This is a genomic window from Leptospira bouyouniensis (genome assembly GCF_004769525.1).
In the GTDB taxonomy this organism is placed as follows: Bacteria; Spirochaetota; Leptospiria; order Leptospirales; family Leptospiraceae; genus Leptospira_A; species Leptospira_A bouyouniensis.
In genome coordinates this window covers 1-57671 of record NZ_RQFT01000002.1, presented here as the reverse complement: position 1 = coordinate 57671, position 57671 = coordinate 1, and the positions used below count along the sequence as shown (strand labels likewise).

Sequence of the window (57671 nt, the reverse complement as noted above, 5' to 3'; positions counted from 1 at the left end):
ATTATTCAAGTTAAAAGCATTAACTTGCTTATAGAGAAATAACTTATCGTTAGGATCTATTACAAACTCTTCCAATTGAAATAAATCACTATTGTCGATCGTTGAGCCAAATGGAGGAAAAAACATTTTCTTATCTGCAGGAATTATAGATGATCCAGCAGAATTACCGGGGCTTGGCCCCGCAGTATCGTAAGGCGTATTGTAAAACATCAGCTCAGCATAGGTAAAGTTTGTTCCAAACTTCGCATTGTATGCTTCTAACTTGGCCTTGGTATCTGCGATACTTTTGAATGTAAATTGTGCATCAATATAAGTTCCACCAGGTCCAATGTTGGGATCCTTCATACTTAGTCCGGGGGAAGCTCCACCACCAGCACCGTCTAAAGGAACACCCCCTCTATCAGTTATGGTTGTTTCGCCATCCACTGGCTGATCTTGATCAGACTCGGTTTCCCCATCTAAAAGCGCATCTTCCTCTTCCTCCCTTCTTCCAATGGTGAAGAGATACGCACCAAGCATACCTGATAAACCTAAGGCTGCAAGGTCAGCTGGATACGAATTCAAGAAATCAACAAATCCATTGACTTCATCAATAGCAAGACCTGCCGTTAAATCAGCAAATGCCTCAGGGCTCACACCAAATGTGAGAGGATTTGTTAAGTCGATGGAATTGATGAGTTCTTCTGGGGTTGAACCATTGATAGTCGTGTTTCCATTCGAATCAACTGAAACCTGTTCACCGTTTATTTCTGTGGAAACACTAACACCGTCGGGGCCAATTTGAACTTCCGATGTTCCATCAGTTGCAACAATCGTTGTTGCTTCACCAGTTCCAAAACTTACTTCATAGGAACCACCTGGGTTTACGGAAGTTACATTTCCTGATATTTCACCATCCCCATTTACATTCACGATAGCCTCAGTAGACCCAGTAGTTGTAGTGACTGTTACTCCATCTGGGCCTATTACAGCATTTGTATTTCCATTCGTTACTGTGACTGTAGTGGCTTGTCCAGTTCCAAAACTTACATCATAAGTTCCACCTGGTCCATTATTGAGATTTATATCTCCTGTGATATTTCCATTGGTATCGACGCCAACATTTGAAGTAACATTGCCAACATTTGTTGAGATTTCAACGCCCCCAGTGCCAATTGATACATTTGTCCCAGTTCCAACGCCTACATTAGTGACAATTCCCACTTCAGTAGCTTGGCCATCTCCAAAACTGACTTCGAAGCCTGTTGCAGGATTAAAAGGAACTGTTACCACTCCTGTAGTATTTCCTCCTGGACCAATATTAACACCCACGGTTGGACCTGCTGGGCTTCCCAATGCTAAACCTATTTGCGCAGAAAGTGAGCCTGTCGGATCTACACTCAAACCAGCTGCAATGCCACCAGCATTTATTCCAATAGCGGCACCAAAATTCCCTTCATTTTCAGAAATATGCAATCCCAGACCACCACCAGTCCCAACCATAGCGACGCCATTCACAAAACCTGCAGCCGCTCCATTATTACCACCGATTTCATATCCAGAAATTGTTTGAACAGTTGTATTTGCTGCTAATACCATCAAGGCTTCAGTCGAGGAAAGCACTGTAGAAATACCTGTAACTACTGCGGAAGAGACACCAGCAACAAAAGTTGGCACAGTGGTAGTAAAAAAAGTAGCAACGGATGATGCAACGCTAACAAAAGCGCTACCAACGGAACTTGCAATTGAACCGACGGCACTTAAAAATCCTCCTCCACTTCCTCCAGCAATCGCAGCTCCTCCACTTCCTCCAGCAATCGCAGCTCCTCCACTTCCTCCAGCAACCGCAGCTCCGCCACTTCCTCCAGCAACGGCAGCTCCGCCACCAGTTCCTCCTGCAGTGCCTACTGAGCCAACTAAACCGAAACCGCCAGTCATTACTCCTACTGCAATTACGGTCGCAATCGCGGCGACAGTCTGAACAACCTGCATTGTCTTTTTTCTTTCTGCTTCTTTTTTTGCTTTGTCGGCTTGTCGTTTATTTAAGAATGCAACGATCAAATCAGCGCTAACGGCACCACCTGTCGCATTTGAAATCGCTTGAGCAACCTGGGATTTGACATATCCTTCTGCTTGGCTTTTTGCCCACGATTGTACAGTGCCACCAGACGCAAGTGTTTCAGCTAGTGACTTCACCATCTGCGCTGTATTAGCTTGAGATATGGCACTTGCTTGAAAGGCCTCGGCACCTCTTTGATTCATTCTTGCAACATCAGTTAAACTTGAATTTAATCTAGCTGCAACTTGATTGAAACTTGAAGAAAATTGATTTGCATTTGATTGGAATTCAGTGAAAATCGTTGAGTTATTCCATGTATCAAATAATCCACCCGTATTCGAAAGTTTAATGCTTTCTGGTGCAACAACTACCGTAGAATAATTTGACATGCCTGCATCGTAACTTGATGCAGATGTAGCATCAGCACCTGCTCGAAGATTTGCTTGCCCATTATAAATAGATTGTGTTACAACAATATTTCCATTTGAATCATAGGATGCGGTTGCGCCAGCTGCAGTCAAAGAATTGTAAATTTGTGACATTCCATTCATTGTTGCATTTTCTGCGATTGTATTCATCGAATTTGCTAGTGCTAAGTTTTGAGCCCCTGTAAATGTTTTATCGAGTGAATTCATAAACTGTTGGATACTACCCAAATCGGTCAGAAATGAATTGTTTGCGGCAGTAAAAAACGAATCCGAAACTTGTGGTGTCTGCAAACCAGCAGTTTGGATCAACTTCGTGTCTAATTCTACAGTTGGTCTTTGTGGCAACACAGATAAAATTTCAGTGAGATCAGATGCTTTAGACGAAATGAAGTCTGAAAGTTCTTTTCCTGTAATACCACTACTTACGGCATTCTGAATTGCAGCAGACTTTTCACTAAGAGACGACTCAACAGTACCCCAAACCACATCACCACTTTGTTGTAGGGCGTTCATTTTGCTCAGCCAATTTGCACGAGCTTCCGAAATTCCACTCACTTCCGCATCGCGTGTTAGAGCGGCTTCTGCAAGGATGGATTCAGATTGCGCTTTCCAGGATGCATACTGACTTGCATACAAACTAACTTGGTTTTCCCAATTGGAAATGGCAGGTATAATGGCAGATTCCCATGTAGAGACCATTCCATCTAAAGAAGTCGAATAACTTCCCCAAGCAGAAGCATTCGAATCTGCATTCGCATCATAAAGAGTGAATTCTAGATTCGTACGAACACTTTCTTCTTGAAAATCTTGTGTTATGCATAGAAAAACTCCCCAATAACCGCAACCTGTCGCCCAATATGTAAAAGCATTATCCCCTACTGAACTATAGTTTTCTCCAGTGCCTCCACTACCTATGGTCACTGGATAGGGATTATAACTACTGCTAGTACCCACCATATCAATCGCAGATATGGATTGAACATATTTAAAATTCGTATTTAAACCTAATCTTTGATTTATAAAAGATTTTAATGCATTAACGTCATACCCATTATCAAAGTATGATTTTATGGCAGCAATCACAGGATCACTTAAAAAATTATTCCCTACATTCGCTGCAGATATGATATTATTTAAATCAGAAACACCGTATACCTTGCCTTGCCAGTAGGATTTGTTTGAAGCAGCTACAGACTCTTGAGCTGCCAAGTAATCCTTCAACATACCAGAGATTGTTGTTAAAGAACTTTTATTTGCAATTGCATCTTGCATTTGTGTCATTAACGATTTCAGATTTTGTCCGTCAGACGTTAGATGATTAATATCAATTATCGGTGTGCCGTTTGCATCTGTTTCGTAAAACACAGAATTTGATTGTAAGTAAGTTTGCAATTGATTCACTTTCGTACTAATTTGTGTTCTTACCGTATTCTCGTACGTTCTTAAGTTCTCCAATTGTGTTAAAAATTGAGATTCTGTCGTAGCAATTTGCGAGACTAAATTTTCATACGTTCTATCTGCACTTCCGATGGCTAGTTCATATTGGAAAAGACCATTTGCAATAGCATTCGCGTGTTCTCTTTCCCATTGTTCACGTGCAATACGTACGGCTTCTTGGGCTTGTTCAATCGCATTCTGATTTGGATTGGTTCCTAGATTTGTTTGTGTTTGAGTGGAATTTACTTCAACGGAATTATATGTCGAAAGTGTATTTGAAAGTAAAAAACTCTCTCGACGCAATTGGATAGCAGTTTCTGCCTCTTCCATCCAATTTTGTTCTAAAATTGCCTTTTGACCTTGGAGACCATTATATACATACTCTCTATATGCTTCTACAGAATTATATGCATCCGAAGTGTTTACTGCCGCGACAAATTCTGAAATTTTTGCCTCTGCAGTCTCTTGCCAATTTGTGTATAAATTATAAAGGTAAGTATTAACTAAAGTATCCCAATGTTCTACGGAGGTAGCCTGTCTATCAGCAATCGCATAGGCTTCCATCAAATCTTGGTTTTGGAATTGTTGGTTATTTAAAACTGGAACAGTTACTTGAGCAGAAAGTGAAACGAGCGGCGAGAAAAATGTTAATAAATAGGCAAAAATTAGAATGGCACTTGTATACCGCTGGTTTGACTTTTTCCAAAATAGAGAAATCCAAGTAAAATGGTTACCTTTTGCATTCAATTTTTTCATATAGTCTACCCTGCCGATTCGTCTTAATTCCAACAATTATGCCTAGCATCAGCTAACACAAAAATTTATGAAACTATAATTTTCTAATTTAGCCTGATTTTCTGTTGGATTCAAATGGTAGTTACAGTTTGCAACATTTGTTTAGATCAGGGCATAACAAGAGTATACGAATAAATTTAGTCTCGATTCCAGTCCAGCTAACTGACTTTATGACAAAATCAACTACATCCAACACTATCCAAGTCAATACCCTGCGGACCATATGGGACATAATTTGATCAATATATGCTACAATATCCCGGGTGATGAAATCTTCGGAATTAAGGAAGGTTCAATTTGGTTTTATTTCCGACAAATGCCGGTTAATTTCCTTACTCAAGACTGGGTCGTCTTCGGAAATTTTCTTCGCTTTTCTTAAATTTTCTTCAAATTTTTCTTTTAAATCAGCTTTTTTAAAAATTAAACCTAATTGTAGGTAAGATAGAGCAACAAAATTGACATTTTGAGTTGCCTTTGTATAACTCAAAATAGCTTCATCGATTTTGCCTATATTCTCTAATAATTTTCCTCGGATGTACAATATTTCTGGATTAGCGCTATCCATCGAAAGATACAACTTTGTCATCTCCAATACTTCTTCCGCTTTTTTACCACTCACAAAATTGGATTTGATAACCCACATTAATGCATTCAGATTCGAATTTTCTTTTTCATAAGCCTCCTGAAAGTAAAAGTTAGCTTTTTCAAATTCCAAATCAAAATAATGCAGTTTTCCCAACATGATTCTAGTATCTAAATAATCAGGATCGATTGAATATAATTCCTGGAATTTTTTCTTTGAAAGTTCACGTTTATTAAGCTGGAAAAATTGCATCCCTTCCACATGTAACCTAGATATTTTATCAGTATCTTTACAAGAACTGATTAAAAACAAAAAAATCAAAAAAATTAATTTTAAATCATTCATAATTGACTAAGACTAACAAGAATTAAAATACGGATTTTTTCAATGCAAATTTAACTCAATAGAATAAATATTGAACATTTTAATTCATTAAAATGGAGATGCTACCTTTTTACAAAAATACGAATTCTTGAGACAAATTGATATAAATTCATTCGCAAAAAATCCAATAATGGGATTTCATATTTTTCGCTCCATTTAATTTCCAGTTGATGACCAAAAAACACCACAAATAAATAAATCATAACCCCGATAAAAATATAAAAAAAACTGATTAGAGTATTATCAATAAATACCAACACACATAAATTCATAATAGCCAAATAAATCCAAATAGATTTTGTTAGGTGATATTTTGAGGAAATAAAAAAATATGCAAGAGGCCCCATTAATAATAATGAAATCTGGAACGGCAAATAAAGGTCTCCAGGGTAAAAAAATATAATCAAAAAAACAGAAAAAAGATATGGTATATAAAATTTATGTAGAAATGAAAAAATTTTTTCCTTCTTCCTTAAAGATAGAAATGAAGCGCCGAAAGTTGCGAATGGAAGAAAAAGAGTCATAAATTTAGATAAACCGCTTTTCGAATTAAAATCCTCCAAATAATCACTATCCTCTTCTAACCTATACCCTGTTGGTAAGCTATAGGAAGTGACAAATTTTTTTATCTTGTTTTTAAGATTAGAAGAATTTCCTTCCAATTTTACCGAAAAACTCAAAGTTCTCATTCTATTTTTATGATAAATTTTGACTGGAATCTTTTTCTCATCAATACTAACTATCGTGGATATTGGTATAAATTTATCCTTCAAATTTTTAATTCGAATTTCACTAAAATCTAATTTGGATTTTCTAAATTCCTCCGCATAACGAACTCTAACATCTATTTCCTTTTCTCCATCTATGAATTTTGTTGCTACTCCACCCTGCAATGCCAAATTTAACTCATTCCCAAAATGAGGGAGGGATACCTCCGAAACTTGAAAAAGTGATGGATCAGGCAATAGTCTTAACTCATCCCGGGAAGATTTGTAACGTAACACTAATTCAGCAACTCCATCTAGAGATCTTACTTTCTCTGCAATTTCACTCACAAGAATTTCCAATAATTCTTGATCATTACCTATTAAATCAAATGAGATCTCCTGGAAAAATGAAGAATTTTGATCAGCCGCAAAAAACAAAAATGCATCTTCCGTTGATCCTACGCCGGTTTTTATCGTTTTTATAAATTCTGCATCAGGCAAGTATCCTCTATCAAGTTCTATTAGCAATAATGTATGGGCTGGATCAATTTTACTCACAATTTGCTTTACGCCTGGAATCTTTAAAATAGATTTTTCAACTTTCAATGAAACTTCATCAGTATGAGGAAATGATGTACCTGATGGAAATTCTAAAAATGCAACTGTATCACTTTTATCAGATTCAATAGAATCGCTTAACTGAACTTTATAAAATGTATATACCCCCAAAAATATAAAAAAAATCAACGCAAGTGGTAGAATTTGTTTTTCACTTAAAATAGATTCTTCAGTTTTTGCAATAGTTTTGAACAATTTATCACTTATAAACTCAAAGCTCCTTTTATAGTATTGCATCCATCGTTGATCACTAAACTTAATCAATTTTTGAAGATTTTGCACCTTCACATTGTAAATGAAAATAACGAAATAGAAATCTAGTAAAATACATACAACTATTGACGAAAATAGGAGTATTGTAAAAAATTTTGAGACTTCATTTGAAAGAAATTTGGAAAGTATTACCGAACATAACAAGTTTAGCATTAACAAATTTAAATGATTATTTTCTTTGACTTTTAAGCGATTTGATTCTGATATAACAAAAGATCTTGCTCTAATTAATATCCAAAATAAATTTCCAAAAATTAAACCGTAACAGGTCGCCAAAGATATACTTCTAAAAAAGAATCCATACAAAAGCAAAAATCCAAAGAACACAGGTATTAAAGAAATCACATAAATTACAAAATATAAATTATACTTCTTTATCGATATAAAATACATGCTCAATGAAATTAAGATTAAAAGTTCAAGATATAGTAAATATTTTATCGTTTCAGTTAAAATTTTGGATTCATCTTGATTAAACTCTACTTTTAGATTTGCGATATTCTTTTTTTTTATTAAAGACCTTATTTCCTTAGATACTGCAACAATATCGCTAGATTCGTTTTTATAAATAAATGCGGTAACTTTTTCTTCTGCATTTAATCTTGCGCCTATATTTTCTTCACGCGGAGAAAAACTGATTTTTGCTACATCTTTCAGAAAAATAATTCGACCATCGGGAGTCACTTTTAGAGGAAGATCTCTTATTTCTAATAGATTGTTAAACCTTTCTTTTAGTTGGATGCTTAGCGATTCTTTTACGATTGACAATTTCCCCAAAGCATCATTCTGATTCTTGTCTTGTATTACTGAAACAATATCTTTAAGGCTCAGCCCATATCCTTCTAATTGTTTTGGATCACAAGCAACTTGAATTTCTCTAATTTTCCCACCTCCAATTATGACTTGACTAACCCCTTCAATTGCTTCTAAAGACCTTTTAAATGACTTTTCAACTAATTCTCTCAATTCATCTTGAGAAATTTGATTGTTTGAAAATGAAATAACCATTAAAGGTGAATTAGTTGGATCATAACGAAAGACTTGTGGTTTGTGCACTTCTCTTGGAAATTTAGAAGACACTAAATCAATTTTCTCTCTAAATTCCAATGACTTCTCTTTCAAATTAAAAGAGTTATTCATTTTGATTTGTATAAAAGCGGATCCATCTTCTGATATAGAACGCACGCTTTTTACACCACCAACGGTGGCAATCGTGCGTTCGATTGGAAACACAATCTCGTTTTCGATCTTATTTACATCGTAACCTTTTGCATCGATTCGAATTCCAAGCCCAGGATAAACTTGCTGATCAAGACGCACTAAGGAAATTTTTGAGTTGAATATAAAACCAAATAATGACATCCCCAAGGCTATCATAAAGAATAAGATAGGCCTTTTGCTCACAGAATTTGCAAAATATTTATGCAAAGGATTAATTTACCTAACTTTTTGATTCTGAAAATACACTACGGTAGGAATTACAAAAAGAGACAATATAACAGATGTCAGTAATCCACTAATTACCACGACACCTAATGGCGCTTGAAATTCAGAGCCTTTACTCAAAGTAAACACAATTGGCAACATACCAAGAATAGTCGTGGTATTGTTCATAATTATTGGACGAATCACAACTTGTGTTGCATTAAAAAGCGCAGCTTTTGGATCATTTAACTGATTCAAAAATAAATGAAAGTATTCGTAAAACAACGAAGCATTATCCACTACAACTCCCATTAAAAGAATAAATCCCATGAATGAACTTATATTTAAAGATTTCGATGTAAGGAATAATGCGGGAAAAGTACCGATGAAGATTAATGGAATAGCAATCAGCATTATTAAAGATGATCGGTAGGATTCAAATTGTCCGGCAAGTAACATGAATATAAGCAATAAAGCCAGAAGGAATGATAAAACTACGTCTTTCAATGATTCATCCAACTTTGCTTTTTCTCCTGTAGCTTCAATTTTTACCTCATCTGTTCTCGGATATGCATCAATAGTAGATTGAATTTCTCTTTTAAGATTTTTGAACATTGGATTTATACCAATTGTTAATGCATTTACTCTTAAATTTCCATTGCGATGAATTGATGTCAGATTTTCACTCTTTGAAAAAGATAAAAACTGATTTAAACTAATATTATCTCCGAATGGAGTTTGAATTCTTAGGTTACCTAACTTTTCTTCACTATTCACATTCGCTTTTGGCATTCCAATCCGCAATGGGATAGCAAGATCTTTATTATCCATTTTAGACACTGTGATTCCCTCTAATGCAATCTTAACAAAAGTACTTACATTTGTGTTTGTAAGTCCGTATTTTGCCATTTTTAACTGGTCGAAGTCCAGGTTAAATTCTATACTTTTTTCATCTAAATCTGATCGAACCCATTCTATTCCTGGTAATTTCAAAATTTTCTTTTTTAGCGCTTGTGCACTAGAATGCATTAGCTCAATGTCATCGCCTAATATTTGATATTCAATTACTTCTTTTTTTTCAGCAAGAATGTCACCAAGTATATTTTCTTTAGTCTTGAAATCGATTTGAATCTCTTTTGAACCAGAGATTTTAGATTTCAAATCATTTACAATTTCCATAGTTGACTGATTTCTTTCGTCAATAAGTAAAACTCGTAAATCTGCTTCGTTTGAATTTATAATTGCACTTGGGTTAGACCTCAAATTCTCTTCATCTCCACCTATATTTGATAAACAAGATTTCACTATTGGTTCTGCTTGAATTATTGATTCTACATATTTGACATAATCATTGAGCGCTTCAAGTTCTGTTCCCTGCGGCATTTTTATATGTATGCTTATTTCTCCTGTATCTATTCTAGGTATAAATTCCTTTTCGATGTATGGTAATAAAGATAAACTAAACGCGAACAAACTAACAAGAAGTAATAGATAATATTTTGGAGATTCTAGAACCTTTCTTAATGATTTATGGTAAATTTTTATAATCTTATCTTCATTATAAAAAGAAAATTTAGACACGATGTTTGAAGCAAATTTTCGATTGCGATAAAGTAGCCCGGCCAACAAAGGAATAAACGTTACAGCAATAAACAAACTAAAACTTAATGTTATAACAATTGCCAATGCCATTTCTCTAAAGATTATGCCAAGCGTACTCTTAATAAAAGCAATCGGAAGAAATACAATTATAGTAGTAGACGTTGCGGATACCACTGAACCTAATACCTCTTCGGTACCTTCAAGTATAGAATCCTCCAATTTCTTTCCAAGTGATAGATTTCTCTCGATAGCTGAAATCACTACGTTACTTGAATCAAATAGCATTCCAACACCTAGCGCTAATCCTCCGAGACTCATCATATTGAATCCGATCCCCAATTGGTTGAAGACTAAAAAGCTTGGCAAAAGAGTAACAGGAATTGCTAAAAGCAAAAGAGTGGGGCTTTGGAAATTTTTGAGAATTAACAAAAGAGAAACGTAAGCAAGAATGGCGCCGATGATTAAATTTATGTATAATCCATCAATTGATTCGATGATAAATATAGACTCGTCAAAGCTGATATTACCATTGACTTCATTTTTGAAAAGATCGTTAACATTGTATGTGACTTTTTTGACTTCATCTGCAAGCGCGACTGTGTTCTTTCCTGGTTCCTTATAAAGATATAAAATTACTGATTCATTCCCATTATATCGTGCTATTCCAGTTCTATCTTTATAACGTTCATAAATACTTGAAAAATCAGAAAGTCGTGTACCTCTCCCGGTATCAGATCCTCTTACCACCAAATTTCCTAAATCTAAACTTGTTTTAAATTCGCCTATTGCTCTTACTGGAAGATCTTTTTTCCCAAATGGCAATTGTCCTGCAGGATAATTTTTATTATTTGAAGAAATTAGTTGGCTCAATTCGATTGGTTGAACTTGATAAGAATTCAATCGAATTGGATCAATTTCTATGAAAACTTCCTTTTCATATCCACCGACAACTTGCACCAAAGCGATTCCATCGATTCTTTCATAATAAAGTTTAATCTTATCTTCAATCCATTGTCTCAATTTTTTTGGATCACCCAATGCTTTAGAAGCGAAAACTATCTCCATAAATGCAGAACTACTTGGATCAAATTTTGTTATCAAAGATTTGCTTGAATCATAAGGTAATTGATCTCGAATTAAGTCTAATTTTTCACGTGCCTCGAGTAATGCAAAATTCATATCTGTACCATTTTTAAAACTTAAATGTACAAAACTATATCCTTCTTTCGAAATTGATTCTACCTTTTCCACTCCTTGAATAGTTCCAACAATTTGAGAAATAGGTTTCGAGATTAGATTTTCAATTTCACCAGGAGATGAATTTAAATATGAAGTTATAATGGTTAGTTTTGGAAATTCAATATTTGGAAGCAGACTTAATGGTATATCTCTAAGTGAAATTAAACCGAATAAACATAGTCCACTAAAAAACATCAAGCTCGCAACTTGACGACGCAGTAGGACTGAAAGCACATATCTAAACATCAAATACTAGGTTTTACGCTTACACCTTCAAAAAGTCGATTTATCGGGCTAGTTATAATAACATCACCTGATTCGAGACCTTTTGAAACTATCACTCTCTCGTCTCGTTTTTCACCTATCACAACATTCTTTTTAAAAGCTCTTTTATTCTTCATGATAAATACACTTCCGTCTGAGCCATCAGTTGAAACTAGTGTTGATATAGGTATTAAAATCGCTTTTGAATCACTCCCAACAATAACTTCAGATCTAACAAAAATACCTGGCCTTAAATCTGTAATATTGCCTGCAACTTCTACTTTCACATCTGCTGTGTGAGTTTTTTGATCAACTAATGGGCTAATTTTTTTTACAATACCTTTGAATTTTAAATCTGGAAAAGAATCTGCCTTTATATTTGCTCTAAATCCAACTTTAATTTTCCCCAAGTCACCTTCATTCACAGAAAAAGCAACATATACTCCGTCATTTGATATAACGGTCATAATTGGTGCCCCTCCTCCACTTCCAGCATTTACGAGTTCCCCTTTATTTCTGCTTATCTTCGCAATAATCCCATCGATAGGAGATATTAATTGTGTTTCTTTGAGTAACATTTGAGTGGAAGAAAGGTTTACCTCATTTGACTTCATGTTTTTCGCTGCGACTTCCATTTCTGATTTCTCAATCTTCGTATTAATGTTTTTAATAAGTTCTATCTTTGATTTTTTATCTTCTGGAACTTTAAATCCAGCTGCTATTATATCTTCATCTCTAATTCCCACAAGAGACATTTCTAATTCACGACGTGCATTATTTAGGTTTACTTCTCGTGAGCTAAGTTCTAATTTTATATTTTCCAATTCCTCGTTACTGATAACTTTTTCTTCAAATAAAATTTCCTTTTTACGTGCTATCTCTTGAAACCTTTCGAATTCAGATAGTGCTTTATAATAGAGCCCCAATTTCTTATCTGCTTCCCCTAGCTTAATTTCAACATTACGCCTCGCATTTTCATATTTATCCTTTGAAAGTTGATATAACGCTTTTGATGAATCCAAAGCCGCTTGTTGTTTTGCTATATCTAACTCAAAGGATAAACTTTCTATCCTTGCTATTTTTTGTCCCTTTTTAACTTTATCCCCTTCCTTTACATTGAATTCTTCTATTCTCCCACTGACTTTTGAAAATATATCTACCTTTTCAATTGGCTCCACAATAGCTGCATAAGTCAATATAGGAGTTATAATTTCTTCCTCAATCGCAATAGTCTTTACAGGAACTACATTCCCTTCTTCTCTTAAAGATTCTTCTTTATTTTGGTTTTTATAATTTGCAAACAACTCATTTGCCGATAAATACTTTGAGTAAAAAATTCGATTAAAAAATGGAAGTTTTGTTCGCAGCTCAGCCCATGTCATATTTGAATAGGCAATGGAAATACCAAGGTATACTAAGGAGCTTATGACTATTTTAGAGAAAAAGGGAATCTTTGAGAGCGTAGCGAGTTTTTCTTTTAGCATTTGATATTCAATATAAGAAGTTTCAATTTCATTTTAAATTACTATTTTCTATTTCCTATTAGAGGTAATTTTTTGAAATTCATCAGCCATTCTAGAAACTACTTCCCGCATTTGCTCAGATTCATATAACATTTTGTTATCGAACGTTGATCTTATCATTCCTATTAAATTTCCATCCGGACTATACAAATGTAGGAATATATAATTATACTCTTTTCTTTCCAAAGTGATATCATTATTCTGAATCGAAATTGTACCTTGCAAAAACAAATCAAAGGTTTCTTTTTCCGATACTTCTTTAATTTCTTGTCTAATTAATTGTTTTTCAACAATCGGATTGTGATTCCAAAATTCTCCGGCTGCTGACCTCAGATTCAAAGGTAATTTACTATCTTCTTTTTTAGATTCCTTGAATGATTCTTGAAAGTTATAAAAATTCACTGTAAAACCTTTATGTATTAATTCAAATACTAACAATTCTTGAAAATCTTTCCCAATTGATTTAGGAATTCTAACATCCCTAGTTGTCATTGTTCCAAACAGTAATTTTTGATTTGGAGAACTGGAAACCAAAGCTGATTTAACTTGATAATTATCAAATTTACAGTTTAATATTATAACTAAATTTGAAATGATAATAACGATTAATTTAAGATTAATTTTAAAATCCTTCATTTTGCCTCCATGCTAAAATTAAAAGTTGATCTCAATGGTATGCTGTTTACATCTTTCGCAGATGTATCAACAGTTAACATATAAAATGGAAATCCAGCAGGAGTGGTATTTGATTGAAGCAAATTGAAATCCCCAGAAGTAGATGCATTCCCAAATGAACTTGATCCATTACATGATGATTCAAGTTCCGAAAAGACAAGCGTGAGAACTCGGCATCCGAAAGGAAATACTGCCTGACAATCCGACCAAGACCATGTAGACAATTGAATGACAGTACTAGGAGGAGATTGCCTTCTTAATCTAACTGCATTTATAGTAGCATTTAGATCCATATAATTTGAGAAAATTAGTCTAAAATTATCTGTATTTACATCGATGCAGGAAGCAGAATTATTTAGATTTGGTCCAGTACCGGTTCCACTATCTCCTCCTCTAAATCTATAAGAAGTAGGAGAAAGCACCGGTAAACTACTATCCCAATAACAGGATCCAATCAACCAATCGCCACCCAATGGATTGCCAACTCCAGGATAAGATGCTGGACATGTTTGTGATTCAACTCCAACTGCCTGTACAAAAGGAGCATCAGTCAGTGCACCTCCTGCCACAAAACTATATACCAATGAACCTGCTACAAATATACCGTCTTGAGTTTTCGCCCCACTACCAATTGTTATCGTATACCTTGTCCCAAAATTGAACTTTGCATCTGGAGTAAACGTAAGAGTCAGACTATCAGCAGACCATGAAAAATTTCCAGTAAAAGATGGAGAAAAACTGACATTTGATTGGGTTTGAATTTGGTCCATTGGTCTTGAAAAAGTAAAAACAATTGGAGTCACAGTTGGGTTTCCCAAGCACGCGTTAGTTACACTCGTAACAAGCAAATCAACGACTGCACCTGTTCCGGCGAGACAACTGGACAAAGTATCTGCATTTAATGAAAGATTTGTGATGGTAGGCAATAAATTTGAAGTACCAACGAAAAAACTTCCAGATACTGGTACCTGCATTCGAATTCCCTGGGAGTCTTGAGCTGTTGTTGATATTGCAATATTGATTCTTGCTTGGGAAGCAAATGGACGGTCAGGTATGATAGTCAATGTCGTATCAGACTGCCATACAAAACTTGCGGATATTGAAGGGGAAAATGAAATTGCACCCGTAGTAGTTGCTCTGTCCATCGGTCTTGTAAAATTTAAAGTTAATGAATTAGAATTTGGCGAACCCATACAAGCAGTCGTAATTGTATTCGAAAGTATATTAAGACGTGGAGCTATCCCTGCATCGCATTCTGCAATAGTGCCTGCGGATATTTGAATATTTGCAACTTCAGGAAAACTCCCAGCAGTCGTGGCTTCTCCTACTGTGAAACTTGCAGAAAATAATTCCTTTAAATCGTTCCCTTCCTTCGATTCACAATTTTTTGATAATGTATATGTATACGTTCCATAATTCCATTGTGAGCTAGGAATGAAAGTTAAGGCAAAATCACTTAGCTCATAAAATCCTTGCGTTGGCGGCGAAATTGAAAAACTTTGCACACAACTATTAATATTCATTGGTTTATTAAATAAAACTGCTATCTTTTGAGTTCTTGGTAGCCCCCTATCACCCATTCCTGGAACTGCCGAAATAATTTTTGGGGAATTATCATCTCCCAAAAATGTGAACAAACTTGCGGAACCAGGTTTACCATTTTTGCATTGATTTATAACAAGAAATAAAGTTAAGACAAGGATTTTACATATTGTTTTCATAAATTAATCTTCAAGAAAAAATTGATATTCTTTCCCTTTTTTCCCTTTATTTAGTTTTCTATTGTTTTTACTTTCTTCAGATTCCGTCTTTTTCTCACTGGAATCTATATCCAAATTTCCATCTAGCAATCTAAGTATTGAATTTCCACAATTTCGTTTTACTTCAAAGAATCGAATTTCTTGCATTGGTTTACCAATTGAAAAACTATATTCAGCTCCGGACTCTAAATAATTTGCCAGTGCATTGGTTATCTCTTCTACTGCTTTTATCATTTCAAATTCAGCTGAAACTAATTCTGTTTCTTTTGCAAAACCTTGAGAATAATTGTTTTGGACATTTTTCCACAATTCATAAAATAAATAGAATTTTGAGTTCGAAACTGAAAGAGCTAGCCAGCTTTCTTTAAACTTTTCTTTAGATTTAAAAGCTTCCGCTTGAATATTTATTTTAATTAATTTGTTGGTCCTTATCGCATCAGAAAGACCAATTTTACCTTCATATATTTTCCTTGTATATGACAGATCATCAAAAAGATTAAACGTACTGCTATTATATGCATTTTCTCCCCTTCCAACAAATTGTGGTCCAAAGCCAGGGATTCTTTGAATACCCGTACCGTCTGTCTGAACACCATAATTTGCAGATGATTGATTTGTTGTGCTACCTAATTGAGTTTGAACGGAAAAATTAAATCCATACACTTCATTCTTAACAGGTAAAACACCATTTACGTTTTCGCCATAATATCCTCCGACAGAGAATTTTGGCTTCCATCCATTTTCAGCAATTTCTTTCCTGGTCTTCAAATTTTCTATCGTTAACTTTGACTTCTTGATCTCTGGTTTATTCTCTAGAGCGAATGATTCTTCGTCTAATTCGAATTCAGGTGAATAGAAAACGTAGTCCTTGAGAAGAGAATCTTTTAAAGTAATTGGAACTTCTATTGGCAAATTGATCTGCTTTTTTAATTCAATTTCGTTTTGGGTACGTTGAGATTTTGATTTCAAAATCCCAAGCTCAAGCTCTTTTATTTTCGCATTCATTTCAACTTCTTGAATATTAGTAATAAAACCTTGCTTCTTTTCCTTCGTTATGTCTAGCCATTGTCTTTGAGCTCTTTCGTATGCTTTCTCTGCAACATACCATTTTATATCACTCGCTAACAATTTAATATATGCTTTTCTAATGTCGAAGACGATCTTTTCGCGTGCTATCTTCCAATCTTCCTGATTTAATAATTCTTGTAGTTTTGCGGATTCTATTTCCAGAGCATTTTCGCCACCATCATAAATTAATTGATTTAATTGTAAGCGAATATCATTATATTGACTATCTGGCTGATTGACGTTAGTATTTCTAAGGCCAAAATAACTTATCCCTAACCGAGGAAGATAATTTCGCCATTTTTCTGTAGCAACCATCTTAAATACTTGTCTTCTGTCCTTTAAACTAGCAAGAATCACACTGTTAGAAATTCCTATGATTTCCGCCTCTTCCATATTGATCAAAAGAGGTTCTTGGTCAAAATTCTGTTGTGCATTCAATATAAATGTAGCAAATATGAAAAAAGCGAGAATCGTGATTTTTATCGTTCTAATTGATTCGCGAAGAGTGGGCAATAAAATGTTAAACATTCCGTTTTTAGTTGTTATACTATATATCGACATTTTGAACATTTTAAGCTATTTTTTTTAATCTTTTAGGAGTTATCGGCTGCAAAACGCAAGTATTCAAATTTGACTCAAATTCATTTTCCTAATATTGCATATTTTAATTAACAAAGGATTTTTAAGATTATGCTGAATTTTCCCATAAAAATTTTGCATTATTGTCGTATAACATGAAATTTTATTTAGTTTTGATTGGGGTATTTTGAGTTTTAAAATCACCCCCTCACTCCCCTCTTCGCTTCCTTCTTCAAATACTCCACCGCTTCCATGGCAAGATATCCCGCTTTAATGATCGCACGTGGATTTTCCAAAATCCTTAACCAAGACCCAATATACTCTCGATGTTGCAACTCCCCACTAAATCCAAATTCACCGGCAAAGATAGCTGAGGATAATTCAGCGACCAATTCTTCAAAGGCATAAGAACCCATGCCTTTCGAAAAATCTCTCCGCAACCGATGTCTAGCACCCGTCCAATGACCTAACTCATGTAAGTAAGTAGACCAATAGTCAGTTTCACTTCGGAAATACTCTTTTTTAGGCATACGAATCGTATCCAAAGGGATCATGTAAGATGCTTGGTCCACCCCGAACTCTTCCCTATTGTGTTCGATCGATTGCACAAACTGATCGATTCCCGCAGCACCATCTAGAGTCGTCTTTGTTACAAACAGATCATACTCATCTTCGGGAATATTGATTTGTGCAATGTTAAAGACCGGAAACGACTTGTGAACCAGACACGATTTGTAATAGAGAGGCGCCTCCTCTCGTTCCTCTTCGCTTCCAACCACGGATTGTTTCTTTTGGGAATATACAGGAAACTTTACATGACAAGGATACAAAACTACCGTCTTTGCAACCTCGCCTGGTTTCAATGAATACCCAAGGCAATTCCATTGTTTCTCCGTGGCTCAAGCTGGATAAGTATACCCATACCGCATCAAACTGTCTGTTAGCCAGAAGGTATTGAGGAGGCCATATTGTTGCTTTGTCTTCACGTTCGTCGGAAATCCGAAACTTTGCCATGGTTTGACCCACTGTCCAAGACTACCGGACTTTAAGGCCTCCATCACATCGTATGTAATCTTCTTTAGGATCGTTTTTGCATCGTTCTCTTTCATAACAATGGATGTAATCCAGACTCCAAGAGTGTCACAATTCTCTACGAAAAATTGCCAAATCGAGTCGTTTCCTGAGAGGTAAACCATATTTGCTACCTAGGACAAATTGGAACTACGAATGTAACAAATTATTGCAAGGGATTCGGAAGAATCTTTTCTGAATGGAGGAACGTTTAGTCCTGTGAAATTAGTAAATTGATGCAAGATTGTGAGAAATAGAGAATTTGGGATGGAATGTTAATTTTTTGTTAAATTAATATTTAAACATCTTAGGCGTAAGACTTTCTCGAGCATGGCCGTAAGTCCCTAGTATACTCAGTGGATCATTAATTCCAAATCGTTTTTAATCCAGAAATTTTGTAATGTATCATTTCAGAATCTTTTGAAATCAAAGTCAGTTTATTTGAAATGCATTGCCAAATGAGCATTCGATCAAAAGGATCCTTATGAAATTCTTCCTTTAAATTATGATAAGAGGAATCATCCATTTGATTTAATTCAATTACGCTGATGTTTAATTTCTCAAGAAAATTTGGAATTTCCTAAGGTTTAAAGCCTGATAATTTTAGTTTTCCAAGTTTATATTTCAATGAAATTTCCCACAAAGAAATTGAACTTACTAAAATTTGATTATTTTGGTCTTGAATAATGCCCGAACCATTTTTGCTTTATTGCTTTGAGTCTCCAATGGTCCAAAGTAGAACATGAGTATCTAATAGAAATGATATTTATTTACTTAAAAATATATCTTCAGTGATGGAAAAATTATGATCGAATTTAATTTTGACTTTCCCATCAAGCATTCCGATTTTTCTTTTTTGATTCAGAGGAACAATCATAGCGATGGGCTTTTTGTTTTTCCCAAAAAGAATCCTTACTTTTTCTCCGTTTTTAACGTATTCAAGGACTTCGGAGAATTTTGTTTTTAATTCACCAACGGGAAAGGACTTCATACTATCTAAAAAATCACAATGTTGTCAAGTTGTCCAGTTAATTCCCTGCCCCTACTCTACCCTTCCATCAGGCCAAAACAATTTCACAGGTTTACCCGTTTTTCTGGCAAAACGAATGGTCGCCCAGGTCCCAGAGCGTTGTTTTTCAGGTCCACTCGGGAATGCCCAAAGTTCATTCGTCGCCATAACGATTGCTTGGTTTCGCTTCAGATACTCTTCCTTGGCATAACTGTGGACTAACACATCTTTTGTTTCGTATTTCTTTTGGCAAAATGCCCGTTGTTTGAGATCGGTAGGAGGATGAATGTGAATGCGGATGATCTTTGGAGTTTCTTTTTTCCCATCTAAAAGAGTTTGGTGGATTCCTTCATCCACACCAACACAATCTCCATGATGGACTTCTACCACTTCATATTGGGAAAGAAGCGAGAGAAAAGCTTCTTTTTGTTTTTCCGTAAATCCATCTCGCGAACTAGTAATTCCAATGATTAATTCTTTCATGATCTTAGATTACTATACGTATGTGACAAAGGGTGGAAAAACTTTTTCCGAAATGGATTTGGATTGGACAAAAGAACAGGAAACGAGATTGACAAATCGTATACTTGCAGGTATACTTGCCAGTAGAATTGCGGAGGATACAAAGCATGCCACAGTTGTCATTATATTTGGATCAAGATACACTCAAAAAAATTGAATTAGCTGCCAAAAAAGAAAAAGTTTCGATATCACAGTGGGTAAAAGGGAAATTGCAAAATTCCTTCGAAAAAAAATGGCCTGATCATTTTTTTCAATTATATGGTTCCATAGAGGATGATTCTTTTCAAAAGCCTGGTCCTTTACATTTTAAAAATGATAGCCCAAGAGATGCCTTTTGAATTACTTTTTAGATACAAATATTTGCATTTATTTCCTAAAAGGAAAAAATCAAAATATTGAAAATAACATAAGAAAACTGAACCCGAACAGAATTAAAATTCCATCTATCGTTAAAGCAGAACTTCTTCTAGGTGCATTAAAAAGCAAAAATCCAAAGAACAATAGAAATATAGTCTTAGATTTCTTAGATCCTTTTGAGATCATCGGGTTTAATGATATAGATTCTGAAATCTATGCTGAAATTCGTTCCAACCTAGAATTGAAAGGAATTCCAATTGGACCAAACGACCTCATTATCGCATCAATTGTTCTAAATCATAATGGTATTCTTGTCACAAATAATGAAAAAGAATTTTCAAGAATCAATTCCCTGAAATTAGAAAATTGGGTTTCATGATACTGGATTACAATTTGAAAGTTCCCATTTGAACTGCTGCGAATCAATCAACATCTCGATATCTATCTACAAAGTTTTCTGCAAATCCAGGATAGTATTTAAATAATTCATATTTTTTTGTATCTGGGTGAAATTCAAAAAGATACCTATTAACAATATCTGTTGGTTCTTTCATGTAATACACTGCAAAAGTGGAACCATGCTCCAACTCATCAAATGATGGAGGAGATTCCCAGGATCCTTTGTTATCTCTTCTGAATTTGTATCGAGGATACAACCAAACGAGAAAGTAATGCCTTCTATCAAAAAAGAATACATCCTTTTCTTTGACATTGAAAAGATAGTATAACCCAAAATAACTTGATATACCACAAGAGTATGTCCGCAATTTTAAATCATTGAATAACAATTTTCTGTATTCAGCCTTACTTGGAAGCATCACTTGATTTTGTTTGCAGTATCTGGAGAAATCTTCGATGGTCGCTTCACCGATATAATTTGATAATTTTTCAATATCTCCTGCAAGATTCGCATTTAAAAAGTCTTTTACAACAGGATGTATTTTCTCTCGCATATATCGTTTTACAGTATATGCTTCATTTTGGTAGGGACTAAGGAATGAATCGTTCTCATTTACGTAATAGAAAAGGCCAGGTTGAAATTCTTGAAATTGTGCCAAAATGACGGGAGCTTTCCCTTCTTTCCAAGAAGTTTGGCATTTCAGCAAAACTAAAACCAACGCAAGGTATTTAGATATTTCAATTTTGTCTCTCATATAAAAAAAACTTCTATTTGAAAAGTAACCACACGCTTTAAAAAGAACTTTCTTGTCTACCAAATCCCCTACCCCACCTAACTCCCAAACATAGGCCGAGGTCTCAATGTAAAATTTTCCCAAAAGATCCGATCTTGTTTTGCCAAACTCTCTGGTCCAGGGGCCGACTGGATCCGAATGCGAGTCGATGGTGCCAATTGGTTTGCCCAATGCAAAAACTCTTTCCAAACATCCAAAGGATTCTTTGTACTTATGTTATGTACTTTTGTTGTACTAAGTACAAAAGGAACTGCTGAAACTTCCGTATCTGCCTTGGATTTTTGTAAGGGAGCACTTGGTTTTGTTTCCACTGCCGGTTCGGATACGATTCCTAAGCAGTATGACAACTCACGTCTCCTTCCATCGAAGGAAAGTTGTGCGATATAGTTTCGTTTTCGAAGTTTAGAAATCATGCGAGAGATGGTATCGGGTTTTTTCCCAAGCAGTTTCGCAAAGTAGGTGTTCGATGCAAAACACCCTTTTGCCAATGTTAACGATCGAATTTCTGAAAGCAGATACTTTTCAGAAACACTCAAATCCACAAGGCATTCAATCTCCCTGGGAATCCAAATTCCTGTTCGGTTGGTTTTCATTTTTAGGTTCCTTCTTCCAAATGAACACTGACTCCGGCTACGAGCATCTGGTCGTTTATATGCCAATGCATTCATCGAACGCATACCTCCCCTACTCTACTTGCCATTGGTTTTTCAAAATGAGACAAACCTTCGGTCCAAGTAAAATCGAGAGATGGGAAAGTTCTTTCGAACGTTCCGTCGGAACTTTTTTTAGGAATTCCGAGTTAAGTCAAAACGGCTATGTGGTAGAGCCGTGTCCGGCAGTGTCCACCGAACGATCCCTAAATGTACCGACGTCGATAAACTGTCAATAAGTAAAAGAGACATAAATCTGGAATTTTCACTGTGACCCAACCGAAAGTTCGGAGGTGGTGGAAATGTGATTTGGTTTAGGAGGAGAAATTTGCCCTGGTTGGCTACCACACCTTCCAGGGCGTTTGACTTAACCCGATTAAGGATTACTTACCAACTACACTAACCGAAGTACCAAAACAGTACAAGCATTTTTTTGTTAAAAACGTCGGTAAGCCTAGTTCGTTTGCGGCCGTTAATTGAGTCACTGAGTAAGATTGGCACCTCACATTAGTTAGTCATACTAGAATGGATTGTCGATGTGACCGCACTATCCGGCACCAATCTTTCCTATCGGGAAGGATTTCAGCTTCTATCGCTTGCGCGGGGTTGTAATAGAATACGACATAGAGAATTGAAAATAATTACAATACAGCTTATTGAATTCAATATGCTGTATAAGAATATAGATAGCATTTTTTTTGAAATCCTTCCGGACAACGAAACCAAATGTCAAGATCCCTTGAATCATTAAACGGTTCTTCTGGATTAGAATATCTTCCTCCAAAAAATGCAATATCGACCTCACCAACTTTTTCCATTGCTATGAATCGAATTTTCTTTGATTTAGTAAGCCACTCTCGAGGTGAAATTAAAGATTTTATAATATTATTGTCAGGCAACAAAAGGCTAACTCTTTTTTGCATTATAGACGAATTGAAAAATAAATCACAAATAGAGAAATTATTTCTATCTTCTAGATATCCATTAGTTCGTTTAAAAATAGAGCTAGTATCACGTATATCGCTTATACCAAAATAAACGATATCATCTAAATTATCTTGAATTGCTTTACAGTCATTATTTTCAATACTCAGAAGAAACTCTTTGTAAGACTTACCATCGCCAAGTTCTTTATCTACATTAACTTGTTGTTTTCCATTTGGTAAGGTAGTATTACTAACTGGTTTCTCATTTTCCGAACAAGAAACTATTGCCAAAAGAATAACTAAGAACTTGCAAAATGTCTTCATTTCTTATCTCCAACCCAAAGGTAGTAAAAATCCTTTCTTTTCATTTGCTTATTTCCATCATTTTTTTCCATCTGCCTCAAAAGAATGTAAATGCAAATATGGTCCTGAAGTATCTCCAATTTTTTTAGGAAGGGCTCCTAAAAATGTTCCAGCTGGAAGTATTTTTTTATTAGGATCGATTACGTGATCTCGCAATGGATTACTTTTTATTCTCTGGCAAACAAACAATCCGATTGCAATCTGCAATACAACCTTGGCGTGCCGACTCCAGAGATTTCCCCCGGTTCGTATACACATACACCGAACTTGTACAATTTGACATACAATCTTGTTTCTCTTTGCATTTCATGTTGCCATTCCCACCGTATGATTCGTAAAACGGATGAACCGGTGCTTCCTTGGAAAAATCAATTGGCCCATTTCCTTTCTGTTTGTCTGAAAATACGGCAAGTGGGAATAGAAAAACGAGTAATGGAAGAAGGATGCATTGTTTCATTAGTTGTTCTCCGGTTTTTTTTCATTTGTTTAAAGTTACGGCTTTCTTTTCTTCTTTCATGGAAATGTTCTTTCGCTGAATCTAGAGAATTGTCATTAGCATTGGTCAATGAACAATTGAGTAAATGTCTATGTTTCCAGATTTTTTATTGCATTGTTCGAGTTTATAAGCATTGTAAAGGCATTCCGTGTAGATTTGGTCTAGGCTACTTCCATCAGGATTTACAATTGGATTCGTAATCAAACCACCAATACAAAAATCTCGGAATCGTGTTTTTGAATCGTCTTTGCATTTTTCTTCGCTATTATTTCTGCAGTTTAACAGAATTGAGATATGGATTGCAAACAGGAAAATCAGCACTCGCAATTTCATGGTTTTGCAAGTTAAACTTGGGTAAAAAATCTTACAATCCCAAAACATAGGTTACTTTGAATAGAAAGATGAATGGCGGCGTTCCTCGTATTCTACCAAGGTATCAACGTGATCCTTTGGTTTTTTGCTCTCCCGAAGAATTAAAATTTGAATTTATTCCGATTTCATTCTAAGTTGGTTCTCAATGAAAATTATCACTTCGGCAAGTTTGAAAGGTGGCGTTTCCAAAAGCACAATTTCTATTTTTTTGGCATTGGCAATCAGCCAATTGAAGAAAAAGGTTTTAGTGATCGACTTGGACCCTCAGTCATATTCCCTTACTGACTTTTTCCTTCGTGATCTTTCCATCGAAGAAATTGATAAAAAAAATGCTTACCAAGCCTTTTCCGATCGTAGACAACTAAAAGAATGTATGTTTCAGTCTCAAGGGATCACGGTGATACCTTGCTCTCCGGATTTACAAGATTTGGGATCCGAAACTCAAAATGATCCGGGTTTACTCCTTCGTTCCAAAAAGGAAATTTCTGCTTTGCCTTTTGACTATGTCATCATCGACACTCCACCATCTCCAGTATATGAATTCAAAATTGGACTCTATGCCGCCGACATTGTTCTCTCTCCACTCACGTATGATCGTTGGAGTTTGTCTGGCCTTCTCAAAGCCAAAAAACAAGTAGAACTCATTGGTCGATCCGGGTTAAAAACTCCGAAACACATTGCCGTTCCTTCCATGGTTTCCGACAAAACTAAAGATGATGTAGTCGACATCCTAAAAGAAGGGAAATTTAAATACACAAAATCGTTTATCACAAGATCGGCCGCTGTGCAGTCATCAATTATGAAAGGCAATCTTCTCAAATCAGGATCCAAATCCGAACAAGAATTTAGTTCCTTAGCAAGTGAGGTGATTTCTTTATGAGTGCAAAAACAAAAAAGTCTGCCATGTTCGAGTCCCTTGGACAAAACATTTTAGTATCCAACAAAGAATCCTTTTCACTCCAAAAGCAAACAAACAAAAACTGGGAACTGAGTCCTGTTCGAAATGCCAATGTTTCGGAACTTCTCGATCATCCCGATAATATCAAGTTTTTTGACTATTGGGATAAATCCAAAAAAGAAGATGAATTGGCTTGGTCACGTTTTGTCGACCGAATCAAAAAAGGGGGAATCCATGATCCTCTCATCGTATTTGGTCCAAGAGCAAACGCCGTTGGATTTTCTTTAAAACCAAACACTCTCATCACAGGCCACCGCCGTAAAAAAGCCCTAAAGGAACTCGGCATCACAGAAGCACCAGTTCGTTATATCGAAGGAAAAATCACACTTCGCGAATTAGAAGTTTTGATGTTGTCCGACAACTTTGACAGACGGCAAATCAAAGACCCGGCCCAAGTCATCTACATCTTAGTGAATCTTTTTCCCGACACATTCCAAAAAGACAATCGTGGCGGAGATTTATCGTCAAAGGACAGCAAAACTCTTGCCGAGATTTCCAAAACACATGGAATCTCTGTTCCTCAACTCAAACGTTACAAGGCCGTTTACAGAGAAGCCTTGCGTCTCGCACAAGGTGCAAAGCAATCGAATCCTGGGCCAACCGAGTTTAAACAAGCTCTAAAAAACTTAGCAAACAAACGAAAGGCCACACCCAAACAAAAACCAAAAGTGGACATCAAATCTCAGTTTGTGAAGAAGTTTCCATTTTTACATTCCAAACTAACGAAAGCTGAACAAACCAAACTATTTCAAGCCATCGAAAAAATGGTCAATGTATAGAGAAGAAAGATTAACAAAATCGAATTTCAAAGTAGTGGTTGTTCTTTCCTGACATGTTGAGGAATTTTAATTAGCTGTAAGTTTCTGATAGCTGATGACCATCCCGAATTATGTCTCTTTCTGTTTGTTCCTCAGTATCTACAAGTCACATAGTTAACACCAAACTACCCACATGGGTGACAATGGATGGAGTAGGGGAGGATTGCCATCTGATTAGGAACAATGAGTTCTTCTTGAAAACAATCAATAAGATACTTTTAACCTACGAATTAGAATCCAAATTCGCAATCTTCCAAAGGATTAAATCTAATAATTTAAAATCGGAATAGGCATTGGTTCTCTCATTGAAAGATTGAGTTTCTTGTTTGAATATTTCTCTTAACAATTGCATCTGGTTTGGGCATTCAAAGATAAACCTTTGATAAAGGGTAGCAATACAGAAGAATGCAAACAGGAAACTTTCTTTTTCAAATCCAAGAAGTATTTTAATTGGATTTTCCAGTGCAGGAAAGGAATCAGGATAGAAAGTATGAACAAACTTTGTAAAAAATGAATTCAGATCTTTTTCTATGTAATCTTCCTTGTGTTTGATTTTTTGTTTCCAAAAATACTTTTGATATTGTGTGATCAAATCCCCAGTTTGTAATAGAGTTAAGATCTCTTCTTTTGAATCTTCTAAAGATTGCAAATGGTACGTATCGAATCCTTGCAGACCGTATTTCGATTTAAATACTGAGAAATAGTTTTTTTGGTTCAGAAACAAGGTTTCGTTCTTAAGAATTTCCATATAATACGTCTGGAAATGATTTGAAAACGTGTTTTCGTGATGGAACTTAGCGGCTTCTTCGATTGCGTTTGGATGAATTCGATTGATTAGAATTTCTAATCCTGATTGTACTCGAAATTTTGTATAATCCTCTAAATTTTTTGTAATGATCGTTTGGCTCATTGGGTTCTCCTTTGGCTACGATTACGTAAGCCTAATTTCATGATCTTTCATTTGTAATTGGGGAATCGATGTCTGAATTTTTGTGCCAATATCCATTTGCACCGGTTCTTTCAAACCTTACATTCTCATCCAATTTCCTTTCGATTTCGGAAAAGTTTATTCCGCGATGAATTGATTTTGTAAGAAGCAGAGATCCCAAGCAGAGTAGGGGGCTTCTTCGGTTACATGTTGGTAGTTTTTCATAATCGATTCGAAGAGTTCTTTACCTGCACCGCGAAATCGCATAATTTCCAAAAAGCTATTGATTTAATAATCTTGACTTTTCGTATAACAATTTATTAGTTTTTGTATTTTAGAGGACTTCGAGCAATGACTAAAACCAAGATTATATTTTTAATTCTTATATGCTTTTTTCTGAATACGAACCCACGGGCGGAAGAAACTTTTCAAGGAGTGGAAAAAAAATCCTTGAAGAAGAAAATCTTTGGGCTGAAGGCACTTTCAAAGAAGATAAGTTAAACGGAAAAGGGAAAAAATATTATTTTGACAACGGTAAACTTGAAGCTGAAGGCATTTTCAAGAATGGAGAGCTTAATGGAAAAGGGAGAAAATATGATTTTAAAAGCAGCAAACTTGAAGCCGAGGGCACATTTGAAGAGGGAGAGTTAACAAATGACAGGTGGAATGGCTACGACGATAAAGGCTATCTAGTATCCCACGGCATCGTTAAGTATGAGCGTGGTATCAGGTTTGAGAGAAATTATTATAAAGGAATACTAAAATCTGAAGGAACTTACGATGGTAAAGTGTTCAAAGGGAAAAAATATTATGACAACGGTAACCTTGAAGTCGAAGGAACTTTAGAAAATGATGTACTAAATGGTAAAGGTAAAGAATATTACTACAATGGAATGCTAAAATCTGAAGGCACTTACGAAAATGGAGAGCTAAATGGAAAGGGGAAAGTTTACCACGAAAACGGTAAATTGAGATCAGAAGGAACTTTCGAGAGGGATGAATTAATAAAAGGAATTATATATACGAATGATGGAAGAAAATCACAGGTTGTCGATGAAAAAGGAAAATTAGATTACTAGTAGATGAATTAGACAATTTATTTACTAAAGTATAGGCTTAGTAAATAAATCGATAGAATGCATAAAAGAAGCAGATTTATGCACTAAATCATTCGACATTTGGGATATGGAATTTTCGATGAAGAACGACAAAAAGTAAAGGAATGTTTTTAGTGTTGAACATATACAAAGGCAATTTATTCCCTTTATTCCTATTATCATTATCCATCCTCCAATGTTCCTCTCCTGCGTATAAAGAGAATGAAGTTGAAGTTTTAAACAGTTCCGACTATGGCTATCTTCGTTTCAATCATAACCTAAATGAGGGCGTCGTTGTGATCGAGACAAAAATTTTCAAAGATCTAACGAAATGCCATGGGGATTACAATTGTTCGGGAGAAGATCATTTCAAGCATTATTCGAACCTTCAACCTACCAATCCTTCCTTTGCGGTCACCTTAATCATTGGTGAGTATTTTGCCATTTCGAAACTTAGATACAGTGAAATGTCATTCTTTAACTGTAGGAAAAGTGAAGTAACAATTTATCACGGCTTTCGATTCAAAGAAGTCTATGATCCAAACCATCCGTCCGATCTATACTCGAAGGATACTTGTGAGTACATTGATCGAAACAAAGTCGTTTGTCCTCCTGTTCAAATTTCCAAAAAAGGAATCCATGAAATAACAATCACAAAAGTAGAAGAGAGAGGGAGGTCGTTATCCATGGTTCATTTGTTAGATGCTAATATTGTATTTTCTACATTCAATTTTTTGTTTTGTGGGCCAGTGTCGAGCGAGATTGATTTTTTGGAGCTGCAGGCTCGAAAAATGGGCCAGAAGGAATTTTAGCAGGTATCGCCAACGGACTGATTGGTGGGATCACCAAATTAGCTGGTCCTTTCCAATCAGGAATGCTCGAAGGCATCACGCCTGGTATAGGTGTCACCTATCACCCGGAAAACGGTTGGGGTGGGTCTATCGGGCTTGGAAATACCACAAGCAATGTCAGTATAGCATTTTCCAAAGAAGGAAATACAACATTACAAGGATCGTATTCAATAGGACATGGAGTCCAATTAGCAGGAGACTATACAACCAATGGAGCAGCCAATATCGGATTTAACTATAACCCAACAGGGGAAGGTCCACGGCGAGATTGGAACTTTTCCTTGATGTATGATATGGCAGGAACGGGTCTGTCAGCAAGTGTGGGTTACACGAATCCAAACTCCACGATAGGGCTAACCTCCACCGTCAATCGGGATGGACTTTCTACCTCAGCAGAGTTAACAGGTGTGAGTATCGCAACGAATGGACCAGATGGATTCCAAATGGACGAAATCAACTTCGCCGAACAAAACATCAATGCGGCTCAGGACCAAACACAAAATGATCAAAATAAGGCAAAGTTACTCGCGAGTGGTGATTTTACACCAGCAGATATCGCGAACATGAGCGATGATGATATCCAGAATGCGTTGGATGGACTACCTCAGGATGAAGGAGTGATCAGTAATCTCTTAAGTGAAATAGGAGATTACATATCACCAAATTTATCAGGAATATTAGCAGTTGGAGGAGGAATCGCAACAGGTATAGGATTATTAACCCAATTTGGAAGCTTAGGTGGAGGGAATCGAATACCTACGAATTTAGGATCGTTAGTAGAGAGTTTAAGAAATTTTCGAAGGCGAGAAGATGAATCGACCTCAACATCCGATGGTGGAAATAGGGTCTCAAAACTGCTCGATGGAGTGAATCTCAATTGGGATCTACCTAATTTAGGACTTAGTCCTGACCTACTGAATGAACTAGGTAAGATATTAAACCAAGAAGGGTATACTTCACCTACAGCACAATCGAATGCCGGGAGTGGGATCGTAAATTTTCTTAAACGGATAATGTTTATACCTGCTGTTGGATATCCTGTTTCTTCTGGAAATACTAAAGATAGAGTAGTTGATACACAGGAAAAACCAAAGCCAGGAGAAAAATTACCTCCACCTAAAGAACCCAAGTCGGAAGATTATCAAGAGATGAAAACAAAAGTATTAGATAGATTTTTTGGTAAGGATGGCAGTACAATACCAGCTAAGGTATATTTAGAAGAACTGTTAAAAGATAGCAATCTTTCTCCTGCTGATAAAAATTATCTTAGAGGTTATACTCAATCGTTATATAAAGATATAAAATCATATGCGACATTGAAAAAAGATTATGAGAATGGAAAAATTCCAGATAATTATAAGCCTAAATCTACTTTTGCACCGTTGGTGCCAAATGTGCAAAACGTTACTATGATAGAAGCAGCGGGAGAAATTCCACCTGGAGGCCGAGATGTAATGATTGGAACTGTGACAGGTTTTAGAGAATATAATATTGATCTGGATCGCAAAGATTTGGAGGATAGAGTGGATTCCATGAACGAACATAATAAACTACATCCAAACTACCATAGTTCAGATATTCAAATTGATAAGGCGAAAGGAGTAGGAGTTGATTCTAACGTACGCTATAATATACTAAAAGAAGGAAAGGACGCAAATGGAAATACTTTATGGACTGTATATTCTTTTCACGATGCAGACAATATACATCAATTTACAAATCGAGAAACTGCTGAGCTCTTTGTTAATAGTGCTTTAAAATGGAGAGAATACCAAATAAAAAATGGTATTCAACCAGTTGTTCCTTTGAGGATTAATGATTTGAGCATGCCAGGAGTGGGTAATTCACCATATGTGAGTCCGCTAGATACCTCACTTGATCCAAAAGGACACCACCATTACGCTTCTGCAATAGATATTGCATTTCCTGGCTCTGACGGTGATCGTGCTATAAATGTAAGCGAATCCTCAAATTACGATAGGGAGAAAGTTAAAGATTTAATCAAAATAATGGCAGAAAGTGTACCTCCTGGATATGAGCTTGTTGTTCATATCGAAGATAAAGCGGTAAAGGAATATTTTTCAGGTACGGAAATATACGTAGATATGGAAAAGCCACACGCTGATCATTTACATTTCCAATTAAGAAAGAAAAATTGAATTTCATGATTAAGTTTCTACTTTTACTTTTTGGATTGTTTTCAATCCATTTGTCTTGCTTAGAAAGAATAGAAAAAACCATTCCGAAAAATTTAGAATATATTGTCGAACGAATACCTAGATATAAGGACTTTGTCATCGATTCTGACAATCAAATCGACTATTTTTTCGAGAGGTTCCATGTAAAAAAAGAAAGTGAAATAATAGAGAAAGATAAAAAGACGGAAATTCGAAAAATAGCAAAAGGAAAGTATAAAAATTTAGATTTCACTGTTAGGTTATATAATTCTGAAGGAAAAATTCGTAGCACTCAGGTAACTTTTTATTTTCCACCTTCCAAAAAAATAAAATCTTTTGAAATCAATCATAAAAATAATTCATATACCGAGTCAAATGATTGTTATGAATTTTCATCTGTATATTCACCAGTGCAAACGAATGTACCTGCAAAATTAGGAAATTTCCAATGCGGTCGAGAGCTTAGTTTCAATGCAGATTTGCAAACTGTAAATGAAGTTTGTTGGGATGTAAAAAACCAATACCAAGTTGATGATTGTAGGGATCGTGCAAGTTTTGATTTTAAAACTCAACAAAAATCATTTCCGAGTGATCGCAATACATGTCCCCGTAAATGTTATGAGTTCATTCCGTATCTAAACTCAGGAATCTATATAGTTAGAAAATCTGAAGTTAATCTTAGAAAAGAACCAAATCGAAATAGTGAATTGATAGGAAAATTGAAATTAGACGAAGAGATTGAAGTGATAGAAAATACGGGTCCGATTGAAGAAATAGATGAAAACATAGCGCCTTGGGTAAAAATTAAAACCAAATCAGGCATTGAAGGATATGTATTTGGAATTTTCCTGAAAAAACCAAAGGAGTTTTGGAATTAAATTATATATTAATCGCGAACTCTGCATTTTTAGATTGCAAGGAAAATTTCCCTGCAGGTTATCATATTGACAATCCATAAAGATTGTCACAACTCATTTGAGTCATTATGGTATTGGAGAAGATAGCCACCATATTCACTTTAGAATAGTTAAAAAATGAAAAAAATCTATTATATATTACTAATTCTTCTAAATTTGCATATTAGTACTGTTTTTGCTAAGGATATGAAATTTCTTAAAAGATTATCACCTCATTACAGTGAATTAACAGATCAAAAAATTAATGTGTCAGAATTGTTTTTCAAGAAAATGAAAATTGATGGAAAACCTGAAGATTATTTCGATAAAGAAATCGAATTTCGCAAATTTAAGGTAACTATTCCTAGAAAAGCCAAAGGAGAAATAATCTCTTTTTCATATAAAAAGAAAATAAAAAAATACAATTCAAATAAATTTGGCTACAACGAAACAAACAACTGCGAAGAAGATGCTATGTTCTATCAAACGGAAAAAATTAAACGGGGATTGTACGATTGCGGCCGTACCTTATCGATAGGAATGTATGATGCAAGTGAAGTCTGTTGGGATTTCAATGTTAAAAAGCAAGTTACAGAAAATTGTCGAGAAAAGACATATGTTTTTCAAGATGGATATTTATTGAAGCCCAAAAATGACGTCTCTGAATGTAGTTATCGTTGCTATGATATGATTCCGTTTCTAGATATTGGTGAATATGAAGTATTTAGAGAAAGAGTCTTTCTCCGAGAGGAACCAAGCACATCATCAAAAATTATTAGTACTCTCAAAAAAGGGCAAGTTCTAAAATTGTTAGAAGACACTGGAATTATAGAAGAAATAGAGGAAAACATAGCACCTTGGGTAAAAGTATCAACCCAATCTGGAATCGAAGGCTATGTATTTGGTGCTCTTATCAAAGTTCCAGGTGAATTAAGATATTAATTTTAGTAGTCAAACTTTTTTCAAATCATTTCTTTTCCTATCAAAGTTCCCCATTTCCTACGGAGGCGAGGCCAAGATTGGTTGGAAGTAAACCATGGTGGAGAGAATAAGTATAAAAAAAATTAATATATAAATTTTATTCACTATGGATGTAAAAGCAAGATGATGAAAACATACAAAAAAATAATATTAGTTCTTTTCGGATTTATTCCGCATTATTTTTCTTATTAGGTTGTCAGAAATATCAATGGTTAACTTTAGAGGTATACCGGCCAACTATTTATGAAGTTGGTCATACCATTGCAGAAGTGGCAAACGTATCCTTTACCGAAGAAGAATTACGGATTGATCCGAAGTATTGTTTAGAAATCGATTTTCTAAATAAAAAGCTTAGAGCAGCATTTTACAATGAACAAAATGTATTGAAAAAACCCATTATCGACATACCGTTACTTGAAGATGATAGATATTTGTATTTGCAGGCCAAGAATGGTGGTAGGATTTTTATCTTCGTAGGAAAGTCCCCAAGAAAAACAGATGAAAAGAAATATATCTACATCTCCTCTAACAGAGAAACCATTGAGGAAAAGGCAACTAATGACGATTACTATGCTTTTGACAGTACGGGGGGGGGGATGATAAATTTTTTAAACGGTGAGCACGTTATTCCGTGCTAATCTTTCCACATGATAATGAGAACAGCAAACGATACAATACTATGGAATACTGCATGAACGAACTTCCTGAACTCTATGATGATTCTATTAAACAATATCAATTACGACTAAAAGAAGAGTCTGAAGCCGGCAAACGGTATATGGAAAAAGAAAACGAAATGTACGAGAGATTAAAGAAAGAGGGTAAAACACTAAGTGACCCGTAATGATTGCTTCAATCAAACGAACATTATAGTAAAGTTTGCCGATAATCACCATAACCATATTGACATTAGGTTACTCGATGAATAAGTATTCAAACATTCTATTTTTTTTCTGTTTCTCTGTATTAACATGCAAAGAATCAATAGATATAAAACGAAATGAGTCAAAATACAAATCAGAATCTGATATTCTCTTACTAAAAAGAATGCCAAGTCTTTACGACTTGTCCTTTATCGAAAGTAAAATTGACCAGCCTTGTTATCATTTTTATCAATATTTTGGATTAATTGGAAAACCCGAAATTACAATCAAGAAAGGCAATGAATATTGCTTTTTTGATTTCAACGGTATGAAAGTGAGTATTGAAACTAAATACAAAGGAACAGATTATTGGTTCATCCAATTAGAATTAAATCACATCAAATCAAAAATTAAAAAATTACTTACGATAGCAATTGATCTTCAGAAAATTCGCTATATAACATCAACAAACCATTGTTATGAATATGGATATTACACAGATAAATATTCAGATAATGCACCTGGATGGCAATATGTACCTTGTGGAGCGTCAAAAAAACTAATATTTAAGGCTGGAATATTAGATAAAGGAGAACTGTATTGTTATCAAAATTACAATGATGGGCTAGAACTCGAAAAACAATATAAAGTGAATGATCTTGTATATGAGTGTGGCAAATTTTTCAGTTTTGAAGGAAACCAAATTATAGAACAAGAAAATCCAAATGTGACAGAAAAAAAATATACTTGTGGGAACGAATGTTTTGATTTTATCCCATATTTAAGGAAGGGAGAGTATCTTATTCGAAAACCCAATACTATCTTGCGGAGCAAGCCAACTCGAAAGAGTGAAATTCTGGCTAAGTATAATACCGATGATACGTTGGAGGTACTCGAAGATGTTGGGAACATTGAAAAGATTTCCTTCCAAGTAGCACCTTGGGTTCGAGTCCGAATGTTTGATGGGAAGGAAGGCTTTATTTATGGTGCACTCTTAAAACAAGAAGGTGAATTTTGGCCGCCGTATTGATCATGACTTATTTTTAAAACTGGAATTACCATGAGCCATTGACACTGAGTTTATCGAAGTGTCGATATTCTCGGAAATCTTTTCTTTAAGAAAGATTGTAAGAAAAGTTTCCCTGCAGGTTATCATATTGACAATCCATAAAGATTGTCACAACTCATTTGAATATACTCGTCTTTAAACCTACAAAATTCCCAAAATGAGCAATTTGTCCCGCATAACTGGAATTGTTTCTGAATATGGGAACTTGGTTGTGGAAAAACTCTTATGAAATGACTATGTGGTTGAAAAAGGTAAAGATGGTCGATATGTTATCAATCCAGAGTATTTTTTGCGAGTTATGGCAGATGAGGCAAACCATGCGAACGTTATTTAAATTTCTTATCTTATCATGTTTAATTCTATCCGTATCGATTTGTAAAAAACTAGAATCTGAGGCATTACCAGTTTCCGAAGAAAAACCTGCTTGGTTATCAGGTCCGCTGGAAGAAGAGCTAGAGCCAGGAGTATTCTATGTTAGAGACGTAGGAGCTGGGGAAGCCCATTTTCAGGAATATAATTTAGACCCGCGTGAAATGGCAATAAAACAAATGTTACCGGTTGCAAAAGAGATCAGGGATAACATTTTAAAAAGAAACTTCCGCGGCCTTGCTGAAAAAACTGACTCAACAATCTTAAACTTAATTGGCCAAGCAAACGGTAACTTGAATCCAAGTCAACATGAAGAGAAAATAGTAAATCTTTGGGTCGATAAGTACAACAAAAACGGTAACAAAGATCCATTCTGCAATTTTGATGTTCTTATGAACGCAGATATTAAAAAAATGGAAATCAAAGCTTATTTGGTTAAGGATCCATATATTGGGAAACATTCTATTCAATACTCAGTAGAATATATTATTAAATTTATAGATGCCATTAATAATGAACTAACACTGCAGGTGTACCTTGATTTTAGCAGCATATATAAAAGGTCAGGTACAGAATTTTATTTGATAAGGAGTTTCTGGGATCATTGCCCTGACCCAAATTTATACAATCTGCCAAAACCAAGGAATGATGATTTTTAGTAACAGGGAAGGCGGAACTTCACTCCAAATGCCATTGATTCAGTTTTAAATATCATAGGAGAATACATCGATACCAATATGAATGCTGGTATCGATTTGGCGGTAAGTTTAGGTATGACAATTGCCAGTGGAGCTGCATTGTTATACGGTAGCGGAGGAACTTCAGGAACACCAACAGCTAATTCTGGTGAGACGGTTGTTATGGAGAGAACCAGGAGGGAAGAGGAAGATGGGGATGATCCAAATCCAGAAGAAGGAAATGATCAACAAAATGAAAGTCTGCCAATGAGCGAGATGACAATGATCGATGGTGGTTCTATCACACTAGATAGGGAACCTGCATATGGTCAGAGTATAGTTCCTGTTACGATTGCGACTGGAACTCACCGTGCAGAAAGAGGTATATTCCCTATCCGACTCGGATAAAAAGGCGATCGCCGAACTTAAAACAAAACTATCCGGAATCAAGGTATCTGACAATGAACCAGAGATGGTAAAAACAAGAGAAGCGATAGCCTATAAAAATAACGATTTTATTGAAAACTTGGGTAAAGTGGGGACAGAAATCCAAGACCTCAAGGAAAAAATTGACAGAACCAAAAAGGAAATAGATGATCTCAAAAAGGGGAATGGACTCTTTACATCGACAGTGGATCCAACTGTTTTACAAATGAATCTAACCTCAGATCTTCAGAAGCTAGAAACGTTGAACAAAGAATACAACTCGATCCAAGGAAAATACCAGGACTACAACACCAAGGACACCAAAAAAGAAATGGATCATGCAAGAGAACTTGCCTTAACGCGATTGCAAGATTCAGTAATCGAGAACCCATTCCGCCAGGAGCTCCGTTTGAATGAATTGGCACTTATGGGTATGGAAAAGGGGACCGAGAAATATAATGATTTAAAAAGTAAAATAAACAGTTTAAAAGAAAAAATTTCTGAGTTTGATAAGGCAAAGAATCAACTTTTAAATGGAACAGGAGAGATGCAGGCACGAGCTGCAGAATTCATTTTAATCTTAAATCCAACTGCAAATGTCCCAAGACCGACCATGACAATAGAGTCGATGACCATTACAAATGCAATTGCACAACAAGGTTATGACCCAACTAACAAACAGCCAGGCATACTTCCCGGAATCAACCTACCTGGGGCAAAAGTAACGGAAACAGAGGATGGACATTCTGCTAGACCAGGCAAAGAAAATTACTTTGCCGCGGATATTGCGGCTCCTTATGGATCTCCGTATAATCCGGTCGCCCCTGGGAAAGCAACGGTTCATGATAGCCGTAGTGGATATGGGAAATATGTGGAGGTAACACACGATTATGGTGTATCTACGATCTATGCCCACAATTCAGAATTTCTCATTCCATCGGGGACATCTGTAGATGTGGATCCAACAACGCCGATTGCTCGAGTTGGAAACACAGGACATACGCATTCAGACACTTATCCAATTGGGACCCCTACTTATGGTGGATCGCATATCCATTATGAAATCCGTATAAATGGAACCAAAGTTCCTATTAACTCCTTTGATTGGGAGAGATATAAAAACGAAGGCCAATCTTACGTAAACGAAGTTTGGGAAAATAGACCAAAATGAACAACATCCGTCTGCTATTTTTAGTTTTGAGTTTTCTCGGGATTTTTTCCTTTGAGAGTTGTATGGATTGGAAGAATAAATATAATTTATTTTTTGATTCAGATTTCTATGGAGAATGGTATGAGGAGATAACTTACAAATCCTTGTTAAGTAATAAGAATAATCTGAACGAAAAATCTTTTGCGTTTTATATGTACCCGCTATCTTTTAAACTCTGGGAAGACGCAAAAGGTAAACATTTCGAATACCATTTTCCTTCTGATGGTCACGAATCAGAACAAAATTTTTACTTCTTCAATATACGAACGGAACGAGTAGGTCGTTACTTCCGCATATTCTCAAAGGCTCTTGATGAACCTGAAAAAGAAATTTTGGTCTTTGAATTAACACTTATGCCAAATGGACAGATTTGTCTTTCTGAAAGTTGGTTAAATATTAACAGGAGGGGTATGGGAACATGCGATATAGTCTTCTACAGAATGGACCCTGAGCCTTTACCTTGGACATGGAACAATGTGTGGCACCCTAAAGATCAATATTCTCCCTTGTATCGCAACAACTGGGACAATCCCAAATGGCTAAGAGACAAACAAGCTCGTTACGAAGAGCTCTTAAAAGTTTGGAATGGTGTGGAGCCTGCCAAATGGAAAGAAAGGTAGTGAACTTGTTTTAAAATCATATATGGAAATCGAGTTATTTAGCCAAACTTCGATCAATAGGTTATCTTTTAAAAACTAGGATATATTTTCCTGTCGACTGGGATAAGTTTGGGATCTCCATCCACAATTTTCTAAATAAATGAAAAACCTTCACCTTCATCAAAATAGTAAAATATCCTGCTAACAAATATAGGTTTTTTGTTTTATCAATCGGTAATGTAAATTCAGCAGGTTTTGACGAATTTCTTCGGATGTTCGAAACCGTAATTTCCACCCAATTCAAAAAGAAATTTTCACTTCCTGATTTCTATATGAAAATTGAATTTGATTTTCTCTGATCCAACAAGTTCTGTCCAATACGATGGCGTGAATATAGCCTCAATGGGTCCTGCTGGCGTTAGCATGCAAGAAGGCTATGCTCAACATAAATGAAGCGCACGATAAACAAAAGTTGAATCAAGATAAAGCTTATATAAAAGCAAAAGGAATTGATTCAAATACAATACCTTATACAGAAATTGGGAATATAGCAGATAATGAGAGACCAAAGGCCTCAATTTATAAAAGATCTTATGGGTGACTATTATGATCTATGTATGGATCCAGATAACTACAGGTCAAATAAAGGTTTAGATTCTAAAACACACCAAACGAGGAAAAGTAATACCCTTATTTACAGTAAACTCTACCAAATGCAATCAGATTTAAAGGATAAGTTAAATTCTGCAAAAACTCTGGATGAAGTAAATCGTGCAATTGATTTGTTTGTTGGCCAATTAAACAAATTACCTTTAAAGGAAAGACTACAGATGATTTCCGCAGTCAATTCTATGAATATGGATTTACCTTTAAAATCATACTATGGAAGTGAAAATGCTAAAGTGATTATTCCTGTATTTGACAAACCAGCCACGTCACAGTTAAATGATAGTTATGCGGCTCAAGTACTACGGGAAAATCTTCCAAACAGACTGAAAGAATCAATTGAACTTGTTCCCAAACCAGATCCACAGAAAATTATAAAACAGCTTCGAGAAGTTGATTCAGCGTATGCAAATGCATATAAAACCCTAGGCGAAAAGCAAGCAGAATTTGACCAATTGAGGATAGAACTTGCAGGTCGAACAAATTCAGATATGACAAAACCCATTTTTGATAGCCAAATATTAGATTCATCTACGAACAAAGATTTACTCAGACTGGCTGGCTTGGAAAAAGAAATGAATCATCTAAAGGAACAAATGACAAGAACGGAAGCGGCGGCTGTCAGAAAATATGAAGAAATCTATCGATCGAAAGAAAGACAAGCTGTGGCCTTAGGAATTGCGAAAGATCCAATGTTAAAATCTATGTTCTCTTCCGATTTGAGAAGCAAGGCTTTGGAATTGGATGCAGTTATCAAAGAACAGCGTGCATTGAAAGAGAAACTTTTACACCAAGATCCTGCACTTGTAAGTCAAGCAGATAAAGATGCACTAGCAAAACTCACAGAAAAAATGCGAATCTTAGAAAAAGCATTTGATGAGAAATATGGTTCCTCACTTGATTCCTTGATAAAGATTCCAGGGAGTGGGGTTGAAGTGGTCACAGATGTCTTTCAAAAAATTTTAGCAGACCCGAAGCAACTCATAGTTACAAGTCCGGCGGTCTACATCAACCGAGAACTACCACTGACAATAAATCCATCCACGGGCCAATTTGTGATTGGAACCCCGCGCGATGCGGAGTATTTTAAAAATATGGCCGGATCGGAAGCGTACCAAAGCAAAGATTCAACAAAAGCTTTTGAGCTTGCATTTGGATTTGTAAATGATACCAATTCACCAAGTGATCCTGGATTTATCAGAGACCGTTGGTGTGTGGCATTCTCTAACTGGTCATTACTGAAAGCAAATCTAGGTGATGCAGTTCCTGATTTTGACCAATTCATAAAAGATTGTGCTAAAAACAATCTTATCAATAAAAGTGATATGACAGTGAATACCGAAGCAGTTGTTAATTATTATTCTCACGGATTGGGTGAATTTAAAAGGACTGAATTGACATTCGCAAATAATGATCAGAATGTAAATATCGAGCGTGAAAGACGGTCCGCGTATCAAGAGTTAGCGAATAGCTTGATTCGAGAAAACCCGACTTCTTTGACATTAAGGGTTAAAGAGGATTTGAACAAAAAAGGTCATACGATTAGTTTAATTAGAAATGCACCAAATTCAAATGGTCAGATTACTTATACGGTTGTAGATTCTGGCAATTCAAAAATGAATGGAACTATATTTGATCCTTCCAATCCATTGGATTCCGTATTGGGAAGTGATGGAATAGACAATGCTTATCGAAGTTATTTGCCGAGACGATATGATTTAATTAAATAATGGGGAAGTCGAAATTGTTACATTACAATTCTATTCTATTTGCAGTGTGGTTTTCGTTTTTTTCAATTTACTGTAGTTCTATTGAAAGAAATGTTGCTCTGACCGAGTTGGATCTTAAGACGAGAAAGATCGAACTAAGAAAATTTAAAAATACTCAAGGATATAGCATCGAAATTTTTTCAGATTCCAATATAACAGGGATTCACCTTTCAGATATATGTTCGAAATTTAAAATAAGTCGAATATATATAACAGGTCATGAAGTGAACGATCTGTTCTTTGAAAATTGGCAGAATTGTGATTTGGAAAGTCTCCAAGAAGTAGCAGTTTCAAAAGGAACGATTAATCAATTTAAGATTTGCAGTTTAATCAAAGAATCTCCAATTCCGAATAAAATTCTTGATCTGACCAGTATTTCGATTAAGGATGATATTAAAAATTGTTTTCCTCCTTTATCAGTTGGAGTGCGAGGTTTCGCTATCGATGACCCTAAAAATTTCACTGGTGAACAGTTCTGTGAATTGACAAGTCACTTGTCTGAAATCACATTTTTTCGAAGTTTTAATACGCCTTTTTCCAGAAAAGATCTTCAATGCATCTTAGCAATGCCAAAATTAGAGCATTTGATGTTGCAAAATTGGAAAGGTGCTCGCACTTCTGATTTTCGAGAACTTGTAAAAAAATACGAGCTCAAATACAAACGAAAATTACAGGCGGACGTAGAAGACCCTACAAGTTACGAAAGATAAGAGTCCAACAGCCTCTATGGAACTCGCAAAAAGATCGCGTCTTTAACTGGTTCCGAGAGTAGTCCTGTTTTTATCAGAGATCGTTGGTGTGTGGCATTTTCTGACTGGACTGTTTTAAATAGTAATTTAGGTGATGCGGTTCCTGATTTCGATAAATTCATAAAGGATTGTGTGGATAACAATTTGATTAATAAAGACAATATGTATGTTGATACGGGCAAAGTATTGAGCTACTATTCACAAGGACTGGGGACTTTTGAAAGGAATAAGTTTTACGAAGGAAAAATTGATAATACTCCTTTCTCTGAAGCAGAGAGAGATAGAAGATATCTGAATCTTGGAGAGGATTTGCTGACAAACAAACCGCAAGCAATTACATTGCGAGTTCATGATGGACACACTATTAGTTTGCATCGGAATCCACCTGATCCTACAGGCAAAATAACCTACACAGTTGTAGATACTGGAAATTCAAAAATGAATGGCACCATATTTGACCCAGAAAATCCATTAGAGTCAAGTATAGGAAAAATTGATAAATCGAATAGTTATAAAGATTATCTCCCTAAACATTATGATATGATTAAGTAGGACAGCTACATATGAAAATGATAATCAATTTTGCCTTACTTCTTATGCTTTTCTGCTGTCGATCAAATAGCGGAATGCCTATCTCAGGAAATGTCTTGGAGGATAGTCTAAAATCTCGAAACATACTATTATTGAAGGGTAGAATTAAAGGGGAGGTAAATCAGGTTAAATTTTACCACACGAGTAACTTAAAAGACTTTTATCTAGAAGACTTATGCCAAGCGTTTATGATTAAATCGATTTTGTTCGCAAGTGAAAATTTGGAGCCAAAATTTTTAGTCAATTCAGAAAATTGTAATTGGTCATCTCTAGAGTCGTTGTATGTTAATAGTAATTCAATTAATGTAAATCAAATATGCTTATTTTTTAAAGATTCTCAGTCGAAAGAGAAATCATTAAACCTAACGAAAGTATCAGTTCAACCCTCCATAAAACAATGTTTTTTATCTGTTCCCAGTATTAACGGGTTTTCAATTGACTATCCTATTGATTTCTCTGGTGAACAATTTTGTGAGCTTGTTCCGTATCTAAAGAATATTACATTCTTCCGAAGTTTTGATACTCCTTTCACAAAGAAACATCTTCAATGCTTATTAGGAATGCCGAATCTTAAGGATCTAATGTTGCAGAGATGGAAAGGAGCGACGACTAAAGATTTTCATGACCTCGTTGATCAATATGAGAAAAAGTACAATCGAAAGTTACAAGCCGACGTGGACGACCCTAGAGGATATGAATTCAATAGCAATAAGCGTTAGGTTTATTGTGAATAAAAAATGAATTTCCCTAGAAAGGAATAACGATGAATCAGTAATCCACTTCCTTATTCTGCAGATTAGTTCCCGCTCTGAAATCAAATTCACCAAGTGATCCTGGATTTATCAGAGATCGTTGGTGTGTAGCATTCTCTAACTGGTCATTATTGAAAGCAAATCTAGGTGATGCGGTTCCTGATTTTGACCAATTCATTAAGGATTGTGTGGATAACAATTTAATCAATATCCTAAAATATTTCTTAACCAAGAAAAAATTCTTGTACTTTTTCACATTCTATTGTTTCCTTGAATTGTCTTAGGTGAAGATCCAAAAAGACGCGATTCCCCCTCGAGTTTGCCCTCCTGGGGGACCTTTCTCCCTCTAGTGAAATCTCACAAATTATGTCTCATTGTAGTTGACAAAATCTGACGTTTGGATTTAGGTTTTACTGTCCGGTAATAGGCATTTGTCGGATGAGGTAGGCAAAGACCTCGGATCACTTCACCTAACTTGATCCCCCGCCACAAAAAGAATGTTAAATGGTTTGGCCGAAGGCGTGTCTAGGCAAACCGAAGGGACAATATGAGACAAGGAATTTGGATCCCTGCTCGGATTGAGAGTAGGAGGGACCTTTCCATTGCTGAGAAGGTAATTCTTTCTGAAATTGAAAGTTTTACTTCGAGTGGAAAGTGTTTTGCATCAAACGAACATTTTGCGAATCTTCTGGGTTTGAAACCAGATACAGTTTCGCGTATGATTTCCAGACTGAAAAAACGCGGTTTTGTAGTTCAAACAGGTTTTGATGGCCGAAGACGCTTCTTATCCTTGGGGTCTGCTTTGGATGAAAGTACGAAGCTAACAGAAGAGACGACTGTCCATTCACAAGCCAGCGTAATGGTTTTTTCCTCTCCAGCCTTGGATGAAACAACATCTCCTCGACAGAAGAATTCAATGATTAGTACAAAAGATCTGTACAATGGTATGTTAAACAAATTTCCAGAAGCTACGAGAAAGGCCGTAGAACGTGTATTATTTGAAGGAGAATCTCCCACTTCGAAGCACTTGGCAAGGATTGTGAATTCGATTACAGCCGTGGTTGTGGGGGATGGGTGAGTGTAGTAATACATTTCCATATAGTTTCAGCTGATAGTTTCTTTGTAGAAATTAAAAAATATGGAATATGTTTCAGATTTGACCAATAAAATGGTCGTAATCATATTTAATGAGTAGTATAATAGTCAATAAATCGGAATTGAATGCATCATGAAGATCACAAGAACCTATTCTCGTTTGGCAAAAGAAGCCGGTGCACTTCTCGGAAAAGAAATCCAGCTGGCCCGGAAAGAAAAGGCCTGGTCGGAACAAACACTTGCCGAACGCATTGGAATCTCTCGGACTACTTTACAAAAAATTGAATCAGGAGATATGACAGTGGCAATTGGATTGGCATTGGAAGCGGCCGTCATCCTTGGAATATCACTCTTTGCCAGTGAGAGTCCTTCCTTATCACAATCCATTCAAACTGCTTCAAACAAATTGACACTAATGCCAAAACGTATTCGAACCAAAACTAAGAAGGTGAAAGATGACTTCTAAAGAGGCTTATGTTTGGATTTGGTTGGATGGGAAAGTGGATCCCATTGTTTGTGGAAGGATCGAAGAAGAAAATGGTTACTACTATTTCAATTATGGTAGAAGTTATTTAGAGAAAGCAAAAGACAATGCGAATCTATATTCAATCTATGAACCAGAATTACCACTCATAGAGGGTAGACTTCCCTTATTAAACAATCTTAAGATGCCAAATGCCATTCGAGATGCATCTCCAGATGCATGGGGAAGGCGAGTGATCCTAAACAAAGTATCTGGTTCAAAAGCAAAAGACACGGGTGATCTAAGTGAATTGTTATATCTTTTAGAATCAGGATCTGATCGCATCGGTGCACTTGACTTTCAAGAATCACCGACACAATACGTGCCAAGAAAACCTACAAATATTTCCTTAGAAGAACTGTTAGCTTCATCAGAAAAGGTAGAAAAAGGAATTCCATTGAATCTGGAATTAGACTTTGCACTCCTCCATGGGACATCCATCGGTGGTGCGAGACCAAAGGCATTAGTAGAAGAGAAGGATACTAAGTATGTGGCTAAGTTTGCCTCGACTGCTGACTATTATCATGTTGTGAAAGCGGAATACATTGCTATGCGCCTGGCTAAGCTAGTTGGAATCGATGTCGCCGATGTCAAACTTACAAAAGCGGCCAAAAAGGATGTTCTTCTCATCAAACGATTTGATCGTATCCGAAAGAAAGATGGATGGACGAGGAAACGAATTGTATCGGCTCTCACGCTTTTTGGACTCGATGAGATGTTAGCGCGTTATGCCAGTTATGAAACACTCTGTGAAATCATCCGGCACCGATTTCTTTCTCCCAAGGAAACATTAGAAGAGCTTTTCAAAAGATTGGTCTTCAATGTTCTTTCAGGGAATACCGATGACCATGCAAGAAACCATGCTGCCTTTTGGAATGGCAATGTACTCAGTTTGACTCCAGCCTACGATATTTGCCCGCAAGCAAGATCGGGTAATGAAGCAACACAGGCCATGCTCATCACTGGAGAAGATAGAAGGAGCCAAATTCAAATATGTTTACAAGCGAGAAATCAGTTCCTTCTTTCGAAACAAAAAGCGACTGAGATTGTAAAACACCAAATTCAAACGATTGAAAAAAAATGGAAAACGGTTTGTGAGGAAGCAGAGCTTAGCCAAGTCGATCAAAACCTACTTTGGAAACGGCAATTTCTAAATCCGTTTTCATTGGAAGGAGTGAAGGGGTAGGGTAGATAAAAATGAGTAGTTTAATATTGACTTTAAAACACTCATGAGTAGTTTAAAGTTAATATGAAAAAACTCAGGTACCTGCACCCCCATTTAGAGGACATATTAAATCGAAAAATGTTGTTTATTGGAGGTCCTAGGCAAGTTGGGAAAACAACGCTTGCGCTACAATTCTTGAAACCACCTTCCATTAAAAATCCTGGTTATTTGAATTGGGATCTAAACAGCGATAAGGTTTTGATTCTGAAAGACCAACTTCCTTTAAGTCAGAGCAAAACGATTGTTTTAGACGAAATCCACAAATATAGCAAATGGCGAAATCTGATAAAAGGCTTATATGATAAGCATTTTGAGGATAATCGATTTATAGTAACAGGCTCAGCAAGACTTGATACATTTCGAAAAGGCGGAGACTCCCTTCACGGAAGATATCGTTATTTTCGATTACATCCATTTTCTGTCACGGAGATGGGTAAAAATCCAAATCAATCCGACTTAGATTTGCTTATGAAGTTTGGAGGATTTCCAGAGCCCTTATTTTTGCAAAATGAAAACGAACATCGGATTTGGCAGAATGACCGTATGGTTAAGGTTGCTTCTGAAGATATTCGAGATTTAGAAAATATAAAAGATATCTCTTCACTTTTGTTACTATCTGAAATTTTGCCAACAAGAGTTGGATCTCCACTTTCCTTGAAAAGCTTAGCGGAGGATTTGTCTGTTTCTCAACCTACGGTAGAAAGATGGGTGGAGGCTCTTTCTTCACTTTATTATTGTTTTACGATAGCTCCCTATGGAACTCCGAAAATTAGGGCAGTAAAGAAGTTGAAAAAATTATATATGTGGGATTGGTCCCAAGTGGAAGAAAACGGGTTTCGCTTTGAAAATCTCGTCGCAAGCCATTTACTCAAGTATTGCCATTTCATTACGGACACTCAAGGCTTCCCTATGGAGGTCAGATATTTACGAGATACAGATGGAAGAGAAATTGACTTTGTCGTTCTAAAAAACAAAGTTCCAATCTTTGCAGTCGAATGCAAAACAGGTGATAAAACTTTAAGTCGGCATATTGAATATTTCAGAGCAAGAACTAAAATTCCAGAGTTTTATCAAGTGCACCTTGGGAAGAATGATTTCGGTTCAAATGCAAGTGGAAGAGTCATTCCCTATATTAAATTTTGTAAGGAACTTGGCTTAGTCTAAATTGGAAGTTTAGAAATATCTTCGTTTTGTATCATCGGAAAAAGAATTTCCGAACAAACCATATTGATCGTGCTAGATTCAACGCTGTTCAAATGTTGGAAATGATTCCAACATGAAAACAAATCTACAAATTTAAAGAGGAATTTGAATGAAAGCATTGAAACTATATGGCGGTATTTTTGGATCCGTCATCATTTTACCAACATCGGCAATTGTCTTATTTGGTTTTGCAATGGGATCTATGTTCAACCAAACAGCAAGTATTAGCACTGGTTAAATACTATCTGCCCTCACTTTACTTGGTGCCTTTGCTGTTCCGCCGTTGACAATTTTGAATGTAATCAATCCTAACAATAGCCAATCCTTATCGGCATCTTTGATCGTACTCGCAGTGGGAGTGATTTCTACCATTTCATTGGTCTATACGATCATTGATTCAGGATTCAATAAAGTTGCCTTGGTGACTTTGGTATCTGCTCTACTCATCTTAGCAAGCGGGTATTTACAAATCACAAGAAAGGAATAAACATACTTCAATCGAATGGAGGCCGAGATGCCTTCATTCGCTTAGATTTTTCCAAGTTCTCTTCTATTTCAAGGATATATGGCCAATTCTGCAAGCATCCCTTACTATAACTAACTTTGTTTTCGTGCTCATAAGTTCTGGTCGGAAATACTTAACAATCAGACTCTCTCCGGCTCTACCTACCTCTTGAGTCTATAAAGTAAGGTAGTTGATGAAACAGGATAATATCTGCATAATTCGTATAATACTTCGATTGTTTCCTCCTCTGACATGCCTGGTTGAATCTGTTTAGAACCATAAACTGGCAAGCTATAAAAAACATTAATCAAAGATCAGTAATGAACATTTCAAAATTAAACTCATGGATTTTATTTATGATAGAATAGTATCTGATTTCTATAGATTAATAACGAGTTAATTTTGAATCCAGCTTTTTCCCCTTCTCGGAAGAACTTATTCCGAATTCGAATTTCAAAACCTGTATCCTTTCCCTATAGAAAGGAGATGGAAAATGCCCAAACGAAAGATAAAAGAATCTCTATTTGATTCTTCAGAAAAAGAACACATCCAATTACTTCATCACTTTATCATAAAAATAATCAGCAATTTTGATTCCTTTGGTAAAAATAGAACGGAACCACTTTTTGACATGTATGACTTACATGCAAAAAAGGCACTTGTTGATACCGTCTTCAAACCAGATGAAAAAAAATTGAGGGCAATGAATAACGAGGATGAAGACCACTATCGACGTCGAAAATCTCGTTATTGGGATGAACCTTATCATTGTCCCAAGGCACAGAATATCTATCCGAAGATTTGGAAAATGATACCAATACTTTTTGTAAGCGATTTCCAAATGGTAGAAAACAGATCTTTCGTTTATTAAAATTAGAAAGCATTCGAATCAAATCGGATTTTTATTTATACGATGCCAAATTGTATCGAAAGATTCAAAATACCTTCCAAATACTAGGTATATCAGAAAATTATATAGAATTCATTTTATTCTTATTCATTCGAATGGAGTTTTCTAGTTTTGATGATTGGATTAGCCGTTCTTTAAATTCCAATATCTTACATTTAATTGCAAAAAGGGTAGCTGGACTTGGTCGCTCTGAATACGTTCAAATGATCCATGCGGAAACAAAATTAATCAAATTTGGAGTTATCTCTCGTTTACATGAAAAAGATGACCCAGTGGAGATTCGGGATTCTTTTTTTAATTTTCTAACAGATGATTCACAAGAAACATACGGATTGAATTATTTGAATCGAATCAATGAAGAAACACATCCAATTTCCTCGTTTATCTTTTCCAAGAAGGATGTGTCTCGTTTGGTATCCTTGTTACAAGATGAAGGGCCTTGTAAGATCTTATTTTATGGTTCCCCCGGCGCCGGAAAAACAGAATTTGCAAAGAGTTTAGTTTCTGAAGTAAAACGAAATCTTTATAAAATCAACAATCACAAAGCAGAGGATATCGAAGAAAAAAGAACTGCACTGATTGTGGGAACCACTCTCTCCAAAGAATCCAAAAGTGTTTTGTTATTTGATGAAGCCGATGACATTCTAAATGAAGGAGGAGGAAGCAACGGATTCCATAACGAAAAGGTACCTGAGAAAAAAATTTGGATGAATGAATTTTTAGACCAAATGAATGGAAAACTCATCATCATCACCAATGAATCTGACACCATCCATGAATCGGTTCTTCGTCGATTTGATTATAGCATCGAATTCTTTCCTGCTGAACCGAAACAACGATTATACTATTGGAATCGAATTTTGGAGATCGAAAAGGTTAAAAACAGGTTGTCTTTAGAACAAATAGAAAGTCTTGCACATACCTATCCTGCGGGAGTAGGAGGGATTTCCACGGTTGTCAAAGCGGCCAAAAAGATTTGCAGTCAGTCATCAGATGATCAGTTCCTTTCTGTGATAAAAGATGTGATGAACAAACACACACATTTAACAAAAGGTAAGATTCAAAAACCACTTTTGTCTTCTACTCCTTATGATCCTACAATCCTACATGTAGATGCGAATCTAATGGATTTAGAGAAGTTAATAGAAGAGTTTCAAAACAAATGGGACGATTCAGAAGAATCAAACTTGGGTTCCTTATGTTTATTGTTTTATGGCAAACCAGGAACTGGATAAACGGAATTTGTTAGGTATTTAGCAAAGAAACATGATCTGGAGTTAATTCAGAAACGTGGATCCGATTTACAAAGTCCTTATATTGGCGTCACAGAGAAACTCATCGCACGTGCGTTCCAACAAGCGGAAATGAAAAAATCTATTTTCTTTTTGGATGAAGCAGATAGTTTTTTTCGAAGTCGAGATCTCGCGAGTCGTTCATGGGAAATTTCACAAACCAATGAGTTTCTTACCTGGATGGAAACCTTCAAAGGAATCTTTATCGCATCAACAAACTTTATGAAAGACTTTGATCCAGCGGCTATGCGAAGGTTTGCATGGAAAGGGGAATTCAAACCATTAAGGAGAGAAGATAAAGTTTTGATTGTAATGAAATACTTCCCACTACTCAAGGAAACTTTTACTTTTATAGAGAAAGAAACGATTAAAGACATACCTGAACTCACTGTGGGGGATATACGCGCCGTCTGGAACCGATTTCGATTTCGAGGACCAAACGAAATTTCAACGGAGGAAGTGATCACATGTCTTCAGTCAGAAGTGTCTTTCAAATCAAACACGAATATAAAGTCGATTGGATTTTAATCACTTCTGATTTAGAATCGTACATCATTTTCAGCACCTAATATCGATTAGAAAGTAAAATCCATCTCTAAAATTCGACAAAACCGACTCGTTTACTGTCGAATTTGTCGAAATTGTCGAATTTTTACACCAAATACAGCAGAGGGATTCAATTCACAGGGATTGAATTTCCGGGGGTGCTGCATTGGTTCCAAATGATTTGATCATGGGAATTCGTGTCTGAAATTGGAATGCTACTGAGAATCGGTTCTTTCGTTTGGTATGGGTTAGAACTTTTCTTTTTTTTCTTTTGTTCCTTAGGGAAACTGAATGTTTCAAAAGGAGGAATGAAAGTTTTTAAATAATAAGGCATAGACTTTCGTTTATGAATCCAGTGTAACATGCAAATGACGCGATGGAATAATTCAGAATTGAGTTCTGTTTCAGGGAATCTGCGATAAATCCTTTTCATGAGGCGTTTGCTCCTTTTGTGGTTTGGTTCTGATACAAATCCAAAGGAAGACAAATCCCAATCAAGTTTATCCATTTCTTGTCCATGTTCAGGTGATTCTTCTCGTCCGCAATATCCAAAGTATGCGATACCATCTCCTTTTATTTTCTGCATCCATAGCTTATTTGGCTTCCTTCTAGGACCATTTAGTTTTGGGAGATTGATCAATGATTTCGCTAGTTCTACTCTTAGTATCCTTTTAAAGTTTCTCACTTCTCCTTTCGGGATTAAAACATAACCATGGAGGTGAGGATTGTATTTACCATCGATTCCATTGCCTTCAAAGGTCATGATAGGTATTTCTAATCCATAAATATTATACCCGTAAACTTCAAAATTTATTTGTTTTAATGCTTTTTGAAGTGCCACTTTCAATTCCTTCATATCCGCTTCTTTATCACCTCTCTTTATTGTGAATGCATATCCCATGTATCCAATCTTGCTATATACCTCATGGTTTTTCTTATTGTACTTCTTAAGAAAATTCCAAGTGATTCTGTTCGTGACTCGTTTAACATGCCTTATGTTCATTGATTCTTTTCCGTACTCTCTTTGCAATTTATCCCATCTTCCTTCGCAGATATTGACTATCCTGTTTCTCTTAAACCTTTCTTCCGCTAATTCCTGTAGACATAGCTCGACCATATACGGCCCTCCCGCTTTTAAAACTTCGAAAGTCCGACAACAGATCACGAAGACTTTGGGTCATCGCACTTTCTGGGGTTTTCAAAAGGAGGGCTTTTAGGTCGCCAAGTGATCGCCTTGACTAAATTCTATAAAAAAATCGAATATCGGAGAACCGATATCGCATATTTTTGGAATTTTTTTCATTTTTGCTGTACGAAAAAAATTTTTAGAATCTCAAATTATTAACTTCATAAAACGGGGTCTTAAAAATTCGGTAATTGATATTATTATAATAAACTTATGCAATTTGATTCCATACTGCTGCATTTGATGCATTTAGTATTGGGATTTGTCAGATGGATTTTTTTATTTCCGGGGTTCTTCCGAGTATATACTCGGAGAAACCCCCACTTACACAAACGCGCATTATGTGCTGCAATTGCTGCAACTACAATAGATCTCCTGAAAAGGAATCAGGGAATCTGAAAAGAGTGAGTCTATTAAATGACTTGGGTCCTCAAATCTTCATTATTTTGTGAAGTGGAGGTTTTCATTTCATTTACTGCCTGACTTAGCATCTCTTTCAGGCGAATGGATTTTTGGATCTCCATTTTAACTTCATCAAGTGCCTTTTTGAATTTTGGATCATTCTTGGCCCATTGGGTAATGATCGTATGATTCCTTTTTATTATCACTGCAGCCTCACGATAGCTTTTCCCTTCACTTATAAAGTGCAGAGCATTCTGTTTTTCGGCTGATAGTTCAGGGAAAAGGATCTGGAAGCTATCTTTTCTTTTATGCAATGCCTGGATAATCATCACAGCATTTTGAATTTGGTCTTGAGTCAGAATACTCTCTTCTTTTGTTTCTAATAGATTTTCCATATCTATTCTCCTAGTACTTATAATTACCTAGATTTTACAAAGTTTTCGGATATCGGAGAACTCCTTTTGCAATTTATCGATATTTATTGAAAAAAATTTGGGAAATGGGGATTTTTTTTAAGTTTTCTTCAAAATTCGTTCTGTTTGGGTGAAAATTGGCAATTTTTCATCAAAAATTGAAGTGGGGAAGGTAGATTTTAATAAAATTTTATCATTTCAGAATGTAAAAAGCTGATTCATCGGATGATCGATATTGGTAGAAATTAATGTAAATATATGATTGATTCCGTCCGTATTCGCAAGGGTAAGGAATGGCTTGGAGTTTCGCATATGCGTTTCCATTCGGGATCATTGGAGATATGGATTTCAATTACAGAGGAATCCATTTAGCTTTTAGCATAAAAAATTTTTTTTTTAGGAAAATAGTACGAAGAAAAAAATTGGGATCGAACTCGATTTTCTTTGAACCAAGAATCGACTGCGACATTCAGGAGTAGTAGGGGGTCATTGCGGTGGGGAAGGGAGTGAAGATTGGAAGTGGAAAAACTATGAGGGTATAGCTCCGCCCCATGAGTTACAGAAGCGGGTTTGGATGTTGGAGAGAGAGGTAAGAAAAGAAAAAATGCTAAACTCGTTTGATCATAGCATAGGCCTATAATGATTTAGAAAATCGTTGTTATGTGCCGTCTGAGAATTATTTTGAGATTCGTAAAAGTTTCTCCATATCATTTTTGTCTTCAAGAATATGCATTTTTCTATGACAGTTTGGACAAAGTGCTACAGTATTTTCAATTGAATCCTCACCATTTCTTGATAACCAGATAATGTGATGTACCTCTAAGAAAGGGATTCCTTTGTTATCTAAGAAGGGTGCATTACAGTTGCAGAGTTCACATTTACCATCAGCCCTTCTTTTAACGTATTCTTTTAGAATCGAATTTCTTTCATAAAAAATGGATGAAATTAGTCTTTTGCTAGGTGGCTTTGGTTTATAATTATCCAGGAGTTGTTTGATTTCTGTTGAACTCTTATTATTAATTTCTGAATCTGATAAATTCTCTTTATGTTTTAAATATTCAAGTTCTACTAGGTAGTTGTGTTCAATTTTTTCTAAAGGAAAGATAATTACTTCTCTATTTTTTCCTTCGATATCTTTCTGCTTTTCTTTTAATAATTCACCAGTAAATCTAACTTTTCCATGGTAGAAATATTTTTTGGGATTAAAAACTTCAAATAAGTGTATTTGCAACCCAGTTCTAATTGAATCAGCTAAATCGGCATTTTGTTTTTCTAATTTTTGATCACCTATTTTACCCGTTCCCGTGTAATATAATACATTTCCATCCCATCGGTCTGTATAAAATCCTTTGTATGGATCCGAGATGAGAACTAAAAGATTATTTTTTAAACTTTTTCTCATTCCTCCCATATTACCGACTTCAAATATCTTCGTTAATTGTTCATTTGAAATCTCTTGTCCTATTTTTAAATCTATCATATTCATTTATTACCAGATGACCGTCCTAGTGAGTAATTCTGTTGAAATGTTTGCCAAAAGTGAGGCCTTAGTACCTAAAACATAATAATTAACATGAGTGCGCTTTTGGCACAAATGGAATCAATTTTAGATTCGCTTTTTATTTTTTAAGAGTACTGAAAAAGAGAATTACTAGTAGAATTGATGCTGGTAGCCACCAAATTCTAAGTAGATGATATTGAAAAAGGAGGCTTTCGTGTATTTCATTTAGAAAAACTTTTTGTTGTTCCGGGTCGTTTGGAATGGAAGCAGGGTCAATGTATGTAGGGAATTGACCTAGTTCTGTTTCATATTTCATGGTTGTACCAACTGCTATTGAGAGAACAAACGAAACGGGAATACTCAAAGTTAGCAAAAGTAAGAGTGTAAGTTTAACGCTTTTGCCTTTCATGTTATCTTTGAAATGAAGTTTCAATCTCTCAAAAATTTTGCAAGTCGAACTAGAATAAATGAGGTTTGCTTCGAACCTACTTCCCTACGGTACAAATTTGATAGATCAGTAGGGGAGTGCTTGGGATAGAATCCTAAAGTCGAAGTTGCTAAGTGTAACGTTTCCGTGCTGTTGGCCACAGTGGTTTAAAATAAAAGAGCAAATGGTTCCTCTTAGATAAAAGGTTATTAATAATTATACATTAGAAGGTTAATTCTGATTTGCTGTACAAATTACTTCTTGGCATTTGCTAGTGCAGTCCCTTATTTTAATTTGGTTAATAGTATTGAACTTATCGAAACTGTGCCCAGGCATTGCAACATAGTTGTTTGCACAATTTTTGAAACATTCTCTTTTCTTGGGACAATCTATGTAATAATTTTCTTTCAATTCATATTGTGTGAAATCAATTGGCTTTTCTTTTTTTTCAGAATGGAGTGTTGTGAATTGTAAGATTAACATAACTAATACAATATTGGAAATATTGATATTTCTGAGCCTTAAGAATGAATGTTTCATAGATTTGATATTTATTTTTAGAAGTTAATTTAGTGAGAATAACTCAGATCCCCCGACTAAGAGTCCCGATGGGACTTAAGGACTAGCGAGGCCTTGTGCCGAAGCGAAGCGGTAAGTCGTAGTTAGCCGACGTAACAAATTATTTTCGTTTTTCATCCATCGTAAAGTCAGGTGGTAATGGCTTGTATTTTGGTTTCTCGTCTCTATAACCAGACAAATATTTGATTTGAAAATTTCTTAATTCATTTACTTTGACCGTTTCTAATAGAAAATAGGGGTCAATACCACCTTTTAATTCTGCTAGATACATCAAATCACTACTTGTTGGTTGGAGTAAAAAAGTACCTTTATATTTGCTACTATTGACATTTAATAAAAAACAATGCAAATCACGGACAGTAGATTGCGCAATACTATCATAATAAAATCGATCTTTATTAAGTAATATTCCGAAAATCAAATCTATTCTACCTTTAAACAAAGATCTATGTGAAATATTAGAGAGTTCAAAGCAATTAAAAAGAGTAAAAGTAACTGAATTCCAATTAAATAAATAGTAAATAGATTTTTTTAAAACCGGTCGCAATAATTCTATTTCTTCAATGGTTTTAATTTCTTCAGGAGAGTAATGGTTTTTAATTCTGAAAAATATATTAGCAAACTTAAATTTACTATTTTGCGACGGTATTATTGTTACTGAAATATTATAAACTGTATTATTTATTATTATATATTCTAAACCTGCTGAGACGGTCGTTTGGAAATCCTTTGAAAAATTAACTAAAGCACCTAGAAATTGATGAGGAATAGATAACTCTGGAAATGTAAGAAAATCTACTTTCTTTTGGCTTATTTCGTTTAAAAGTTTTGAAAACTGCACAAATGTCTGTAAATAAATTTTATAATCTGGTTTTAGAGAAACTTTTAAGTGGTCTTCCGTTACTTTGAAACTAGGTACAGCCACATAAAGTGAAGATTTTGTTTTTTCGGAAAATTTTGCATCAAAGGAATTTATCATAATATCTCCGAAGAATTCTGGTTTTGTATTTATATACTGCTTTTTAAGAACATTTTCTAGAAAAGTTGGATCGAAAAATCGTTTAAAGTTGAGTTTCCAGTATAAGTTTAAAGAGATTCTATTTAAGGTAGAGTAAATGATGTTTTCAGTTTGATTTCTGAATAATGAAATTAGATAGAATCCATTATATATTTCCCAGTATTTGATATATCTTGGGAAATATAAATACCAAGAATCTCCTTTTCTGAAAGTCAAATTTCTCCGTTCCGAAAGATTATATGAATACAGATTTATTGATTGATCGAAATATTCTTCGAATAGGAATATCCCCTCCATTCTATAATATACTGGATCAAGAAAATATGATCTTCTGTAATTTGTTAGCAATTCATCGGACGTTTTCTCTGTAATAATATTATAAATTGAGTCGGAGGAAATAAAACTCTTTCTCCGTAGGATTCTACGTTTGATCTTTTTATGAAATTCGAAATTGCCAGATAAAGCTAGATTGAGGGAAATAATAAATTCGTTTTTAAGACTTTCGATAACTTGAGGCTTTTCAATTTCGGAATCAAAGACTATCCTTGAAATCAATTTTTGAGTTCGGTTTATAAAATTTAGAAGTTCTGTTTGGCGTTCGAAAATTACTAAACATACTAAATATTTTGACCAAAGATTTCTATATTCTAATATATATTTCCCTTTAAAAATTTTATCAAGATTTCTAAATAATTTTTGCTTTTCCTCTAAATTTACGTCACAATATTTTTGAATATAGATTGCTTGTGAAAGTAGTTTCGATACTTCAAACTTATTGTTTTCGATAGATTGAATATCGCGAAGCTTAAATCGTTTATCATTTGCTTTGATTTCGAATGGTATTTTGTCAAGATTCTTGTATACCATTTCCATATCAGGGATTAAGTTGACTTCACTTGAATTTTTTAATAATTCATTTTTAATTAATTCAATCTGCTTTAAGCTACTTTTTCCACTAAATAAAAAAAGTTTTAGTTTCTCAGGTTGAATTTCTAAATTATGATTATCAGTAAAAACATAATTGTCATTGTTTGGAATTTTGCTGAGTATTTTTGGATCTACTAGGTGATCTGAGATTATTTTGTTAGAATTAGTATATTTCGTTTTTTTGCTTATTTCTTTAATTATAATGATGTCGTCAACGTATCTTCCATAGTATCTAATTCCTGCTGTTGATTGAATTTTTTCATCGATATGTTTACAATAATAGTTTGCCAATATACCTGAAGACAAAAGACCTATTGGCAAAGAGAATACAGATTCATCCTGGTTTATTCCGAGAAGTAAATCCCATTTTTTGTTAACCGAAACGTTAATTCTGGTGAGATAATTTTTGAATTCATAATTGGATTCCAGTTCACCTGATAATTCTTTAATAGTCTGGCGTATTGAATAATAAAATCTTTTAATATCTAGACTTATTATTATAAAGTTTTTATTTTCTTTTGCAAGAGATTCGCTTGTCGTAAGTGCATTATTTAGCCAAGACTGATAATTTTCAAAGTATGGTATAAATGTTTTTTTACCATTCTTGAGATTACCAGCGTAATTGATATCTAACTTATTTGCGAAAATGTGTTTTTCGTTTATGTTTGGTAGCTTGATTAATGAATAACCAATCCATAAGATATTCAAAATATGTATTTCTATTGGAGCTTTAATATAGTAGTTTAACGATTTTATTTTTATTCTTTCGTTTCCAGATAAAACAGATACGAAATCATATTTATCATCTTCGCATTCGATTCCTTTTGGAGTTACATGTATTTGTATTTTATTGATTAAGTTTTGGAAATAATCTTCTTTTTTTATATTAAAATTGTCCGCAAGTATGCTCAGTTTCTTTTTTGCATCTTTACTTTCGAATTCGATTATTTGTTCTTTTAAATGAACGAATGTCTTATCATAGAAGGAGAAATATTTTAATTTCTCGTAAGCTTCTTGTATGTTATTTTTTGTAATCATTTAGGTATGACTTCAAGACATGGTTAACGTTCATGCGTCAGGAGAAGGGTAATACTTTTTGGTAACCTTTCTTGGTTT

General features: G+C 35.3%; 47 protein-coding genes and 2 pseudogenes (1 of these 49 running past the window's edge). 26 read left to right on the top strand and 23 right to left on the bottom strand.

The features are described from left to right. From EHQ43_RS01515 to EHQ43_RS01460, 13 genes and pseudogenes are all read right to left on the bottom strand, one after another. Positions 1-4659, bottom strand: partial view of a TIGR04388 family protein gene (locus tag EHQ43_RS01515; RefSeq protein ID WP_135769976.1) — the 5' portion only. Its footprint begins 1221 nt before the window's first position; 4659 of the gene's 5880 nt are visible here — the first part of the coding sequence; the start codon lies at positions 4657-4659; its stop codon lies off the left edge, out of view. Between the two features lie 331 nt (positions 4660-4990). Beyond that, positions 4991-5626: a tetratricopeptide repeat protein gene (locus EHQ43_RS01510; protein ID WP_135769975.1), complete on the bottom strand. Its 636-nt coding sequence runs from the start codon at positions 5624-5626 to the stop codon at positions 4991-4993. Between the two features lie 101 nt (positions 5627-5727). After that, positions 5728-8667 (bottom strand): efflux RND transporter permease subunit, encoded by a 2940-nt coding sequence (locus EHQ43_RS01505; RefSeq protein WP_208730838.1) that lies wholly within the window; start codon positions 8665-8667, stop codon positions 5728-5730. A 33-nt stretch (positions 8668-8700) separates the two neighbouring features. Next, the gene (locus EHQ43_RS01500) at positions 8701-11763 is read right to left on the bottom strand and encodes an efflux RND transporter permease subunit (protein WP_167481742.1); all 3063 of its coding nucleotides are present in this window, start codon (positions 11761-11763) and stop codon (positions 8701-8703) included. A gap of 11 nt (positions 11764-11774) precedes the next feature. After that, complete coding sequence (locus EHQ43_RS01495; RefSeq protein WP_135769972.1) at positions 11775-13277, bottom strand: efflux RND transporter periplasmic adaptor subunit; 1503 nt, start codon at positions 13275-13277, stop codon at positions 11775-11777. A 48-nt stretch (positions 13278-13325) separates the two neighbouring features. Beyond that, positions 13326-13952, bottom strand: coding sequence for a hypothetical protein (locus EHQ43_RS01490; protein ID WP_135769971.1), 627 nt, complete (start codon positions 13950-13952; stop codon positions 13326-13328). Continuing rightward, positions 13949-15712 (bottom strand): Ig-like domain-containing domain, encoded by a 1764-nt coding sequence (locus tag EHQ43_RS01485; RefSeq protein WP_135769970.1) that lies wholly within the window; start codon positions 15710-15712, stop codon positions 13949-13951. Before EHQ43_RS01485 ends, EHQ43_RS01490 begins: the two co-directional genes overlap by 4 nt. 3 nt (positions 15713-15715) lie before the next feature. Further along, entirely contained in the window at positions 15716-17347 is a 1632-nt protein-coding gene (locus EHQ43_RS01480) for a TolC family protein (protein ID WP_167481741.1), read from the bottom strand. 251 nt (positions 17348-17598) lie between these two features. Next, positions 17599-18261 (bottom strand): zincin-like metallopeptidase domain-containing protein, encoded by a 663-nt coding sequence (locus EHQ43_RS01475; RefSeq protein ID WP_244242587.1) that lies wholly within the window; start codon positions 18259-18261, stop codon positions 17599-17601. 36 nt (positions 18262-18297) lie between these two features. Further along, on the bottom strand, positions 18298-18594 hold the full coding sequence (locus tag EHQ43_RS19660) for an ArdC-like ssDNA-binding domain-containing protein (RefSeq protein ID WP_244242586.1): 297 nt from the start codon (positions 18592-18594) through the stop codon (positions 18298-18300). Between the two features lie 239 nt (positions 18595-18833). After that, positions 18834-19235: pseudogene (locus tag EHQ43_RS01470) on the bottom strand (type II toxin-antitoxin system VapC family toxin). Next, positions 19236-19460, bottom strand: coding sequence for a type II toxin-antitoxin system Phd/YefM family antitoxin (locus EHQ43_RS01465; protein WP_135769968.1), 225 nt, complete (start codon positions 19458-19460; stop codon positions 19236-19238). It lies immediately after the preceding pseudogene. Positions 19461-19511: 51 nt separating this feature from the next. Continuing rightward, positions 19512-19961 carry a hypothetical protein gene (locus tag EHQ43_RS01460; RefSeq protein WP_135769967.1) on the bottom strand — a complete coding sequence of 150 codons (450 nt, stop codon included), beginning with the start codon at positions 19959-19961 and terminating at the stop codon, positions 19512-19514. Positions 19962-20107: 146 nt separating this feature from the next. Here EHQ43_RS01460 and EHQ43_RS01455 point away from each other — a divergent pair, with 146 nt between their 5' ends. Both EHQ43_RS01455 and vapC read left to right on the top strand, forming a co-directional pair. Continuing rightward, complete coding sequence (locus EHQ43_RS01455) at positions 20108-20338, top strand: ribbon-helix-helix domain-containing protein (protein ID WP_135755033.1); 231 nt, start codon at positions 20108-20110, stop codon at positions 20336-20338. Then, positions 20335-20736, top strand: coding sequence for a type II toxin-antitoxin system tRNA(fMet)-specific endonuclease VapC (gene vapC, locus EHQ43_RS01450; protein ID WP_135755032.1), 402 nt, complete (start codon positions 20335-20337; stop codon positions 20734-20736). The genes EHQ43_RS01455 and vapC overlap by 4 nt, the downstream gene beginning before the upstream one ends. Before the next feature lie 43 nt (positions 20737-20779). On the opposite strand, the gene EHQ43_RS01445 is transcribed toward vapC, so the two are convergent. The 4 genes from EHQ43_RS01445 to EHQ43_RS01430 all read right to left on the bottom strand — a co-directional run bounded on the left by EHQ43_RS01445 (position 20780) and on the right by EHQ43_RS01430 (position 23946). Continuing rightward, entirely contained in the window at positions 20780-21511 is a 732-nt protein-coding gene (locus EHQ43_RS01445) for a hypothetical protein (RefSeq protein WP_135769966.1), read from the bottom strand. A gap of 77 nt (positions 21512-21588) precedes the next feature. Continuing rightward, positions 21589-22143, bottom strand: a complete 555-nt coding sequence (locus tag EHQ43_RS01440) for a helix-turn-helix domain-containing protein (protein WP_135769965.1) — start codon at positions 22141-22143, stop codon at positions 21589-21591. Positions 22144-22862: 719 nt separating this feature from the next. Beyond that, entirely contained in the window at positions 22863-23450 is a 588-nt protein-coding gene (locus EHQ43_RS01435) for a hypothetical protein (RefSeq protein ID WP_167481740.1), read from the bottom strand. 199 nt (positions 23451-23649) lie between these two features. Then, positions 23650-23946 (bottom strand): hypothetical protein, encoded by a 297-nt coding sequence (locus EHQ43_RS01430; protein ID WP_135769963.1) that lies wholly within the window; start codon positions 23944-23946, stop codon positions 23650-23652. A gap of 556 nt (positions 23947-24502) precedes the next feature. Here EHQ43_RS01430 and EHQ43_RS01425 point away from each other — a divergent pair. Together EHQ43_RS01425 and EHQ43_RS01420 are read left to right on the top strand one after the other, a co-directional pair. Further along, positions 24503-25237: a ParA family protein gene (locus tag EHQ43_RS01425; RefSeq protein ID WP_135769962.1), complete on the top strand. Its 735-nt coding sequence runs from the start codon at positions 24503-24505 to the stop codon at positions 25235-25237. After that, a complete protein-coding gene (locus tag EHQ43_RS01420; RefSeq protein ID WP_135769961.1) occupies positions 25234-26094 on the top strand; it encodes a ParB N-terminal domain-containing protein in 861 nt (286 codons plus the stop codon). The genes EHQ43_RS01425 and EHQ43_RS01420 overlap by 4 nt, the downstream gene beginning before the upstream one ends. Positions 26095-26356: 262 nt before the next feature. Here EHQ43_RS01420 and EHQ43_RS01415 read toward each other — a convergent pair whose 3' ends face one another. Both EHQ43_RS01415 and EHQ43_RS19795 read right to left on the bottom strand, forming a co-directional pair. Continuing rightward, positions 26357-27043: a hypothetical protein gene (locus EHQ43_RS01415; RefSeq protein ID WP_135769960.1), complete on the bottom strand. Its 687-nt coding sequence runs from the start codon at positions 27041-27043 to the stop codon at positions 26357-26359. Between the two features lie 156 nt (positions 27044-27199). Further along, the gene (locus EHQ43_RS19795) at positions 27200-27328 is read right to left on the bottom strand and encodes a hypothetical protein (protein WP_279631052.1); all 129 of its coding nucleotides are present in this window, start codon (positions 27326-27328) and stop codon (positions 27200-27202) included. Between the two features lie 119 nt (positions 27329-27447). Between EHQ43_RS19795 and EHQ43_RS01410 the strand changes: the two genes are divergently transcribed. The 22 genes and pseudogenes from EHQ43_RS01410 to EHQ43_RS01310 all read left to right on the top strand — a co-directional run. After that, positions 27448-28140: a toxin-antitoxin system YwqK family antitoxin gene (locus tag EHQ43_RS01410; protein ID WP_135769959.1), complete on the top strand. Its 693-nt coding sequence runs from the start codon at positions 27448-27450 to the stop codon at positions 28138-28140. Between the two features lie 892 nt (positions 28141-29032). Next, a complete protein-coding gene (locus EHQ43_RS01400; RefSeq protein ID WP_135769957.1) occupies positions 29033-31168 on the top strand; it encodes a hypothetical protein in 2136 nt (711 codons plus the stop codon). Between the two features lie 5 nt (positions 31169-31173). Then, a complete protein-coding gene (locus EHQ43_RS01395) occupies positions 31174-32064 on the top strand; it encodes an SH3 domain-containing protein (RefSeq protein WP_135769956.1) in 891 nt (296 codons plus the stop codon). A 156-nt stretch (positions 32065-32220) separates the two neighbouring features. After that, entirely contained in the window at positions 32221-33024 is an 804-nt protein-coding gene (locus EHQ43_RS01390; protein ID WP_135769955.1) for an SH3 domain-containing protein, read from the top strand. Positions 33025-33332: 308 nt separating this feature from the next. After that, on the top strand, positions 33333-33701 hold the full coding sequence (locus tag EHQ43_RS01385) for a hypothetical protein (protein WP_135769954.1): 369 nt from the start codon (positions 33333-33335) through the stop codon (positions 33699-33701). Between the two features lie 53 nt (positions 33702-33754). Then, a complete protein-coding gene (locus EHQ43_RS19525) occupies positions 33755-33907 on the top strand; it encodes a hypothetical protein (RefSeq protein WP_167481739.1) in 153 nt (50 codons plus the stop codon). Positions 33908-33984: 77 nt separating this feature from the next. Then, complete coding sequence (locus tag EHQ43_RS01380; protein WP_135769953.1) at positions 33985-34956, top strand: SH3 domain-containing protein; 972 nt, start codon at positions 33985-33987, stop codon at positions 34954-34956. A 236-nt stretch (positions 34957-35192) separates the two neighbouring features. After that, positions 35193-36023 (top strand): hypothetical protein, encoded by an 831-nt coding sequence (locus tag EHQ43_RS01375; RefSeq protein WP_135769952.1) that lies wholly within the window; start codon positions 35193-35195, stop codon positions 36021-36023. Between the two features lie 78 nt (positions 36024-36101). Then, on the top strand, positions 36102-36449 hold the full coding sequence (locus tag EHQ43_RS01370; RefSeq protein WP_135769951.1) for a hypothetical protein: 348 nt from the start codon (positions 36102-36104) through the stop codon (positions 36447-36449). Further along, entirely contained in the window at positions 36412-37638 is a 1227-nt protein-coding gene (locus tag EHQ43_RS01365; RefSeq protein ID WP_135769950.1) for a M23 family metallopeptidase, read from the top strand. The genes EHQ43_RS01370 and EHQ43_RS01365 overlap by 38 nt, the downstream gene beginning before the upstream one ends. Positions 37639-37700: 62 nt before the next feature. After that, entirely contained in the window at positions 37701-38297 is a 597-nt protein-coding gene (locus EHQ43_RS01360; protein ID WP_135769949.1) for a hypothetical protein, read from the top strand. A gap of 536 nt (positions 38298-38833) precedes the next feature. Then, entirely contained in the window at positions 38834-40672 is a 1839-nt protein-coding gene (locus EHQ43_RS01355) for a hypothetical protein (protein WP_135769948.1), read from the top strand. A 263-nt stretch (positions 40673-40935) separates the two neighbouring features. Continuing rightward, complete coding sequence (locus EHQ43_RS01350) at positions 40936-41421, top strand: hypothetical protein (RefSeq protein WP_135769947.1); 486 nt, start codon at positions 40936-40938, stop codon at positions 41419-41421. Positions 41422-41511: 90 nt separating this feature from the next. Continuing rightward, positions 41512-42012 carry a hypothetical protein gene (locus EHQ43_RS01345; RefSeq protein ID WP_135769946.1) on the top strand — a complete coding sequence of 167 codons (501 nt, stop codon included), beginning with the start codon at positions 41512-41514 and terminating at the stop codon, positions 42010-42012. A gap of 1338 nt (positions 42013-43350) precedes the next feature. Next, entirely contained in the window at positions 43351-43881 is a 531-nt protein-coding gene (locus EHQ43_RS01340; RefSeq protein ID WP_135769945.1) for a helix-turn-helix domain-containing protein, read from the top strand. A gap of 150 nt (positions 43882-44031) precedes the next feature. After that, the gene (locus tag EHQ43_RS01335; protein ID WP_135769944.1) at positions 44032-44364 is read left to right on the top strand and encodes a helix-turn-helix domain-containing protein; all 333 of its coding nucleotides are present in this window, start codon (positions 44032-44034) and stop codon (positions 44362-44364) included. Beyond that, a complete protein-coding gene (locus tag EHQ43_RS01330) occupies positions 44354-45607 on the top strand; it encodes a type II toxin-antitoxin system HipA family toxin (RefSeq protein WP_135769943.1) in 1254 nt (417 codons plus the stop codon). Before EHQ43_RS01335 ends, EHQ43_RS01330 begins: the two co-directional genes overlap by 11 nt. A gap of 63 nt (positions 45608-45670) precedes the next feature. After that, on the top strand, positions 45671-46810 hold the full coding sequence (locus EHQ43_RS01325; protein WP_244242585.1) for an ATP-binding protein: 1140 nt from the start codon (positions 45671-45673) through the stop codon (positions 46808-46810). A 148-nt stretch (positions 46811-46958) separates the two neighbouring features. Then, a complete protein-coding gene (locus tag EHQ43_RS19790; RefSeq protein ID WP_279631051.1) occupies positions 46959-47087 on the top strand; it encodes a hypothetical protein in 129 nt (42 codons plus the stop codon). Between the two features lie 54 nt (positions 47088-47141). Continuing rightward, positions 47142-47336, top strand: coding sequence for a hypothetical protein (locus tag EHQ43_RS01320; RefSeq protein ID WP_135769941.1), 195 nt, complete (start codon positions 47142-47144; stop codon positions 47334-47336). Positions 47337-48122: 786 nt separating this feature from the next. Next, positions 48123-49499, top strand: coding sequence for an AAA family ATPase (locus EHQ43_RS01315; protein ID WP_135769940.1), 1377 nt, complete (start codon positions 48123-48125; stop codon positions 49497-49499). Between the two features lie 12 nt (positions 49500-49511). Further along, positions 49512-50084 (top strand): annotated as a pseudogene (locus tag EHQ43_RS01310) (ATP-binding protein); the annotation flags it as partial. 148 nt (positions 50085-50232) lie between these two features. On the opposite strand, the gene EHQ43_RS01305 reads toward EHQ43_RS01310, so the two are convergent. The 4 genes from EHQ43_RS01305 to EHQ43_RS01285 all read right to left on the bottom strand — a co-directional run bounded on the left by EHQ43_RS01305 (position 50233) and on the right by EHQ43_RS01285 (position 57593). After that, a complete protein-coding gene (locus EHQ43_RS01305) occupies positions 50233-51132 on the bottom strand; it encodes a hypothetical protein (protein ID WP_244242584.1) in 900 nt (299 codons plus the stop codon). Between the two features lie 569 nt (positions 51133-51701). Next, positions 51702-52085 (bottom strand): hypothetical protein, encoded by a 384-nt coding sequence (locus tag EHQ43_RS01300; protein WP_135769937.1) that lies wholly within the window; start codon positions 52083-52085, stop codon positions 51702-51704. 694 nt (positions 52086-52779) lie between these two features. Beyond that, entirely contained in the window at positions 52780-53583 is an 804-nt protein-coding gene (locus EHQ43_RS01295) for an HNH endonuclease (RefSeq protein WP_167481737.1), read from the bottom strand. 1127 nt (positions 53584-54710) lie between these two features. Beyond that, entirely contained in the window at positions 54711-57593 is a 2883-nt protein-coding gene (locus tag EHQ43_RS01285; protein ID WP_135769934.1) for an RNA-directed DNA polymerase, read from the bottom strand. Between the last annotated feature and the right edge of the window lie 78 nt (positions 57594-57671).

Excerpts from the sequence above, each read along its gene's own strand:
- EHQ43_RS01510 (WP_135769975.1), bottom strand. The coding sequence starts at position 5,626 with ATGAATGATTTAAAATTAATTTTTTTGATTTTTTTGTTTTTAATCAGT.
- EHQ43_RS01495 (WP_135769972.1), bottom strand. The coding sequence starts at position 13,277 with ATGCTAAAAGAAAAACTCGCTACGCTCTCAAAGATTCCCTTTTTCTCT.
- EHQ43_RS01490 (WP_135769971.1), bottom strand. The coding sequence starts at position 13,952 with ATGAAGGATTTTAAAATTAATCTTAAATTAATCGTTATTATCATTTCA.
- EHQ43_RS01485 (WP_135769970.1), bottom strand. The coding sequence starts at position 15,712 with ATGAAAACAATATGTAAAATCCTTGTCTTAACTTTATTTCTTGTTATA.
- EHQ43_RS01480 (WP_167481741.1), bottom strand. The coding sequence starts at position 17,347 with ATGTTTAACATTTTATTGCCCACTCTTCGCGAATCAATTAGAACGATA.
- EHQ43_RS19660 (WP_244242586.1), bottom strand. The coding sequence starts at position 18,594 with ATGGTTTACCTCTCAGGAAACGACTCGATTTGGCAATTTTTCGTAGAG.
- EHQ43_RS01465 (WP_135769968.1), bottom strand. The coding sequence starts at position 19,460 with ATGAAGTCCTTTCCCGTTGGTGAATTAAAAACAAAATTCTCCGAAGTC.
- EHQ43_RS01460 (WP_135769967.1), bottom strand. The coding sequence starts at position 19,961 with ATGAAAGAATTAATCATTGGAATTACTAGTTCGCGAGATGGATTTACG.
- EHQ43_RS01455 (WP_135755033.1), top strand. The coding sequence starts at position 20,108 with ATGCCACAGTTGTCATTATATTTGGATCAAGATACACTCAAAAAAATT.
- EHQ43_RS01445 (WP_135769966.1), bottom strand. The coding sequence starts at position 21,511 with ATGAGAGACAAAATTGAAATATCTAAATACCTTGCGTTGGTTTTAGTT.
- EHQ43_RS01440 (WP_135769965.1), bottom strand. The coding sequence starts at position 22,143 with ATGAAAACCAACCGAACAGGAATTTGGATTCCCAGGGAGATTGAATGC.
- EHQ43_RS01435 (WP_167481740.1), bottom strand. The coding sequence starts at position 23,450 with ATGAAGACATTTTGCAAGTTCTTAGTTATTCTTTTGGCAATAGTTTCT.
- EHQ43_RS01430 (WP_135769963.1), bottom strand. The coding sequence starts at position 23,946 with ATGAAACAATGCATCCTTCTTCCATTACTCGTTTTTCTATTCCCACTT.
- EHQ43_RS01425 (WP_135769962.1), top strand. The coding sequence starts at position 24,503 with ATGAAAATTATCACTTCGGCAAGTTTGAAAGGTGGCGTTTCCAAAAGC.
- EHQ43_RS01420 (WP_135769961.1), top strand. The coding sequence starts at position 25,234 with ATGAGTGCAAAAACAAAAAAGTCTGCCATGTTCGAGTCCCTTGGACAA.
- EHQ43_RS01415 (WP_135769960.1), bottom strand. The coding sequence starts at position 27,043 with ATGAGCCAAACGATCATTACAAAAAATTTAGAGGATTATACAAAATTT.
- EHQ43_RS19795 (WP_279631052.1), bottom strand. The coding sequence starts at position 27,328 with ATGCGATTTCGCGGTGCAGGTAAAGAACTCTTCGAATCGATTATGAAA.
- EHQ43_RS01410 (WP_135769959.1), top strand. The coding sequence starts at position 27,448 with ATGCTTTTTTCTGAATACGAACCCACGGGCGGAAGAAACTTTTCAAGG.
- EHQ43_RS01400 (WP_135769957.1), top strand. The coding sequence starts at position 29,033 with ATGCTCGAAGGCATCACGCCTGGTATAGGTGTCACCTATCACCCGGAA.
- EHQ43_RS01395 (WP_135769956.1), top strand. The coding sequence starts at position 31,174 with ATGATTAAGTTTCTACTTTTACTTTTTGGATTGTTTTCAATCCATTTG.
- EHQ43_RS01390 (WP_135769955.1), top strand. The coding sequence starts at position 32,221 with ATGAAAAAAATCTATTATATATTACTAATTCTTCTAAATTTGCATATT.
- EHQ43_RS19525 (WP_167481739.1), top strand. The coding sequence starts at position 33,755 with ATGAACGAACTTCCTGAACTCTATGATGATTCTATTAAACAATATCAA.
- EHQ43_RS01380 (WP_135769953.1), top strand. The coding sequence starts at position 33,985 with ATGAATAAGTATTCAAACATTCTATTTTTTTTCTGTTTCTCTGTATTA.
- EHQ43_RS01375 (WP_135769952.1), top strand. The coding sequence starts at position 35,193 with ATGGGAACTTGGTTGTGGAAAAACTCTTATGAAATGACTATGTGGTTG.
- EHQ43_RS01370 (WP_135769951.1), top strand. The coding sequence starts at position 36,102 with ATGAATGCTGGTATCGATTTGGCGGTAAGTTTAGGTATGACAATTGCC.
- EHQ43_RS01360 (WP_135769949.1), top strand. The coding sequence starts at position 37,701 with ATGGATTGGAAGAATAAATATAATTTATTTTTTGATTCAGATTTCTAT.
- EHQ43_RS01355 (WP_135769948.1), top strand. The coding sequence starts at position 38,834 with ATGAGAGACCAAAGGCCTCAATTTATAAAAGATCTTATGGGTGACTAT.
- EHQ43_RS01340 (WP_135769945.1), top strand. The coding sequence starts at position 43,351 with ATGAGACAAGGAATTTGGATCCCTGCTCGGATTGAGAGTAGGAGGGAC.
- EHQ43_RS01335 (WP_135769944.1), top strand. The coding sequence starts at position 44,032 with ATGAAGATCACAAGAACCTATTCTCGTTTGGCAAAAGAAGCCGGTGCA.
- EHQ43_RS01330 (WP_135769943.1), top strand. The coding sequence starts at position 44,354 with ATGACTTCTAAAGAGGCTTATGTTTGGATTTGGTTGGATGGGAAAGTG.
- EHQ43_RS01325 (WP_244242585.1), top strand. The coding sequence starts at position 45,671 with ATGAAAAAACTCAGGTACCTGCACCCCCATTTAGAGGACATATTAAAT.
- EHQ43_RS19790 (WP_279631051.1), top strand. The coding sequence starts at position 46,959 with ATGAAAGCATTGAAACTATATGGCGGTATTTTTGGATCCGTCATCATT.
- EHQ43_RS01300 (WP_135769937.1), bottom strand. The coding sequence starts at position 52,085 with ATGGAAAATCTATTAGAAACAAAAGAAGAGAGTATTCTGACTCAAGAC.
- EHQ43_RS01295 (WP_167481737.1), bottom strand. The coding sequence starts at position 53,583 with ATGATAGATTTAAAAATAGGACAAGAGATTTCAAATGAACAATTAACG.
- EHQ43_RS01285 (WP_135769934.1), bottom strand. The coding sequence starts at position 57,593 with ATGATTACAAAAAATAACATACAAGAAGCTTACGAGAAATTAAAATAT.